Source organism: Pseudomonas sp. JUb52 (assembly GCF_004341115.1).
Classification (GTDB): Bacteria; Pseudomonadota; Gammaproteobacteria; order Pseudomonadales; family Pseudomonadaceae; genus Chryseomonas; species Chryseomonas oryzihabitans.
The window spans coordinates 1-56,882 of sequence record NZ_SLYS01000002.1 but is presented as its reverse complement, the minus strand read 5'-3'; the positions used below and the strand labels follow the sequence as shown (position 1 = coordinate 56,882).

The following is a 56,882-nucleotide window of genomic DNA, read 5'->3' as shown; positions in this document are numbered from 1 at the left end:
GATGAAACATCTGGCGCCGCCGACCTACTAACCTCTGAGACCGACCGGCACAGGAGCCACGGCATGATCCTTTCTCTTTCTCCCGCGCCCGATACCACGTCCCCGCTCGCCCTCTGGCTGGGCGGCGATCAGGCACCGCTGAACGATTCCGACATGGCTGACGAGGAGATCGATACCGAGATCCCCGACGAAGTCGTCGAGAACCTGACCGAGCCGGCCAAGCCGCCGGCGCCGATTCCGGATCCCGGTCCGCTGTAGGCGCGGATCCGCTCTCACCTGCCGGTCAGGCCTGCGCCAGGTCAGGGCGTTCGCGCAGCGCTCGGTGATAGAGCAGGGCGCTGAGCCCGAGGCCGGCCAGGGCCATGAGGCCGGCGAAGAGGAAGATGGCGCTGAAACCGAAGCCGTTGGCGATGGCTCCGGCCAGCGGGCCGGTGATGCCCAGGGCCAGATCCAGGCACAGCGAATAGGCGCCCAGGGCAGCACTGCGATTGGTGGGCGGTACCTTGACGATGGCTTCCACCCCCAGGGCCGGATAGACCAGCGACAGCCCGAACCCGGCCATGGCCGCGCCGATCAGTGCCATCTGCGGCGTGACCGCCAGCCAGAGCAGCAGCAGACCCAGGGTCTCGACGGTGAAACAGGCCAGGGCGACCCGAAAGCCACCCAGCTTGTTGATGGTGCCGGCGAACAGCAGTCGCGCGCAGATGAAGGCGGCGCCAAAGGCGGTCAGGCAGAAGGCGGCATTTGGCCAGCCGTTGCTCGCGTAGTAGAGCGTGACGAAGGTGGCGATGGCGCCAAAGCCGATGGAGCTCAGCAGCAGGCAGAGGCCGAAGGGGCTGATGCGCCAGAACACCTTGTGAAAGGGCAGTCGCTCACCGGGAATCACCGGCGCCGGCTCCTTGTTCCAGGCCAGGGCCAGGCCCAGCGCGCCTAGCAGCGCAATGGCCACGCCCAGGCTCCACAGGCCCAGGCCTGCGACCATGGCTACGCCCAGCGGAGCACCCAGGGCTAGGGCGCCATAGGCCGCGATGCCATTCCAGGAGATCACCTTGCTGACGTGCTGCATGCCGACGCTGCCCATGCCCCAGCTCAGGCAGCCGGTGCCTATCATGGCCTGGGACATGCCGAGGATGATCCTGCCGACGATCAGCAGGCCCAGGCTCAGGCCAGGCACGCTTTGCAGCGAGGTGGCCAGAAGCGTGAGCACGCCACAGGCGACGCAGCCGAACAGCCCGTAGATCACCCCACGCTTGGCGCCGATGCTGTCGGCCAGCTTGCCGGCCAGGGGCCGGGTGAAGAGGGTGGCGAGGTACTGGATGCTGATCGCCAGTCCCGCGATGACCGAACCGTAGCCGAGATCGTCGTGCACATAGCCCGGCAGGATCGCCAGCGGCAGGCCGATCGCCAGGAACAGCAGAAAGCTGAAGACGACGATGGAGACGATACGCAGCGTGACGGCAAGGGAGCTGGCGGGTGGGGCGGTCGTGGTCATGGCTGTTCTCGAGAGGACTCGTCGAAACGGCAAAGGAGGCGAACGCTGAGCGCCAGGCCTGCCAGCGCGGCCAGCGCGGCGCAGAGAAAGCTCGCGGCATAGCCGAAATGGGTGGCCACGGCCCCGATCAGCGGACCGGTCACCGCCAGGGAGAGGTCGATGAACACCGAATAGCCGGCCAGGGCGGCGCCCCGGTTGGAGGACGGCACCCGCTGCACCGCTTCCACGGCCAGCGCCGGGAACACCAGCGAGAAGCCGATCCCGGTGAGGGCGGCGCCCACCAGGGCGGTGGTCACGCTGGGGGCCAGCCAGAGGACGGCCAGACCGACGGCTTCCACCGCCAGGCTGACGATGGCGACGCGAAAGCCACCGTGACGATTGATGGCGTTGGCGCAGACCAGGCGCACCCCGATGAAGAAGGAACCGAACACGGTCAGGCACAGGGCCGCGCCGCTCCAGCCCTGACTGGCGTAATAGAGGGTGATGAAGGTCGCCAGGGTGCCGAAGCCGATGCCGCCCAGCGCCAGGCCGAGCCCGAAGGGCAGGACCCGGCCCAGCACCGTGGTGAAGGGCAGGCGCTCGCCGCGGACCGGAACGATGGGCGGACGGGGCTTGGCGATGCGATAGCCCAGGGCGGCCAGGCCGATGATGCTGACGCCCATGATCCACAACCCCAGGGTATCCACCAGGACCACGCCCAGCGGCGCGCCTATGGCCAGGGCGCCATAGCTGGCGACGCCGTTCCAGGAGATCACCTTGGCGGTGTTGGCCGGGCCGACCCGGCCGATCGCCCAGGAGATGGCGCCGGTACCCGAGAGGCTTTCGGCGCAGCCCAGCACCAGTCGGCCGAGCAACAGGGCGACGAGGCTGACCCAGGGCCAGGCCTGCAGGAGCACCGATGCCAGCATCAGTACCCCGCTGAGCCCGCAGCCGAGCATGCCGTAGAGCACCGACTGCTTGGCGCCGACGGTGTCGATGATGCGCCCGGCATGCGAGCGCGAGAACAGCGTCGCCAGGTACTGACTGCTGATCACCAGGCCGGCGATGATGGAGTTGAAACCCAGCTGGTCGTGGACATAGCCCGGCAGCACGGCCAGGGGAATGCCGATGGTAAGGTAGGCGATAAAGGTGAAGAGCACCGTACCCAGGGTGATGCGGGTGGCCAGAGCGGGTGAGGGTGCGGGCGGTAGGCTGGCGGTCGACATCGGACTCGAGAGGTTGTCTGACAATGTGGGATAGATTGCTTTCGCCAGGTAAAGGTCACATGCGATGACATTTTTTGTCCATGCTCGAAAGCGAGCGAAACGGCGGCTGGGCCCGTGCCGGCTTGGCGCGCTGTTGCTGGCCACGCTGGTGGCCGTGCCGGCCTGGGCGGCACAGGGGGTCGAATTGCGGATCGGTGGGCAGCGCCTGACCGTCGAGGTGGCGGCGACGCCGGCGCAACGGGCCCAGGGACTGATGGGGCGACCGCCGCTGGCTGCCCGCGAGGGCATGCTGTTCGTCTTTGCCGGGGATGACGAGCGCTGCCTGTGGATGCGCGATACCCCCAGCGCCCTGGCGGCCGCCTTCATCGATGCCAGCGGCAGGATCCTCAACACGGTGGAGATGCAGCCGCAGACCGATACCCGGCACTGCTCGAGGGCGCCGGCGCGCTATGCGCTGGAAGCCCAGGCCGGCTGGTTTGCGGCGCGCGGGATCAAGCCTGGCGAATCCGTACAGGGATTGGAAGGGGTGGCGCCTGTATCCCGTTAAGCGCGTGCAATTGAAGTCTTTTATTATTTAAAAGTCATTCAAAAACATGGGGTTGAGAGATTTTGTTAGTGTTGAATCTAGGCGCTATGTGAGAAATCACTTTAAGTATGGTGTAGCGCTTGAAACGCAATCGGCACCTGTATCCAGGTGACTTGGCAACTGCCCTCTGCCCACGAAGGCGACCACGCCGTCCGTTGCTTCTTACCGTTTCCCGCAAGAGAACCAGCCAGGCGATCGCTAATGGATCCAGGCCTCGACGCGCCGGTTCTTCACTCGGCCATTGGCCGATAGCCCGGCAACCGGCAACTGGTCGCCCAGGGAAAGCAGTTCGCTGGCGAAGGCCTGCTGATGCCGCAGCGCTGTGGCCACCGCGGTGGCCCGCAGACGCGCCAGCAGAGATGCCCGTGCCGGATCCTCGGTGGCGTCGTTGAAGCCCACCAGGATCAGCTGCCGGTTGGCGTTCTCGGGCTGGCGCATAAAGGCGGCCAGTCGCTCGACATCGCGTAGCGCCTTGTTGTCCAAGCGTGCGCTGCCGGCGGTGAAGCGGAAGTTGACCGTGAGGCGCTGCGCCCGAAGCGCCAGCTCGCTGTAGGCGGGCGGCATGCCGCGAGTGTCGCCTATGGTCAGAGGCTCGATGCGCTGGGCGACGAAGCCGCTTTGCTGCACCACCGCCTGGCCCGCCGGGGTCTGGCTGAATTCCAAGAGGCTCCGCGTCCAATCCGAACGCTGAGCCGGCGGCGCATAAAGGAAGAGGCGGCGGGCGAGCGGATAGTCTTCGGTGGCGATGCTGGCTTCGCTGGGCGCGATGGCGCGGCCTTCGCCGTCGCGCAGGGCGAGTTTTGGCGCCCCGGCAGCCGCCGCCAGGCTGGTGAAGCCTATGCCGGCAGGGTCGTCGGCCACCCGCTGCGCCAATTCTTCGTTGGACTCGAAGCGCCGGGCGGCGGCGCTCAGGCGTTTGCCGGCCGGATTAAGGACCAGCTCGCGAAAGGTGTCGTAGGTGCCCGAGCGATCATCCCGCGCGTAGAGCCGGATCGGGCCGGGCGTGCCGCCCAGTTGTTGCCAGTCGACAATGTCGCCGGAAAAGACCTGCGCCAACTGCTGCAGATCGAGTTCCCGCAGCGGATTGCCGGGATGCACGATGATCGCCAGGCCATCCAGGCCGATGACGTATTCCGCCTCCTTGCTGCGCAGGTCACCCAGCTTGGCCAGGGCACTCACTTCGCTGTCGGTGATGGGGCGTGAGGCCGCCGCGAGATCGGTCGCCCCCGTGGCCAGGGCGGTAAAGCCGGTACTGGAACCATGGGCCGCGATCTGCACGGCCACGGTATTGCCCTGCGGGGCTCGGGCCACCAGTTGCCATTCGTCCATGACGGTGGTGGGCACCACCTGCGGATCCCGGTAGCCACGTTCGGCGAGCAGGGCCGCGACCAGCCGTGGCCCCAGCCGGGCATTGATGGTGTTGGAGCCCTGCAGGCGCAGGAGGATGGTCATGGACTCGCTGGCCAAAAGGGGTGAGGGCAGCAGCGGAAGCAGGGTCGCGAGCACCGCTCGCCGCAGAAAGGCGCGGCGGAATACCGGGGCGGAGCAATTCATGGGTCGGCCTCGAGCCTAAAGGCGAGGCCGACACCTTAGGGATGGCGCATGACGTCGATGTGACAGCCGCTCACGCCAGTTCCAGCCAGATCGGCGCATGGTCGGAGGGTTTCTCCATGCCGCGGATCTCGTAGTCCACTCCGGCGGAGACGATGCGCTCGCGCAGGACTCGCGAAGCGAGGATGGTGTCGATGCGCAGACCGCGCTTGGGCTCGTCCTCGAAACCGCGGCTGCGATAGGGGAACCAGCTGAAGCGGTCGTCGACTTCCGGATGCAACTGGCGATAGCTGTCGATCAGGCCCCAGCCCAGCAGCCGCTGCATCCATTCGCGTTCTTCTGGCTGGAAGCTGCAGGCGCCGGTACGCAGCCAGCGCTTGGCATTGGCGGCGCCGATGCCGATATCGCGATCCTGGGCCGAGATATTGAAGTCGCCCATCAGCAGCAAGGGCGTGTCCGGCGAGAAACGCTCTTCAAGTAGATTCTGAAGATCCGCGTAGAACTTTCTCTTGCCAGGGAATTTTGTCGGATGGGCAATGTTCTCGCCCTGGGGAAAATAGCCGTTCATGACCACCAGCGGCTGACCCTGGCGGTCGGCGAAGACGCCATAGATGAATCTCTTCTGGGACTCTTCGCCATCGCCGGGAAAGCCCTTGTGCAACTCCAGGGGCGCCAGGCGCGACAGCAGGGCCACGCCGTAATGACCCTTCTGGCCATGATAGTGCACGTGATAACCCAGGGCCTCGACCTCGGCCAGGGGAAACTGGTCATCCGAGACCTTGGTTTCCTGCAGGCCGATCACATCCGGCTCATAGCGTTCGATGATTGCAGAAAGTTGATGAGGTCTTGCACGCAAGCCATTGATATTGAAGCAAACTACCTTCATGACGCCCTCCCAAAACGTGGATGGCCCTAGCCTAGCAGAAAGCCTGTCGCCGAAGCGGCGAGCGGGCGAACCCTGGGCACTCCCGTCTGTCTCACAGCGCAACGCCCGTTAGCATCTCCGTATGAATAAGCCGAACGCTCTACGCCGCGCCCTGATTGGAATTTGTTGTCTGCACGGGGTGGCCTGGGCGGCACCTGCGGAAGTCAGCGTTCGCGTCCAGCCTGCCAATAACGCCTTGCGGGACAACATCCAGGCCTATATCGGCTCCGTCGAAGGACGCGATGTCGCCGGGCTGCAACGCCTGCGGCCGGCGACGGAGCGGCAAGCCGAGCAGGCGGCCCAGGCGCTTGGCTACTACCACGCGCAGATCGAGACCCGCGTCGAGCCGGGCGAGACGCCACGGCTGGTGGTCGAGGTACGGCCCGGCGAGCCGGTGAGGCTGCGTAACGTGGATATCCGTATCGAAGGCCCGGCGCGCGAGTTGCGCGCCTTTCGCCAGCCGATACCGGCCGGACTCAAGGCGGGCCAGCCGCTGAACCAGGGCCTCTACGAAGACGCCAAGAGCCTGATCCAGAATCAGGCGCAGCGGTATGGTTTCTTTCGCGGCACCTTTACCCAGCACCAGCTGCGGATCGATCCCGCCACCGGCTTTGCCGACATCGCCCTGGTGTTCGACAGCGGGCCGCGTTTCGTTCTCGGCAAGGTGTCCTTCGAAGGGGATGCGCCCTTCGATCCCGATCTGCTCCAGCGCATGGTGCCCTTCGCCCAGGGCACGCCCTACGATTCCGAGCTGATCGCCGATTTTCAGAGCAATCTACTGGCCAGCGGCTTCTTCGATGGGGCGCGGCTCGATACCTATCCCAAGCAGGAAGGCGCGGCCGAGGTGCCGGTGACGGTCACCCTGCGCACGCGCAAGCCGCGCACCTTCGGTTTCGGCCCCGGCTACTCCACCGATGTCGGCCCGCGGCTGAGATTCACCTGGGAAAATCACTGGCTCAATCCCCAGGGCCACAGCCTCGGTGCCGAGGCCGAGTTGTCGGCGCCGCGCCAGAGCATCGCCACCTGGTACGACATCCCCGGGCAGGACCCGATCAACGACAAGTTCCGCTTCGCCGGCGGCTACCAGTACGAGCAGATCGCCAACGACGACTCCCTAAGCCAGTTGCTGACCGTGGGTCCCGAGTGGCATCGCAAGTTTCCCAACGGCTGGGAGCGGGTGCTCTCGCTCAAGTGGCGCAACGAAAGCTATCGACTGGGCAATGACGAGGGCACCTCCAACCTGGTGATGCCGGGGGTGGATTTCTCCCTGCTGCGCAGCGACAACCGCATCGACCCCAATCGCGGCTACCGCCTCCAATTCGGCGTCTCGGCGGCGAAGGAGGGGTTGCTCTCGGATGCCAACATGATCCACACCACGGCGCTGGCCCGTGGCCTGATCACGGTGGGCGATGGGCACCGCTTCCTCGGACGCCTGCAGCTGGGCGGCAACTTCACCAATGGCTACAACAAGGTCCCGCCATCGCTGCGCTTCTTCGCCGGCGGTGACCAGAGCGTTCGCGGCTACGACTACCAGACCCTGTCGCCGGAAAACGACGAAGGCGACTACGTGGGCGGTCGCTACCTAGTCGCCGGCGGGGTCGAATACCAGTATCCCCTGCGCGACAAATGGCGGCTGGCCACCTTCATCGACCAAGGCAGCGCCTTCAACGACCTCAACAACTACGAACTCAAGACCAGCGTCGGCGTGGGCGTGCGCTGGGTCTCGCCGGTCGGCCCGATCCGCGTCGACCTGGCGCACGGCCTCGATGAACCCGGCGGTATCCGCCTGCACTTTTCCATAGGACCTGAGCTGTGAAGTCGGTAGGCGGTGTCATCCTTGGCGTACTGGCGGCCCTGCTGGGCGCCCTGATCCTGCTGCTGGCCCTGGTGCTGGGCAACGCCGGCGTCAGCCGTCTGGTGCTGGAACGGATCCCGGGTCTGACCCTGACCGAGTTCCAGGGGCGCCTGGGTGGCCAGTGGCAGGCCCGGCAGCTGGTCTGGGAGGGGGGCGCCACCCGGGTAACGGTCGAGGCCCCCGAATTCGCCTGGCGACCCGGCTGCCTGCTCAGGCTGCAGCTGTGCATCGATACCCTGGCTGCCACGCGCATCGCCATCGAGCAGGCGCCCAGTCCGGAGCCGGTGCCGGAAAAGAGCGGACCCATCCAGTTACCCAGCCTCGGCTTGCCGTTGGGGGTGCAACTGGGTGAGGTACGGATCGGCGAGGTCCTTTACAACGGCGCCGAGCAGGCCCGCGACCTGGAACTCCAGGCCCGCTGGCAGGCTGACGGGATAGCCATCGAGCGCCTGGCCGGCATGGCTCACGGCATCACCCTGGATACCCACGGCCGGTTGCAGCCGAGCGGCGCCTGGCCGCTGCAATTGCAGGGCACCCTCGGCCTGCCGGCGCCGGAGGCCGCGCCCTGGTCGCTGGCGCTCAAGCTGGACGGCGAATTGCAGAAGACCTTGCAGCTGGAGGCGGACAGCAGCGGCTATCTGCCCGGCCGCCTGACCGGCACGGTGCAGCCGCTGGCGGACAACGTCCCGGCCGATCTGCAACTGGTGGCCGATGGCTTCAAGGCGGCCGCCAGCCTGCCCGATACCCTGCGGCTGAACGACCTCAAGCTGACCGCGCGCGGCGATCTGGCTGCGGGCTACGCCCTGGTCGGCCAGGCGAAACTGCCGGGCGAGGGCGGTCCGGTGGACCTGAATCTGGAAGGCCGCGTCGATGCCAAGGGCGCGCGTATCGCGGCCTTGCGCCTCCAGGCCGCGCCCGAGCAGCGCGTGGCGCTGGCCGGCCAGATAGACTGGCAGCAGGGGCTCGCCGCCGACGCCACCCTGGATTGGCGCGATTTCCCCTGGCGCCGGCTGTATCCCATGGCGGAGCCCCCGGTGAGCCTGCAGCGTCTGCAGGGTGAAGTGGCTTATAGGGATGGCGCCTACCTAGGCAATCTCAAGGCTGCGGCCACCGGTCCGGCCGGTGCCTTCACCCTGGCCACCCCCTTCAGTGGGGATACCACCCAGCTCAATCTACCCTCGCTGGATCTCCAGGCCGGCCAGGGGCGGGCGCAGGGCAAGGTCAACCTGGGCTTCGCCGAGGGCGTGAGCTGGCAGGTGGCCCTCGACCTGAGTCGCCTGGATCCGGCCTTCTGGGTCGCCCAGCTGCCCGGCAGCCTGGCCGGTCCGCTGCGCAGTTCCGGTGCCTTCAAGGATGGCCGCCTGCAGCTGGATGCCGATCTGGACCTCAAGGGACGGCTGCGCAACCAGCCGGCCGTACTGACCGCCAAGGCCAAGGGTGCCGGCGAGCAATGGCAGGTCTCGCAGCTGGACATCCGCCTGGGTGACAACCGCATCCAGGGGCAGGGCGCCCTCGATCAACGGCTGCAGGGCCAGCTGCAACTGGATCTGCGGCGCCTCGGGCAGCTCTGGCCCGATCTGTCCGGCAGCGCCCAGGGCCGCCTGGATCTGGCCGGCACCCTCAAGGCGCCGGCTGGCCAGCTGCGCCTCGACGGGCGCCAGCTCGCCTATGCCGACAACCGCATGGGCAGCCTGGGGCTGGCGGCCACTCTGGACGATCGCCAGCGCGGCAAGTTGGAGCTGACCGCCCAGAGCCTGCAGGCGGCCGGGCGCGATTTCGGCGTCCTGCGCCTGCAGGGGCAGGGCGATCGCCGCCAGCAGCAGGCCGAGCTGTCGCTCAACGGGCCACAGCTCAACCTGGGGCTCGCAGCCGGCGGCACCCTGGCCGACAACGGTGACTGGAAGGGCCAGCTGGCCCGCGGCTCGGTTGCCGCCAGCGGCCAGAACTGGACCCTGCAAAGCCCCGCGCGCATCGAGCGCCTGGCCAACGGGCGCCTGGAGCTGGGCCGGCACTGCTGGCGGTCCGGCGCGGCCAGTCTCTGTGGCGACGATCAACAGCTGCTGCCCGACACCCGTCTCGCCTGGCACCTGCGCGCCTTCCCGCTCGCCAGTCTGCAACCGCTGCTGCCCCCGGAACTGGCCTGGCAGGGCACCCTCGATGGCGACGTCGACCTGCGCCTGCCCAAGGCCGGACCCGATGGCGAGATCCGTCTCCAGGCCGGCCGTGGCAGCCTCAAGCTGCGTGACGCGGCGGGCCAGTGGCAGACCTTCGGCTACGACAGCCTGGACGTCACCAGCGTCCTGAAGCCGCAGCAGGTGGACACCCAGGTGCGCCTGACCAGTGCCGACCTCGGCCGGCTGGATATCCAGGCGCGGCTGGATCCCCGCGATCCGAACCAGGCGCTGGCCGGTCGCTTCCAGTTGCAGGGCCTGAATCTGGCCCTCGGCAAGGCCTTCGTCGAAGGCATCGAACACCTCGAAGGCAAGATCAACGGTGCCGGCGAGCTGGGTGGGACCCTGCTGCAACCGCGGGTCAACGGCCAGATCCAGCTCAGTGGCGGCGACATCGGCGGCGGCAGCGTGCCGACGCGCCTGCAGGACCTTGGCCTGAACGCCCGCATCCAGGGCGACACCGCGCTGCTCGACGGCGGCTGGCGCAGCGGCACCCAGGGGCGCGGCCAGATCCGGGGCAGCGTCGGCTGGGCCAACGGCCTGGACGTCAATGTGGCGGTCACCGGCGACAAGCTGCCGGTCAACGTCGAGCCCTATGCGCAGCTGGAAGTGGCGCCCGATCTCAAGATCCTGATGAAGGACGGCCGCCTGGCCCTGGCCGGCGAGGTGCGGGTCCCCCGCGGGCGCATCCAGGTGCAGCAGCTGCCGCCGTCCACGGTCAAGGTGTCGGACGATGCCGTCATCGTCGGCCAGGAGGCGCCGGCCAGGCAGCAGGCGATGCAGATCGCCATGGACGTCGATGTGCTGGTCGGGTCCGACAAGCTCACCTTCGACGCCTTCGGCCTGTCCGCCGAAATCGTCGGCAAGGTGCACATCGGCGACAACCTCGATACCCGCGGCGAGCTGAACCTGCGCAACGGCCGCTACAACGCCTATGGGCAGCGCCTCACCATGAGACGCGCCCGGCTGTTCTTCCAGGGCCCCATCGCCCAGCCCTATATCGATGTGGAAGCCGTGCGGGTGGTGCAGGAGCAGAATGTCACCGCCGGCCTGCGGCTTTCGGGCTTCGCCCAGCAACCGCGCATCGAGGTGTTCTCCGAGCCGAGCATGAGCCAGGAGCAGGCGCTGGCCTACCTGGTGCTGGGGCGCCCGCTTTCCAGCGGCAGCGAAGGGGACAACAACGTGCTCGGGCAGGCGGCGCTGGCCCTCGGCCTGGCCGGCAGCTCCGGCACTGCCGGCGCCCTGGCGCAGCGGCTGGGCATCCAGAATTTCCAGCTGGATACCGCCGGTTCAGGCGACAAGACCAGCGTGGTGGCCTCGGGTAACCTGACCGACAGACTGTCGGTGCGCTATGGGGTAGGGGTGTTCGATTCGGCCAACACCGTCGCCCTGCGTTACCAGCTCACCCGCCGGCTCTATCTCGAGATCGCCAGCGGTCTGGCCAACTCCCTGGATTTTTTCTATCGCCGCGATTTTTGAAACAGGGGTGCGTAACGCTTTGATCGGCCGCGGAAAACGTGTTTACTCCCTGTCCCGTCTCATGAGAAAAGGAGCAGTTCATGGCAACCGTCAATTTGCGTGGCAACCCGGTCGAGGTGCAGGGCAACCTGCCGCAGCCTGGCCAGCAGGCCCCGGCCTTCAGCCTGGTCAATGGCGATCTGCAGGACATCACCCTGGCCAGCCTCGCCGGCAAGCGCAAGGTGCTCAACATCTTCCCCAGCGTCGATACCCCGACCTGCGCCGCCTCGGTGCGCAAGTTCAACAGCGAAGTCGACAAGCTGGATAACACCGTGGTGCTGTGCATCTCCGCCGACCTGCCGTTCGCCCAGAAGCGTTTCTGCGGTGCGGAAGGTCTGGAAAAGGTGGTGAACCTCTCCACCCTGCGCGGTGCCGAATTCCTGCAGAACTATGGCGTCGCCCTGGCCAGCGGTCCGCTGCAGGGCCTGGCCGCCCGCGCCGTGGTGGTGCTGGACGAGCAGGACAAGGTGCTGCACAGCGAGCTGGTACCCGAGATCGGCCAGGAGCCGGACTACGCGGCCGCACTCGCCGTTCTCGGCTGATCGGCGCCAACCCACCGCCCCGCGCGGTGGGCGTTTCGAGACGGGCAGGCGCCTTTTGTGTCTGCCCGTTTTGCTTTAGGTAAAAACGCGGTAAAGGGGCTGGTTAGCCGTCTCGCTACTGCTTATCTTCCGCCTTTCCCAGCGTGTACGTATCTTCCGATGTCCGACTCTTCGCCTCGCTCTTCCTCCCGTCGCCGACTGGTCTGGCTGCTCGTCCTCGTGGCGCTGGTGGCCGCGGGTGGCTGGTATTGGTATCACCAGCACGGCCAGAAGAACGAGGCCGCTGCCGGCAAGGGCGCGCGTTCGCCCTTCGGCATGACCGGCCCCACGCCGGTACGGGTGGTGGCGGTGGAGCAGCGCAGCTTTCCCATCGTGCGCAAGTCCATCGGCACGGTGACCGCGCTCAATACCGTCAATGTCCGCACCCGGGTCGCCGGCGAACTGGTGCGGGTGGCCTTCGAGGAAGGCCAGAAGGTCAAGGCCGGCGAGTTGCTGGCCAGCATAGATCCACGCCCCTATGAGGTGGCCCTGCAGCAGGCCGAGGGCACCCTGCAGCAGAACCAGGCGCAGCTGCGCAACGCCGAGCTGGATCTCAAGCGCTACCAGGGGCTGTTCCGCGAAGACAGCATCGCCAAGCAGACCCTGGATACCCAGGAAGCCCTGGTCAACCAGTACCGCGGCACCCTCAAGAACAGCCAGGCGGCGGTGGCCGATGCCAAGCTGAATCTGGCCTTCACCCAGATCAAGGCGCCCATCGCCGGGCGCGTCGGCCTGCGCCAGCTGGACGGCGGCAACCTGCTGTCCGCCAACGACAGCACCGTGGTGGCCGTGATCACCCAGACCCAGCCGATCTCGGTGGTCTTCACCCTGCCGGAAAGCCAGCTGGGCGAATTGCTCAAGCGTGCCCGCGCCGGCCAGACCCTGCCGGTCGAAGCCTGGGATCGCGGCGGTTCGCGCAAGGTCGCCGACGGCACCCTGCAGAGCTTCGACAACCAGATCGACACCGCCACCGGCACCCTCAAGTTTCGCGCCCGTTTCGCCAACGGTGACGAGGCGCTGTTCCCCAACCAGTTCGTGACCGTGCGGGTGCGCGAACAGGTGCTGGAGCAGGCCCTGGTGGTGCCTTCGGCCTCCATCCAGTTCGGCTCCAATGGCACCTTCGCCTACGTGGTCGGGGCCGACAACAAGATCCAGGTGCGCAGCCTCAAGCTGGGGCCGGATGACGGCAGCCTGACCGTGGTCACCGAGGGCCTGGCCGCCGGTGACCGGGTGGTGACCGAAGGCACCGATCGCCTGCGCGAGGGCAACGAGGTGGAGGTGGTCACCGGGGCCTCGGCGGCGCCCAGCGAACCGGCCAAGCCGGCGGTACGCAAGCCCGGCAAGACCCAGGGCTGACCGGCCGCGATGGATATCTCGCGCCCCTTCATCCTGCGCCCGGTCGCCACCACCCTGTTGATGGTGGCGTTGCTCATCGCCGGTCTGCTGGCCTATCGCCTGCTGCCGGTCGCGGCCCTGCCGCAGGTGGACTATCCCACCATCCGTGTGCTCACCCTCTATCCGGGCGCCAGTCCCGATGTCATGACCAGCGCCGTCACCGCGCCGCTGGAGCGCCAGTTCGGGCAGATGCCGGGCCTGTCGCAGATGGCCTCCACCAGCTCCGGCGGGGCCTCGGTCATCACCCTCAGATTCAATCTCGAGCTGGACCTGTCGGTCGCCGAGCAGGAGGTCCAGGCGGCGATCAACGCGGCCAACAACCTCTTGCCCAACGACTTGCCGGCGCCGCCGGTGTACAACAAGGTCAATCCGGCCGATACGCCCATCGTCACCCTGGCGATCAGCTCCAGGACGTTGCCGCTGCCCACGCTCTACGACCTGGTCGATACCCGCATGGCGCAGAAGCTGGCCCAGGTGAGCGGGGTGGGGATGGTCAGCCTGGCCGGCGGCCAGCGCCCGGCCGTGCGCATCCAGGTCGATCCGGACAAGCTCGCCGCCCACAACCTGACCCTGGCCGACGTGCGCAGCCTGGTCACCAGCGAGAACACCAACCAGCCCAAGGGCAGCTTCGACGGTCCCACCCGGGTGGCCACCCTGGACGCCAACGACCAGTTGCGCGACCCCAAGGCCTACGGTGACCTGATCCTCAACTACGCCGACAACGGCGCCCTGCGCCTGGGGGATGTCGCCACCATCGCCCAGGGCGCGGAAAACGACCGCCTGGCCGCCTGGGCCAATCGCAGCGGCGCCATCCTGGTCAATGTCCAGCGCCAGCCCGGCGCCAACGTCATCCAGACCGTCGACCGCATCCAGGCGCTCTTGCCCAGCCTCAGGGAAAGCCTGCCGGCCGGTCTCGACATCGCCGTGCTCAGTGACCGCACCGAGACCATCCGTGCCGCGGTCACCGACGTCCAGCACGAGATGCTGCTGGCGGTGGGGCTGGTGGTCATGGTCACCTTCGTCTTCCTCCGCCGCTTCAGCGCCACCCTGATCCCCTCGGTCACGGTGCCCCTGTCGCTGATCGGTACCTTCGGCGCCATGTACCTGGCCGGTTTCTCGCTGAACAACCTGTCGCTGATGGCCCTGACCATCGCCACCGGGTTCGTCGTCGACGACGCCATCGTCATGCTGGAAAACATCTCCCGGCATCTGGAAGAGGGCGCCACGCCCATGGAAGCGGCGCTCAAGGGCGCCCGCCAGATCGGCTTCACCCTGGTGTCCCTGACCGTCTCGCTGATCGCCGTGCTCATCCCGCTGCTGTTCATGCAGGACGTGGTCGGCCGGCTGTTCCGCGAATTCGCCATCACCCTGGCGGTGGCCATCCTCATCTCCCTGGTGATCTCGCTGACGCTCACGCCGATGATGTGCGCCCGGCTGCTCAAGCGTGAGGAGGCCGCGGAACATCGACTGGTCTGGCTGGAGCGGCTGATCGCCGGCTACGGTCGCGCGCTGCGCTGGTCCCTGGCCAACCGGGCGCTGATGCTGCTGCTGGCGGTGGCCACCTTCGTGCTCACCGCGGTGCTCTATCTGCTGGTGCCCAAGGGCTTCTTTCCGGCCCAGGATACCGGCTCCATCCAGGGCATCACCGAGGCGCCCCAGTCGATTTCCTTCCGCGGCATGAGCGAGCGCCAGCAGGCGCTGGCCGAGGTGGTGCTGCAGGACCCGGCGGTGGCGAGTCTGTCCTCCTACATCGGCGTCGACGGCGACAACGTCACCCTCAACAGCGGTCGCATGCAGATCAACCTCAAGCCCCAGAGCGAGCGCGACGTGACGGCCCAGGAGGTGATCGACCGCCTGCGTCCCGAGGTCGCCAAGGTGGTGGGCATCACCCTCTACATGCAGCCGGTGCAGGACCTCAGCGTCGAGGACCGGGTCAGCCGGACCCAGTACCAGCTCAGCCTGGACTCGCCCGATGCCACGCTGCTCGACACCTGGGTGCCGCGCCTGACCCAGGCCCTGCAGCAGCGCCCGGAAGTCACGGATGTCACCAGCGATCTGCAGAACAAGGGCCTGCAGCTGTACCTGACCATCGACCGGGACGCCGCGGCGCGCCTCGGTGTCCAAGTCTCGGCCATCACCGACGCCCTCTACGACGCCCTCGGTCAGCGGCAGATCTCGACCATCTACACCCAGGCCAACCAGTATCGGGTGGTGCTGGCCAGCGCCGCCGCCGACAGCCTGGGACCGGACGCCCTCAGCCAGGTCTGGGTGAAGGCGGGCAGTGGTACCTCGTCCAGCGGCAGCAGCGGCACCGGGACGGCCACTACCACTGAAACCACCACGGACACCAGTCGCGCCCCGGTGCGGCTGTCCAGCCTGGTGAAGATGGAGCAGCGGCCGACTCGGCTGGTGATCAATCACCTGAGCCAGTTCCCGGCGGTGACCCTGTCGTTCAACCTGGCCAACGGCGTTTCCCTCGGCGCCGCGGTGGCGGCCATCGACGCGGCCAAGCAGGAGATCGGCCTGCCGGTGGGCATCAACACCCATTACCAGGGCGCGGCGGCGGCCTTCCAGGCCTCGCTGTCCAGCACCCTGCTGCTGATCCTGGCGGCGGTGGTGGTGATGTACATCGTCCTGGGGGTGCTCTACGAGAGCTTCATCCATCCCCTGACCATCCTCTCGACGCTGCCCTCGGCGGCCATCGGCGCGCTGCTGGCCTTGCTGCTCACCGGCAACGACCTGGGTCTGATCGCGGTGATCGGCATCATCCTGCTGATCGGCATCGTCAAGAAGAACGCCATCATGATGATCGACTTCGCCCTCGACGCCGAACGGCACCAGGGGCTGAAGCCGGAGGAGGCCATCTACCAGGCGGCGCTGCTGAGATTCCGGCCGATCCTCATGACCACCCTGGCCGCGCTGTTCGGCGCGGTGCCGCTGATGCTGGCCACCGGCGCCGGCGCCGAGTTGCGCCAGCCGCTGGGCCTGGTGATGGTTGGCGGGCTGCTGGTCAGCCAGGTGCTGACGCTCTTCACCACCCCGGTGATCTACCTGGCCTTCGACCGCCTGGGCGAGCGCCTGGGTCGGCGCAGGACGGCCTGAGGTGAATCTCTCGGCACCCTTCATCGCCCGGCCGGTCGCGACCCTGCTGCTGAGCCTAGCGCTGCTGCTGCTCGGCGCCATCGCCTTTCGGCTGTTGCCGGTGGCGCCCCTGCCGCAAATGGACTTTCCCACCATCACGGTCTCGGCGACCCTGTCCGGCGCCAGTCCCCAGGTGATGGCCTCCAGCGTCGCCACGCCGCTGGAGCGTTCCCTGGGCACCATCGCCGGCATCAGCTCCATGACCAGCCGCAGCAGCCAGGGCTCGACCCAGATCATCATCCAGTTCGACCTGGACAAGGACGTCAACACCGCCGCCCGCGAGGTGCAGGCGGCCATCAACGCCTCGCGCAACCTCTTGCCCAGCGGCATGCGCCAGATGCCGCGCTATCGCAAGGTCAATCCGTCCCAGGCACCCATCATGGTGTTCTCCCTGACCTCCAAGACGCTGAGCAAGGGCGAGCTGTACGACCTGGCGTCCACGGTGCTGGCGCAGAGTCTGTCCCAGGTCAATGGCGTGGGCGAGGTGCAGATCGGTGGCAGCTCCCTGCCGGCGGTACGCGTCGAGCTGGAGCCGCGCCAGCTGGAGCACTATGGCCTGGCGCTGGACGACGTCCGCACCGCCATCAACAGCGCCAACCAGCGCCGGCCCAAGGGCGCGGTGGCCAATGACGAGCACAATTGGCAGATCCAGGCCAACGACCAGCTGTTCAAGGCGGCCGACTACGCGCCCCTGATCATCCGCTACCAGGATGGCGCGGCCTTGCGCCTGCGCGATGTCGCCAAGGTCAGCGACGCCGTGGAAGACCGCTACAACGCCGGCTTCTACAACGACCAGAGCGCCGTGCTGCTGGTGGTCAATCGCCAGGCCAACGCCAACATCATCGAGACCATCGCCGCGCTCAAGGCGCGCCTGCCGGCGCTGGAAGCCATCGTGCCCGCCAGCGCCCGCCTGGAAGTGGCCATGGACAGATCCGGGGTGATCAAGGCGACCCTGCACGAGGCCGAGCTGACCCTGATCATCGCCGTCTTCCTGGTGATCGGCGTGGTCTGGCTGTTCCTCGGTCGGCTGCGCAGCGCGGTGATTCCAGCCCTGGCGGTACCCATCTCCCTGGTGGGGACCTTCGCCGTCATGTATATCCTCGGCTTCTCGCTCAACACCCTGTCGCTGATGGCCTTGATCCTGGCGGCGGGGCTGGTGGTGGACGATGCCATCGTGGTGCTGGAAAACATCGCCCGCCACATCGACAACGGCATGGCGCCGCTCAAGGCGGCCTACCAGGGGACCCGCGAGGTCGGCTTCACCCTGCTGTCGATGAACGTTTCCCTGGTGGCGGTCTTCGTCGCCATCCTCTTCATCGGCGGTATCGTCGAGAAGCTGTTCCGCGAATTCTCCCTGACCCTGGCGGCGGCCATCCTGGTGTCGCTGGTGGTGTCCCTGACGCTGACGCCCATGCTCTGCGCACGCTGGCTCAGGCCCCATGATCCGGCCACCGAAAGCCGTCTGCAGCGCTTCAGCGAGCGCGCCCATCGTCGCCTGGTGGCGGGTTACGACCGCAGCCTCGGCTGGGCGCTGCGCCATCGACGCCTGACCCTGCTCAGTCTGTTCGCCACCATAGCGCTCAACGTGGCGCTCTATGTAGTGGTGCCCAAGACCTTCATGCCGCAGCAGGACACCGGCCAGTTGATCGGTTTCATTCGCGGCGACAACGCCCTGTCGTTCCAGGTGATGCAGCCGAAGATCGAGATCCTGCGCAAGTCGCTGCTGGCCGATCCGGCGGTGGCCAGCGCCTCCGGCTTCGTCGGCAGCTCCGGCTCCGGCAGCGGGGTGAACAACGCGGTGATGCTGATTCGCCTCAAGCCCATCGCCGAGCGCCAGCTGGATGCCCAGAAGGTCATCGAGCGCATCCGCGCCAATGCGCCCAAGGTGCCGGGTGCCCAGCTGTTCCTCATGGCCGATCAGGACCTGAGATTCGGCGGGCGCCAGCAGAGCACCTCGTCCTATGAGTACAACCTGCTTTCCGGCGACGTCGGGCTGCTGGAAACCTGGCAGCCCAAGGTGCTGGCCGCGCTCAAGGCGCTGCCGGAGCTGACCGCGGTGGACGGCCGCGAGGGCAGCACCCAGCAGATCACCCTGCAGATCGACCGCGAGAAGGCCAAGCGCCTCGGCGTGGACATGGAGACGGTGGCCGCGGTACTCAACAATTCCTTCGCCCAGCGGCAGATCTCGACCATCTACGAGCCGCTCAACCAGTACAAGGTGGTCATGGAGATCAATCCGCGCTATGCCCAGGATCCGACCGTCCTCGAGCAGGTGCGGGTCATCACCGGCAGCGGCGCCCAGGTGCCGCTGTCGGCCTTCGCCTACTACACCAACAGCCTCGCTGAGGACCGCGTCACCCACGACGGCCAGTTCGCCTCGGAAAGCATCAACTTCGACCTGGCGCCGGACGTCAGCCTGGAACAGGCGACCCGGGCGGTGCAGCGCGCCGTGGCCGCCATCGGCCTGCCCAGCGATGTGCAGGGGCGCCTGGGCGGCTCCGCGAACATCTTCGCCAGCACCGTGTCCGGGCAGCCGCTGATGATCCTCGGCGCCCTGGTGCTGGTCTACATCGTGCTCGGCGTGCTCTACGAGAGCTACGTGCATCCCCTGACCATCCTCTCGACGCTGCCGTCGGCCGGGGTAGGGGCCTTGCTGGCCATCCAGCTCACCGGTGGCCAGTTCAGCCTGATCTCCATGCTCGGGCTGTTCCTGCTGATCGGGGTGGTGAAAAAGAACGCCATCATGATGGTGGACCTGGCGCTGCAGCTGGAACGCCAGCAGGGCCTGACGCCCGAGGAAGGCATCCGCCAGGCCTGCCTGTTGCGCCTGAGGCCCATCCTCATGACCACCATGGCCGCCATCCTCGGCGCCGTGCCGCTGCTGATCGGCGATACCGAGGGCGCCGAGATGCGCCAGCCGCTGGGCCTGGTGATCGTCGGCGGCCTGGTGCTGAGCCAGATCCTCACCCTATACACCACCCCGGTGGTCTATCTCTATTTCGAACGCCTGCGCCGCCGCGTCAATCGCTGGCGCGGCATCCGTACCGACGCTGCCCTGGATACGCCGCTATGACCCCAATCCTGCGCCTGCCGACGCTGACCCTGGCTCTGCTGCTGGCCGGCTGTACCCTGGGCCCGGACTACCAGCGGCCGACCACCACGGTGCCGGTCGCCTATCGCCACGCCGAAGGCTGGCAGGCGGCCGCGCCCAAGGATCTGGAGATCCGTGGCGACTGGTGGCGGCGCTATGACGATCCGACCCTCGACCGCCTGATGGTCCAGCTCAACCAGCGCAACCAGAGCCTGGCCCAGGCCGAGGCGACCTATAGACAATCCTTGGCCCTGGTCAGCCAGGCGCGGGCGTCGCTGTTCCCGACCCTGTCCAGCAGCCTGGGCGCCACCCGCTCCGGGCGCGGGGGCGGTTCCGGCAGCAACACCGTCATCCGCAACTCCAATGGCACCAGCAGCACCTTCAGCAGCGGTGGCTCCAGCACCATCAGCAACGCCTACGACGCCAGCCTGGGAGTGAGCTGGGAGCTGGATCTTTGGGGTCGCGTGCGGCGCCAGGTGGAGGCGGATCGGGCCTCTGCCCAGGCCAGCGCCGCGGAGCTCGCGGCCACCCGCCTGAGCCTGCAGACGCAACTGGCGACCAACTACCTGCAACTGCGCGTACTGGACGCCCAGCAGCGCCTGCTCGACGCCACCGTAGCCGCCTACGAGCGATCCCTGCGCCTGACCCAGAACCAGTACCGCGCCGGCATCGTCACCCCGGCGGATGTGGCCCAGGCCACCACCCAGCTGAAGAGCACCCAGGCCGACGCCATCGACCTCAGGTATCAGCGTGCCCAGTTGGAAAACGCCATCGCGGTGCTGGTCGGCGAAGTTCCGGCCAATTTCCAGCTGGCTGCGGTCAAGACGATTCCCGAGTTGCCGCCGCTGCCGAGCGCCGTGCCCTCGACGCTGCTGGAGCGGCGTCCGGACATCGCCCAGGCCGAACGCCAGGTCATGGCCGCCAATGCCGCCATCGGCGTCGCCGAAGCCGCCTACTATCCCGACCTGACCCTGAGCGCCAGCGGCGGCTACAGCGCCAGCCAGTGGGGCAGCCTGATCAGCACGCCGAATCGCTTCTGGTCGATCGGGCCGTCCTTTGCCCTGTCGCTGTTCGATGGCGGCCTGAGACGCGCCCAGGTGGAGTCCGCCGAGGCCAGCTACGACGCCAGCGTCGCCGGCTATCGCCAGACCGTGCTGGATGGCTTCCGCGAGGTGGAAGACTATCTGGTGCAGCTGCGCACCTACGGCGACGAAGCCGGCGTGCGCCAGGAGGCGCTGGATGCCGCGCGCCGCGCCCTGCAACTGGCCGAGAACCAGTACCAGGCCGGCCTGATCGGCTATCTCGACGTGGTCACCCTGCAGACCACCGCCCTGAGCAACGAGCGCACCAACCTGACCCTGCTCGGCAGTCGCCTCAGCACCAGCGTCCAGCTGATCGCCGCGCTCGGCGGTGGCTGGGATGGCAATCTCACGCCGCCCGCACCGCCGCGGCGGCCCTGATCCCGGGCACAAAAAAGCCACGCAGATTCTAGATTGGCGAGGCTGCGGGCGCGCTAACGGTCGAGGCACTACGGCCGATCGCGGATGTGCCGGAGCAGATGGAGCTGAACGCCTGCGTGGATAGCCCCCTCGCCCCGCGGGAGAGGGGTGGGGTGAGGGGGCCTTTGCCGCGAAGTCTCCAGTGGAAAAGGCTGCGCCGTTTTCCACGCTACTGCACGGGATGGCAACATCACGCGTCCGGCGGCCCTGACGGCGGGCACAAAAAAGCCGGGCGATGGCCCGGCTTTTTCACGACTGGCGCTTAGTTGGGGAAGAGTTCGCCCAGCTTCATGCTCAGCATCATGTTGCCTTCGACGCGCAGCTTGCCGGACATGAAGGCCTGCATGCCGTCGGTTTCGCCGCTGACGATACCGGCCAGGGTAGCCTGGTCCATGATCAGGGTGCAATCCGGGTCGGCGGCGTCGCCCTGCTGGACGTCGCAGGTGCCGTCCTTGACGACCACGTAGTAATTGTCACCACCCTCGACGTCGAATTGATAGGTGAGGTCCAGGCCGGCCGCGGCGGAGGGGTCGAACTTGCTCTTCAGGGTGGCGATGGCTTCGGCTGCGCTCATGGCGAGGGTCCTTGTGGTCTTTTTCGATGAGGCCCACTCCAGGCGGAGGGGCAGGGCACTGGACCGAGGGTAGGGGGCGGCAGGAGGCCTGTCAACGGATATTCATACGCTTGTTTGAAAGCCCTGGGCAGGCGCACGACCTGCTCGCTGCGAATGACCAGCCCGTGCAAAAGACCGCCCGGGAGTCGCCGAGTTTCTATCGGTCGGGCGACTCGGTATGCTGGGCAGGGCACTGCTGCCGCCATCCTAGGAGAGTCCGTGGAGTTTCTTGCCGACTATGCCAGTTTCCTGGCCAAAACCGTCACCGTGGTGGTCGCCATCATCGCCGTGCTGCTGTTCACCGCCGCTGTCCGCGGCCGCAACCGGCGCAGCTCGGCCGGCCAGTTGCAGGTGCAGAAGCTCAACGACTTCTATCGCGATCTGCGGCTGAGGTTGCAGCAGAGCGTGCTGGGCAAGGAGGCCTTCAAGGCCCTGCGCAAGCGCGAGACCAAGGCCGAGAAAACCAAGCGCAAGAGCGAGACCGGCAAGTCGCGGGTCTATGTGCTCGACTTCCATGGCGACATCAAGGCCACGGCCAACGAACACCTGCGCAACGAGATCACCGCGGTCCTGACCCTGGCGACGCCCAAGGACGAGGTGGTGGTGCGGCTGGAAAGCGGCGGTGGCCTGGTGCACAGCTATGGCCTGGCCGCCTCGCAGCTGGCGCGTATCCGCCAGGCCGGGATCCCCCTGACCATCTGTGTCGACAAGGTGGCGGCCAGCGGCGGCTACATGATGGCCTGCATCGGCGATCGCATCCTTTGCGCGCCCTTCGCCATCCTCGGTTCCATCGGCGTAGTCGCCCAGTTGCCCAATGTCCATCGCCTGCTGAAGAAGCACGACGTGGACTTCGAGGTCTTCACCGCGGGCGAGTACAAGCGCACCGTCACCGTATTCGGCGAGAACGACGAGAAGGGCAAGGAGAAATTCCAGCACGACCTGGACACCACCCATGTCCTGTTCAAGAACTTCGTCGCCCACTACCGGCCGCAGCTCAACATCGACGAGGTCGCCACCGGTGAGGTCTGGCTGGGCCAGGCCGCGCTGGGCAAGCAGCTGGTGGACGAACTGCGTACCAGCGACGAATACCTGGCCGAACGGGCCCAGGTGGTCGAGGTCTTTTCGCTGCGCTTCGTCGAAAAGAAATCCCTGCCCGAACGCCTGGGCATGGCGGCGAGCCTCGGTGTCGATCGTCTAGTGACCACCTGGTGGGAGCGTCTGGGCGAGTCGACCCGCTGGCGCTGAGGTCCATAGGACTGGCGGCCCCATAACAAGACTCCAACGGAGGTTCTGCGATGAGCAATTTTCAGGCGCTCTGGGTGACCGAAGGGGCCCATGGTGCTTTCCGGCAAGAGGTGGTGACACGCACCCTGGACGACCTGCCCGCGGGCGAGGTGCTGATCCGGGTGCGCTACTCCTCGCTCAACTACAAGGACGCGCTCTCGGCCATCGGCAACCGCGGCGTGACCCGGCGCTATCCCCATACCCCGGGGATCGACGCGGCGGGCGTGGTGGAGCAATCCAGCGCGGGCGAATTCGCCGTGGGCGACGAAGTCCTCGTCACCGGCTATGACCTCGGCATGAACACCCCCGGTGGCTTCGGCCAGTACATCCGGGTGCCGGCCGCCTGGGTGATCCGTCGCCCGGACAATCTCGGTCTGCGCGAGGCCATGGTGCTGGGCACCGCGGGTCTCACCGCGGCGCTGTGCGTCGAGAAGCTCGAACAGATGGGTCTGACCCCGGAGGCCGGCACCGTGCTGGTCACCGGTGCCAGTGGCGGCGTGGGCAGCCTGGCGGTCAAGCTGCTGGCGCGGCTCGGCTATCACGTCGCGGCGTCCACCGCCAAGCTGGAGCGCGCGGAGTGGCTGCATCGCTTGGGCGCCCGGCAGATCCTCGACCGTGCGACCCTGGCCGATGGCGTCGGCAAGCCGCTGCTGGACCAGCAGTGGGCCGGCGCGGTGGATACCGTCGGCGGCGACATCCTCTTCAACGTCATCAAGTCGCTGGAATACGGCGGCAGCGTGGCCTGCTGCGGCATGACGGCAGGCACCAAGTTCGAAGCCGGGGTCTTTCCCTTCATCCTGCGCGGGGTCAATCTGCTGGGCGTGGATTCCGTCGAGTTGCCGCTGATGGCCAAGGCCGCGCTCTGGGACAAGCTTTCGGTGCAGTGGAAGCTCGACGACTTGGACAGCCTCACCCGCGAGGTCGGCCTGGAGGAACTGCCCGATACCATCAGCCAGATCCTCGCCGGCAAGATGGTGGGCCGCGTGGTGGTCGATCTCGGTTGAGCGAAGGCCAGGCAAAAAGAAACCCGCCATGGCGGGTTTCTTTTTGCGTCCAAGCCCGCGATCAGGCCTGGCGACGGCGGAACAGCGGCTCCGGTTGGTCGACGGCGCTCTGGTAGGTCACGCTGAAGTCGCGCAGACCGGCCAGGGCCGCTTCCGGATCGCGGTCGGCACGGACCACGTAGGCGTCGAAGCCGCAGCGCTTGAGAAAGAACAGCTGGTCCTGCAGCACATCGCCGATGGCGCGCAACTCGCCTTTCCAGCCGAAGCGCTCGCGCAGCAGCCGGGCATAGGAGTAGCCACGACCGTCGACGAACGCCGGGAAGTTGATGGCGATCAGGGCGAAGTGCGCGAGGTCGCCAGCGATGCTTTCCGGCTCTTCGTCGCTGTCCAGCCAGATGCCCAGTTTGCCGTCGCGGCAGGTGAGGGCATGGCCGTGCTCCAGCCACAGTGCGGCCGGGATGATCACGTCGTCGCTGTTGGGGACGTCTGCCAGGGCGACGTCCTTGGGCAGCAGGTGCCAGTTGTCGGTAACCAGCTGGTCGCCCTTAATGATTCTTTGCATAGACGCGCTCCTTGAAGGGGTCGATACCGATACGGCGGTAGGTGTCGATGAAGCGCTCGTCTTCGGTGCGTTGCTCGACGTAGACGTTGATCAGCTTGCCGATCACCTCGGGCATCTGGTCCTGGGCGAAGGAGGGGCCGAGGATCTTGGCCAGGGTGGCGTCACGGCCGGCGTCGCCGCCCAGGGACACCTGGTAGAACTCCTCGCCTTTTTTGTCCACGCCGAGGATGCCGATGTGGCCGACGTGGTGGTGGCCGCAGGCGTTCATGCAACCGGAGATGTTGAGGTCCAGTTCGCCGATGTCGAACAGGTAGTCCAGGTCGTCGAAGCGGCGCTGGATGGCTTCGGCGATGGGGATCGACTTGGCGTTGGCCAGGGAGCAGAAATCACCGCCCGGGCAGCAGATCATGTCGGTCAGCAGGCCGATGTTGGGGGTGGCGAAGCCGTGCTCGCGCAGTTGGTGCCAGAGCTCCAGCAACTGGTCCTGGCGGACGTCGGCGAAGATGACGTTCTGCTGGTGGGAGGTGCGCAGCTCACCGAAACTGTAGCGATCGGCCAGGTCGGCCATGGCGTCCAGCTGGCGATCGGTGACGTCGCCGGGGGCCACGCCGGTGGGCTTGAGCGACAGGGTCACGGCGACATAGCCCGGACGCTTGTGGCGGAAGGTGTTGCGCTGGCGCCAGCGGGCAAAGCCGGGGTGCTCGGCGTCCAGGCGGGCAAGGGCCTCGTCCTGATCCTGCAGCTCGGCATAGGCCGGATCGACGAAGAAGGCGGAGACCCGCGCGACCTCGGCTTCGGTCAGGGTGATGGGACCGTCCTTGAGGTGGGCCCATTCGGCCTCGACCTTTTCGGCGAAGGCCTCGGCGCCCAGGGCCTTGACCAGGATCTTGATCCGGGCCTTGAACTTGTTGTCGCGGCGACCGTAGCGGTTGTAGACCCGCAGGGTGGCTTCCAGGTAGCTGAGCAGGTGCTGCCAGGGCAGGAACTCGCGGATGAATTCGCCGGTATGGGGGGTACGGCCCTGGCCGCCGCCGACCAGCACGCGGAAGCCCAGCTCGCCGGCCTCGTTGCGCACCGCTTCCAGGCCGATGTCGTGCACCTCGATGGCGGCGCGGTCCAGGGCGGCGCCGTTGACGGCGATCTTGAACTTGCGCGGCAGGAAGGCGAATTCGGGGTGGAAGGTCGACCACTGGCGGATGATCTCGCACCAGGGGCGCGGATCGATCAGCTCGTCATGGGCGACGCCGGCGAACTGGTCGGTGGTGGTGTTGCGGATGCAGTTGCCGCTGGTCTGGATGGCGTGCATCTGCACGGTGGCCAGCTCGGCGAGGATCTCGGGGACGTCTTCCAGCTCCGGCCAGTTGAACTGGAAGTTCTGCCGGGTGCTGATGTGGGCGTAGCCCTTGTCGTAGTCACGGGCGATCTGCGCCAGCTTGCGCACCTGGGTGGTGTTCAGCAGGCCATAGGGCACGGCGACCCGCAGCATGGGCGCATAGCGCTGGATGTAGAGACCGTTCTGCAGGCGCAGCGGGCGGTATTCTTCGCCACCCAGCTCTCCGGCCAGGAAGCGGCGGGTCTGGTCGCGAAACTGGGCGACACGTTCTTCGACGATCCGCTGATCGTACCTATCGTAAACGTACATGGTCATCCTGCTGTCAGGCGGCGCGCACGGCTGCGCGTGATCGAAGTCTTGGGCACCCCGGGGGCGCTCTGGCGACTTTTCTAGGCCGTGCACGATAGCAGCAGGTCTATATGCTTAAAAGCGATGTTTCTTTATATATAAATCTATTCCGGCGATAAGCGGAAGACGGGTGGGCGGCGCCGGATACCGCCCACCGCGGGCCTCAGTTGAGGCCCAGCTTGCCGCGCAGGGTGGAGAGGTCTTCAGCCAGGGTGTTGACCGGACCGACCAGCGCCTTGCGATCACGCTCGCTGACCTTGTCGTAGGTCTCGAAGCCGCCGTCCTTGGTCTTGTACTTGGCTAGGATCTTGTCGACCGTGGCGAAGTTCTTGTCGACCTTGGCGACGAACGCCTGGTCCTGCTTCTCGATCTGTGGGCGGAACAGGTCGACGATCTTCTTGGCGCCATCGACGTTGGCCTGGAAGTCGTAGAGATCGGTGTGGCTGTAGCGCTCTTCCTCGCCCGACACCTTGGTCGCCGCCACTTCCTCCATCAGCGCCGCGGCGCCGCCCACCACCTTTTCCGGCGGGAAGGTCAGGCCGTCGACGCGGGCCTGCAGGTCCTTGACGTCGGCCAGCAGCTTGTCGGCGAGGGGACCCTGGCCTTCGGTGGTGTTCTGGGTGAAGAGTGCGTATTCCAGACGGTGGAAGCCGGTGAAGTCCTCGGATTTCACGCCCTGCTCATGGTCGTCTTCGCGGGAGTCGATGGCGGCGTCCAGGTCGCTGAACAGCTCGGCGATGGGCTCCACCTGCTCGTAGGAGACCCGCGTCGGCGCATAGAGCTTGCGCGCGGTGGCCAGGTCGCCGCGCTTGACCGCGGCGGTAAAGGCCTGGGTCTGCTCGGTGAGCTTGGCCAGGTTGTCGGTGACGTAGATCTTGTAGTCGGAGATGGGGCCGACCAGATCCAGCGGCGAGTTGGCCGCGAAGGCCGGCGTGGCGAGGGCCAGACCGAGGGCAACGGCGAGGAACGAGCGTTTCATTCGACTTCTCCTGTCGAGGTGTTAAAGCGATGCGGCGACCAGCAGACTGCGGCCGAGGTAGTCCTTGGCATCGGTGATCCCCGGCAGGACGAAGAAGTAACCGCCGCCGATGGGCTTGATGTATTCCTCCAGGGGCTCGCCATCCAGCCGCTTCTGCACGGCGATGAAGCCCTGTTCCAGGTCGGCCTGATAGGCGATGAACAGCAGGCCCATGTCGAGCTGGCCGTTCTTGCGCACGCCGTTGGAGTAGTTGAAGGGGCGGCGCAGGATCAGGTTGCGCTGGCTCTCCGCGGTGCGGGGATTGGCCAGGCGGATATGGGCGTCCAGCGGCGTGACCTTGCCCTTGGGATCGCTGGCATAGTCCGGCACATCGGTCTCGTGACCGCCGGCCATGGGCGCGCCACTGGCCTTGCGCCGCCCGAAGATGGCTTCCTGCTCCTGCAGCGGGGTGCGATCCCAGCGCTCGACGAAATTGCGGATGATGCGCACCGCCTGGTAGCTGCCCTGGGCCGCCCAGGCCGGTTCGCCGCTGCCGGGCTGGACCCAGACGATTCTGTCCATCGCCTGCTGGTCGGTGGAGTCGGGGTTGGCCGAGCCGTCGCGAAAGCCCAGGAAGTTGCGCGCGCTCTCGGCGGGCTGACCGGGTGGCGGATCCTGCACCGGCACGCTGCCTTCCTGTTTCCAGCGGATCGCCAGCAGGTCGGGCAGATTCTTCACGATGTCGCGCAGGGCGTGGATGTTGGTGTCCGGGGTGTTGGCGCAGAACTGCAGGCAGAGATCGCCGTGGCAGCAGTCCGCTTCCAGGGCGTCGTTGGGAAAGCCGGTCATGCGCTGCAACTGCTTTGGCTTGACCGCGGCTAGGCCGAAGCGGTCATCGAACAGGGACTCGCCGACGGAGACGGTGATGGTCAGGTTGTCCGGGGTCACGACCGGACCGAGGATGCCGGAATCCAGCGGTGGCAATTTGGGGTCGACCTCCGGCACCGGACCGCCCTGCATGAGAAAGCGGATGCGCTCGTCGAGGGTCCGCAGCAGGCGTTCCAGGTCCTCGCGATCGCTGGCCAGCACATCGAAGGCCACGATCATTCCGGCCGCTGGCCGTGGGGTGACGATGCCGCTCTGGTGCAGGCCGAAGAACGCCTGGCGCTGGTGGGTATTGGCGCTGCCGGGGGCACGGGTCACCTCGGCGGTGCTGGCCGCCCGGGCGTGCATCGGGCAGAGCCCGGCGCCGGCCAGGGCCACGCTGGCGGCGCCGAGGCCACCCAGCAGGCGGCGACGTTCGATGTTGGGCTGATCGGGAGCGGACTTCTTCATGGCGTGGTCTTGGTCGCGGCAAGGCCCAGGGCCGGGGCGACCTGGTCGAGGGAATCGGCCAGCGCCTGGGCCGCGGCGGCGATGCGCTGGCGGTCGTCAGGGGAAAGGGCGGAGTAGGGACGCTGGACATCGCCCAGGGCCGCGGCGAAGGCGTCGGCCTGGGTATCCAGGCGGTGCTGCAGCTCGGGATGACCCTTGCCGAGCAGCGGACGCAGCAACTCGATCACCTTGCGCGTGCCATCCAGATTGGCGGCGAAGCCGGGCAGCACGAGCTGGCTGTAGCGCTCTTCCTCACCCGAGATCCGGGTAGTGGCCAGGTTGTGCAGCAGGCGCGCGGCATTGCCACTGAGTTGTTCCGGCGGCAGCGACTGGCCGAGCAGGGCGTCGCGCAGGGCTGCAGCGTCCTGCTCGAGGCGGGTGGCAACCGGTGCCAGACCCTGGGTGCTGTTGCCGGCGAAGAGGCCTTGCTCGAGGCGATGGAAGCCACCGAAGGCCGGATCCTGCTCGCGCTTTTCATAGTAGTCGGCGCGGGCATTGAGGCGATTGTCCAGTTCGGCGAAGCGCTGCGCGGTCGCCGCCAGGCGCTGGTAGGGCAGGCGGGAGGCCGCGTAGGCGGCGCGCGCCTGCGCCAGATCGCCCGCAGCCAGCGCCTGCTGCAGGGTACCGAGGCCCTGCAGCAGCAGGCGGCTCTGCTGATTCAGGTAGACGCGGTATTCCGACAGCGGGCCGACGAACTGGGTCAGGGTCGGGCCGGCCTTGCTGGCGGCTTCCGAGGCGGCGGTCGGCAGTACCTTCAGGGTGCCGCGCGGATTGCTCAGCAGACCGCAGGTGATGGCGTAGTCGCCGGGGGCCAGAGTGGCATTGATGACCTGGCTGAGGCCGGGGGCGATGTTCTCGCGCTCTTCCACCACCAGGACGCCGTCGAGAATCTCCCATTCCACCGCCCGGTCCGAGCGGTTGACGATGCGAAAGCGCGCCGGCCCGGCAGGCACCTGCAGGGCGTTGGGTTCGCAGCGATTGGGCAGGATGTCGACCTTGATTTCGCCGTCGGCCACGGTGGCGTGACGCTCGCCTGCGGTGCGCGACGCATAGTAGAAGGCCGCGGCGGCTGCGATCAGCAGGGTGGCGGAGCCGATCACGGCCAGGCGCAGCGCCAGCGAGCCCTGCTTCGGCGAGTGGGGGTTGGCGTGGTTCAAGACGGGCGCTCCAGCGAGGCAGGGGTGGTCACGGCAGGACGCTGGGGCGGCGCCGGGGTGCGGAAGAACAGCGGCAGGGTGACTGCCAGGAACAGCAGATAGGCACCCAGGGTGCTGACGGTGGGGGTGTCCTGGTACCCGAACATCCCGGCCAGCACCGTGCCGACCGGGCCGTCGGCGGGCAGCGCGTGGCTCCAGTCGACGACCACCTGCTGCAGCGAATTCCACAGGCCGGCTTCATGCAGCGCCTTGACCGAGTTGGTGAACAGGCCGGCGGCGACGAAGAGGATGAACAGGCCGGTGAAGCGGAAGAACTTGCCCAGGTTCAGCCGTACGCCGCCGGTATAGAGGCCATAGCCCACGGCGACGGCGATGATCAGTCCGAGCAGGGCACCCAGGGGCGCGCCGGGGCCGGCGCTCTGCTGGAAGATCGCCAGCAGGAAGAACACGGTTTCCAGGCCTTCGCGGGCGACGGCCAGGAAAACCATGCCGATCAGGGCATAGACCTGGTTGCGCGAAGCCGACAGGGCGTTTTCCAGGGAATCGTGCAGTTCGGTCTTGATCGAGCGCGCCGCCTTGCGCATCCAGAACACCATGGAGGTGAGGATGGCGGTGGCCGCCAAACCGACGACCGCTTCGAACAGCTCCTGCTGACGCTGCGGGAATTCGGCGCTGGCCAGTTGCAGGCCGGCGCCGACGAACAGGGACAGGGCGGCGGCCAGCATGACGCCGATCCAGACCGCGGGCATCCAGTGGCCGCGACCGGTGCGTTGCAGGTAGCTGGCGATGATGCCAACGATGAGCGCCGCTTCGATGCCTTCGCGGAGCATGATCAGAAAGGGAACGAGCATGAAAGCTATCACCGACAGAAGCGAAGGGGCGCAGAGGCGCCCGGAGGTCGGTGATTTGTATCACAATGATTCGGATTGTTAAATGCGGATGATTCTCGTGCCTTGCGGATCCGCCGACTGGTTGGCAGCGGATCGGGAGGCAGGCGACCGTCAGTCCTGGAAGACCACGGCGGTGTCCGGCGCCTTGCCGGTGGCGAAGCGGCGGATCTCGCGCCAGCTGCGCAGATCGACCACAGCCAGCTGGTTGTCCTCCAGGGCGGCGAACAGGCGCTCGCCACGGGGATCGAGGTTGAGTCCGGGCACCGCGCTGCCCATGGGCAGGTAGGCGACTTCGGCGAAGGTATCGGGCCGCAACAGCGAGAGACTCTTGTCCGCCAGGTTGGAGACCAGCAGGCGACCATTGGGCAGGACGGCTACCCGTACCGCTTCGCCGCGCAGCTTGACCTGGCGGATCGGCGTCAGGTCACGGGCATCCAGCGCATGGAGGATGCCGGCGAAGCGATCCAGCACATAGAAGGTGCGCTCGTCCGGACTCAGGCAGCAGCCCTCCGGCGCCTGGCCGAGGTACCTCTTCACCGGCTGCACGGCGGGATTGTGCGCATCGACCAGGATCACCAGGCCGCTCAGGGTGTCGGCGACGTAGGCGCGGCGTCCGTCGCGGGTCAGGACGAAGTAGTGGCTGCGGGTGCCGCCGACCGGGACGATCTGGCTGGGATATTCGGCGGTGGCGGGGCGATCGAAGCGGATGAGCAGCGAGTCGGTCTCGCTCAGCACATAGAGGCGACCCTGGTCGTCCAGGCGCATGCCGTGCAGGCGGTGATAGGGCGACAGGTCGATGGCTCTCACCAGCCGGCGCTCGGCGAGATCGATCACGCTGACCTGGTGGCCGCCTTCGCCAGGCGCCTGCCAGCTCTTGACCCCGTACTGGCCGACGTAGGCGTAGCGGCCGTGGCGGTCGGCGACGATCTCATGGGGTTGCGCGGGCAATTCCAGACTGCCGATGCGCTTGCCATCGGCCAGGCGGTAGAAGCCGAGGCCGGGGGCTTCCTTCTCGACCAGGGCGAGGTATTCGTCGCCCGCCGCGAGGGCATTGAGCGGATAGCCGCCCAGCAGAGGCAGGGCGGCACTGGCAGCCAGCAGGCCGAGGGTCCGGCGGCGATTCAGGTGGGGCATAGGAGGTCTCCCGAGGGGCAAGCCTCCCTGCCAGGGTCAAGCATCCGTGCTAGTCGAATAGACCCTTGAACCAGGTCCAAACTCCGAAGGAGTAGTCGGGAAAGATGTCGATGCCCAGCGCCGACTTGAGCAGATAGAGCAGCAGCAGACCCACCAGACCGCAGGCCAAGAGGATCACCGCCAGTACCGTGGCCTTGCCGAGCAGGGACAATTCCTGCTCCAGGCGGGAGAGTTGACGGTAGTTGCGACCGGCGAGGAAGACGAAGTAGTAACGGCGGTGCCAGAATTTGACGGTGCCGCGCAGATCGACGCTGTGCTTGCCCCAGCTGCGGGTGCCGAAGGCCAGCTTGAGGGCTTCCAGCTGCTCCTCGGTAAAGGATTCGCGCAGCTCTTCGGGCAGGCGTTCCTTCAGGCCGGCGATGAAGGGGTCATGGCGTTTGATGCGATCCTGCATGGAAAAAGCTTCCCTCTGAATGGTGCGAATGCACTCTGAGGGGCTGCCCGGCCTGGCGTTCCGCCACACCTGATGGGCGGGGCCAGTCGCAGGACGATCGGTCAGACGCTGACGCGCACCGGGCGCAGCACGTCGGCTCGGGCCCGCAACTGGCCGCAACCGCCATCGACATCCTGGCCCGCGGAATTGCGCACCTTGGTCAGCAGGCCGCGGCTGTGCAGGTAGCGCACGATCTGCACGATGCGCTCGCCAGTGGGCCGCTGGTAGTCGTCCACTTCCAGGCTGTTGTAAGGAATCAGGTTGAGCACGCCGTACTTGCCCTTCATCAGCCGCAGCAGTTCGTCCATCTCGTCCTGGCTGTCGTTGATGCCGGCGAGCAGGGTCCACTGGTACTGGATCGGATAGCCGATCAGTCGGGCATAGGCTTCCCCCTGCTCGATCAGCTCTCCGGGTTCATAGCGGGGCGCCTTGGGCAGCAGGCGGGCCCGACGCTCGGCATGGGTGCTGTGCAGCGACAGCGCCAGCGCCGGCCTGACCGCCTGCTGCGGCAGTCGCTCGAATACCCGCGGATCGCCGACGGTGGAAAACACCAGGTTGCGATGGCCGATACCACCGGCCGTGCCCAGCAGGTCGATGGCTTCCAGCACGTTGTCCAGGTTGTGCGCCGGCTCGCCCATGCCCATGAAGACCACCTTCTTGACCGGCCTGATGCGTCGCGCCAGGGCCACCTGGGCGACGATCTCGGCGCTGCCCACCTGACGCAGGAGGCCGCTCTTGCCGGTCATGCAGAACACGCAGCCCACCGCGCAGCCGACCTGGGACGACACGCAGAGCCCGTCGCGGGGCAGCAGCACGCTTTCCACCGCCTGGCCATCGCCAAGGGTCACCAGCATCCGTGCCGAGCCGTCGGCGCCCGGGTGCTCCGAGGTCACCCGGGCCAGGCCTTCCAGCCGCGCGGTCAGCGCCGGAATGGCCTGGCGCACCTCCAGCGGCAGGAAGTTTTCCGCCTGCTGGCGCCGGGTGCCAGTGTCCAGGGGTAGCCCCTGGCACCAGGCGCGCAGGATGCGGGCGCTGTGCTTGGGCTTGGCGCCGGCATTGGCGAGCAACTGGACGACATCGGAAATACGCATGGGAAAAGGGCAGGTCGAGGGCGGGCGGCGATAATAGGACAGGGTAGGGATGCTATCCTAGTCCTTTGCAAGACGAGGATCCGTCATGAAGTTCATCCACCAGCGCGAGCATCTCAACGAGGGCGACCTGGTCGTCATCCAGAGTTCGGGGGTGTGCAACATCCGCCTGATGAACGATGCCAATTTCCGCAGCTTCAAGAATGGCGGCCGCCACACCTATCACGGCGGCGCCTTCGACACCTTTCCGGCGCGCATCACGGTACCCAGCACCGGCTTCTGGAACATCACCCTGGACACCGTCACCAAGCGGCCGATCAGCGTGACCCGCAAGCCCGACATCAAGCACTCGATCAAGATCGTTCGCCGCTCGCCTTCCGAGCTGCGCTAAGCCCGCGGTCACCCCTCCCTGGGGGACGCCTGCCGCTACTTCGGCTGCAATTCAAGCAGTCGCGCCTTGGCACCGTCCTCCAGCACCCAGAGGCTGCCGTTGGGGCCTTCCTCGACGTCGCGGATGCGCGTGCCCATGGCATAGCGCTCCACCTCGCGCGCCTCTTCGCCCTTGAGTTCGATCCGCACCAACGCCTTGGACGACAGCCCGCCGATGAAGGCATTGCCCTTCCAGGCAGGGAAGCGGTCGCCTGCGTAGATCATCAGACCGGCCGGCGAGATCACCGGCGTCCAGGTGATCTTGGGCGGGATGAATTCCGGGCGCGTCGCGTGATCCGGAATCGGCTTGCCGCCATAGTGGTCGCCATTGGAGACCTCGGGATAGCCGTAGTTGCCGCCACGCTGGATCAGATTCAGCTCGTCGCCACCCTGGGGACCCATTTCCTGTTCCCACAGGCGGCCTTGGGCATCGAAGGCGATACCCAGCGGATTGCGATGACCCAGCGACCAGACCTGGGCCGCGACGCCGCCTTGCTGGGCGAAGGGGTTGTCCGCCGGCGTGCTGCCATCGTCGTTGAGGCGGATGAGTTTGCCCAGGTTGCCGCTCATGTCCTGGGCCGGGGTGAATTTCTGGCGCTCACCGGAGGTGATCCACAGTTTGCCGTCCGGGCCGAATCTCATGCGATGGCCATAGTGACCGTTGCCGGTGACCTTGGGCGTCTGCCGCCAGATCACCTTGAGATCACCCAGCGAACCACTGCCGTCCTGCTTCAGGGTCAGCTTGGCCCGGGCGACCGCCGCGCCCTGGGTGCCGTCTTCGCCGGCCTCGGCATAGCTGAGGTAGATCAGCCCGTTGCTGGCGTATTGCGGATGCAGGATGACATCGCCCAGCCCGCCCTGGCCGGCGGCCACCACCTTGGGTACCCCGCTGATGTCCTGGGCCTTGCCGGTCTGCACGTTCAGGTGCTTGAGCACGCCACCTTTCTCGGTGACCAGGGCGGTGCCGTCCGGCAGGAAGGCGATGGCCCAGGGTGCGTCCAAAGTGGCCCGTGGCGTGGCGGTGAAGGGCCACTGAGCTTCACTCAGCGACTGGGGCGCGGCACTGGCGTTCAGGGTGGCGAGACCGAGCAGGAGACTGCCGGCGGCTAGGGTAAGGCCTTTCATGGGCACGCGATCCTCGTCGATGGAAGTCCCTACACCCTAGTAGGGACGCCCTCGAAAAGGGCCGCATTTTTGTTACCTGAGGCGTCTGCCAGGCTAGTTGTCGTACCCCAGATTCGGCGCCAGCCACCGCTCCGTCACCGCCAGCTCCTGGCCCTTGCGCTCGGTGTAGCTGTCCACCTGATCCCGGTCGATCTTGCCCACGGCGAAGTACTGGGCTTCGGGATGGGCGAAATACCAGCCACTGACGGCGGCCGCCGGAAACATGGCGTAGTGCTCGGTGAGGAAGACGCCGCTGCGACCGGCCTCGTTGAAGCGGGCCTCGGGGTCCAGCAGCTTGAACAGGGCGGCCTTCTCGGTATGGTCGGGGCAGGCCGGGTAGCCGGGGGCGGGGCGGATACCCTTGTACTGCTCGCGGATCAGCGCCTCGTTGTCCAGGGTCTCGTCCGCAGCATAGCCCCAGTGTTCCTTGCGCACCCGCTCGTGCAGCCACTCGGCGCAGGCTTCGGCGAGACGATCGGCCAGGGCCTTGACCATGATCGAGTTGTAGTCGTCGCCCTTGCGCTCGTAGTCCTTGGCCAGCTCCTCGGCGCCGATGCCGGCGGTGACGATGAAGCCGCCCATGTAGTCGGTCACGCCCGTTTCCTTGGGCGCGACGAAGTCGGCCAGGGACAGATTGGGCTTGCCCTCGGGCTTGATGGTCTGCTGGCGCAGGTGGTGCAGGGTGGCCAGCGGCTGGCCGTCCTCGCCATAGACTTCCAGGTCGTCGTCACGCACCTGGTTGGCCGGCCAGAAGCCGAACACGGCGCGGGCCCTGATCAGCTTCTCGTCGATCAGCTTCCTGAGCATGGCCTGGGCGTCGTGGAACAGTGCGGTGGCCGCTTCCCCCACCACCTCGTCGGTGAGGATGCGCGGATACTTGCCGGCCAGGTCCCAGGAAATGAAGAAGGGCGTCCAGTCGATGTACTCGGCCAGGACTGCCAGGTCGATGTCTTCCAGTACCCGGGTGCCGGTGAAGCTGGGCGTGGGCGCCTGGTAGCCCAGCCAGTTGAAGGCCGGCTTGTTGGCCACCGCCTTGGCATAGGTCAGGCGTTCGGTGCGGGCGCTGCGATTGGCGGTGCGCTCGCGGACCTCGACGTAGTCGGCGCGGGTGCGCTCGACGAAGCCGGCCTTGAGTTCCTTGGACAGCAACTGGGTGGCCACGCCCACGGCGCGCGAGGCATCGGTCACATAGACCACGGCATCGTTCTGGTACTGCGGCTCGATCTTGACCGCGGTATGGGCCTTGGAGGTAGTGGCGCCACCGATCATCAAGGGCAGGGTGAAGCCCTGGCGCTGCATCTCCTTGGCGACATGGACCATCTCGTCCAGCGAGGGGGTGATCAGGCCGGACAGGCCGATGATGTCGCACTTCTCGGCGATGGCGGTCTGCAGGATCTTTTCCGCCGGGACCATGACACCCAGGTCGACGATGTCATAGCCGTTGCAGCCCAGCACCACGCCGACGATGTTCTTGCCGATGTCGTGGACGTCGCCCTTGACCGTGGCCATGAGGATCTTGCCCTTGGCCTCGGGCTTGTCGCCTTTTTCCGCTTCGATGAAGGGAATCAGGTGGGCCACCGCCTGCTTCATCACCCTGGCGGACTTGACCACCTGGGGCAGGAACATCTTGCCGGAGCCAAACAGGTCGCCGACCACGTTCATACCGCTCATCAGCGGGCCTTCGATGACCTCGATGGGCCGCGCGCACTGCTGGCGGCACTCCTCGGTGTCCTCGACGATATAGGTGGTGATGCCCTTGACCAGGGCGTGCTCCAGCCGCTTGTCCACCGGCAGGCCACGCCATTCCTCGGTCTCGGCTTCCTTGACCGCACCGCCGCCCTTGTAGTCGTCGGCGATGGCCAGCAGGGCATCGGTGCCGGCCGGGGTCCGGTTGAGCACCACGTCCTCGACCCGCTCGCGCAGGGCGGCCGGGATCTCGTCATAGATCTCCAGCTGGCCGGCGTTGACGATGCCCATGGTCAGGCCGTTCTGGATGGCGTGGTAGAGGAAGACCGAGTGGATGGCCTCGCGCACCGGATTGTTGCCGCGGAAGGAAAAGGAGACGTTGGACACGCCGCCCGAGGTCAGGGCGTAGGGCAGGTTGTCGTGGATAAAGGCGCAGGCGTTGATGAAGTCGACCGCGTAGTTGTTGTGCTCTTCGATCCCGGTCGCCACGGCGAAGATGTTGGGGTCGAAGATGATGTCTTCCGGCGGGAAGCCGACCTGGTTGACCAGGATGTCGTAGGAGCGCGCGCAGATCTCGTTCTTGCGCGCCTCGGTGTCGGCCTGGCCGTCTTCGTCGAAGGCCATGACCACCACCGCCGCGCCGTATCTCTTGCACAGCTTGGCGTGATGGATGAAGGCCTCGACCCCTTCCTTCATGGAGATGGAGTTGACGATGCCCTTGCCCTGGATGCACTTGAGACCGGCCTCGATCACCTCCCACTTGGAGGAGTCGATCATGATCGGCACCCGGGAGATGTCCGGCTCGGAGGCGATCAGGTTGAGGAAGGTGACCATGGCCGCCTTCGAATCCAGCATGCCCTCGTCCATGTTGATGTCGATGACCTGGGCGCCGGCTTCCACCTGTTGCTGGGCCACTTCCAGGGCCTCGGCGTAGTTCTCTTCGCGGATCAGCCGGGCGAACTTGGCGGAGCCGGTGATGTTGGTGCGCTCGCCGACGTTGACGAACAGCGACTCGCGGCTGATGGTGAAGGGCTCCAGGCCGGAGAGGCGGCAGGCCTTGGGAATCTCGGGCAGCTGGCGCGGCGGATGCTTGGCGACCGCCTCGGCGATGGCCTGGATGTGCGCCGGGGTGGTACCGCAGCAGCCACCGACGATGTTGAGCAGGCCGCTGGCGGCGAATTCCTCGACCACCGCCGCCATCTGCGCGGGGCTTTCGTCGTATTCGCCGAAGGCATTGGGCAGGCCGGCGTTGGGGTGGGCGGAGACGAAGGTGTCGGCCTTGGTCGCCAGTTCCTCGACATAGGGCCGCAATTCCTTGGCCCCCAGGGCGCAGTTGAGACCAACGGAAATCGGGTTGGCGTGGCGTACCGAGTTCCAGAAGGCCTCGGTGGTCTGGCCGGACAGGGTGCGGCCGGAGGCGTCGGTGATGGTGCCGGAGATCATGATCGGCAACTCGACGCCAACCTCCTCGAACACGCCCTGGACCGCGAAGATGGCCGCCTTGGCGTTGAGGGTGTCGAAGATGGTCTCGATCAGGATGAGGTCGGCGCCGCCTTCGATCAGGCCGCGAGTGGCCTCGGTGTAGTTCTCCACCAGCTCGTCGAAGGTGACATTGCGAAAGCCGGGATTGTTGACGTCCGGAGAGATGGAGCAGGTCCGACTGGTCGGGCCGAGCACCCCGGCGACGAAACGGGGGCGATCCGGGGTCTCCAGGGTCTTGGCGTCGGCCACCTCGCGGGCGACCCGGGCGCCGGCCAGATTCAGCTCATAGGTGATGGCTTCCATGCCGTAGTCGGCCTGGGAGACGCGCGTGGCATTGAAGGTGTTGGTTTCCAGGATATCGGCGCCGGCATCCAGGTAGGCCTTCTCGATCTCGGCGATGATCTTCGGCTGGGTCAGCAGCAGGAGGTCGTTGTTGCCCTTGACGTCGCTTGGCCAGTCGGCGAAACGCTCGCCACGGTAGTCCGCTTCGTCCAGCCGATAGCTCTGGATCATGGTGCCCATGCCGCCGTCGAGGATGAGGATGCGCTGCGCGAGGGCGTGGCGGAGGGCGGCGAGGCGAGAGCTGCGATCGGTCATGGGCATTCCACAGAGATGAAGAGACGCTGGACAAAGGGTGGCAGCATAGCAAAAGCCGGCGCCTGCTCCGGTATTGGCGACGGTCCATGATGAACAGCGCTCATGCAGGGCCGGCGAGTCTTTCATGGCGAAAACGTCTGACGATCTCGCGCGTCCGGTGGGCAAGCCCTTCAAGTGCTGCTTTACTGGCAATTGACCGACGTTTACTGTGCGTCAAAACAGTGTCATGGAAGGTGGCCGTGATTCCTCTGGTGATATGCGACGACTCGAACATGGCGCGCAAGCAGCTGGTTCGCTCCCTGCCCGAAGGCTGGGCGGTATCCATCACCCAGGCCACCAACGGCGAGGAAGCCCTCACGGCGCTGCGCCAGGGGCTCGGTCAGGTGATGCTGCTGGACCTGACCATGCCGATCCTGGACGGCTACGGCACCCTGGCGGCCATTCGCAACGAAGGCCTGGCGGTCAAGGTGATCGTCGTCTCCGGTGACGTCCAGGACCAGGCGGTGGCCCGGGTGCGCGAACTGGGCGCCCTGGACTTCCTGCGCAAGCCGGCCGATCCCGCCGAACTGGCCGCGGTGCTCGAGCGCCATGGCCTCTATAGCCCTAGCCCTGCGGCGCTGCCGGAACCGGTCGCGCGTCCCGAGCTGGAGGTGAGCTTCCGCGACGCCTTCCGCGAGGTGGTCAACGTCTCCATGGGGCGCGCTGGCGCGCTGCTGGCCAAGGCGCTGGATGTCTTCGTCCAGCTGCCGATTCCCAACGTCAACATCCTGGAAGTCAGCGAGCTGCACATGACGCTGGTGGATGCCCAGCGCGAGGATCGCCTCAGTGCGGTCTGCCAGGGCTATATCGGCGAGGGCATCGCCGGCGAGGCGCTGCTGATCTTCCACGACTCCGAATTCGACGACATGGCGCAGCTGGTGCGCTGGCGGGAGGCAGGGGAGTCCGGTGACATCGAGATGCTGCTGGACCTGTCGAGCATCATCATCGGCGCCTGTCTGGCCGGCATCGCCGAGCAGTTCGACATCCGCTTTTCCCAGGGCCACCCGACCATCCTCGGCCACCACGCGTCCATCGACGAACTCATCGTCGTCAACAAGACCCGCTGGAAGAAGACCCTGGCGGTCGAACTCAGCTACAGCCTGGAAGGCCATAACGTCCACTTCGATCTGCTGCTGCTGTTCACCGAGGATTCGGTGAAGCGCATCACCCGCAAGATCGGCTACCTGATGAGTTGAGCATGGCGGCACAGATCGATATCAACGAACTCCACTGGCTGCTGGACATCGTGCAGAACATCGATGTCGGCGTGGTGGTGCTGGACCTCGACTACCGCATCGAGGTCTGGAACAGCTTCATGGAAAACCATTCCGGGCGGATCCTCAGCGAGGTCAGCCAGCAGTCGCTGTTCGCCGTCTTCGCCGAAATCGACGAGGCCTGGTTTCGCGCCAAGGCCGAGAGCGTGGTGCTGCTGGGTACCCGGGCCTTTTCCATCTGGGAACAGCGGCCCTACCTGGTTCACTTCAAGAGCTACCAGCCGATCACCGGCGTGGAAGCCTTCATGTACCAGAACGTCACCCTGCTGCCGCTGCGGGATTCCACCGGAGCCATCGCCCACATCTGCGTGGTGATCTACGACGTCACCGATGTCGCCATCAACAAGCGGCAACTGGAACTCTCCAACGACAAGCTGCAGGAACTGTCGCGTACCGACCGCCTGACCGGACTGGCCAACCGCGGTTACTGGGAAGAGCGCCTCACCGAGGAATTCGCCAGGCACCAGCGCTATGGCGGTCGCCTGGCGCTGATGATGCTCGACATCGATCATTTCAAGCGCATCAACGACACCTATGGTCACGCCGTGGGCGATCAGGCGATCAAGGCCCTCGCCGGGGTGATCAAGACCCATGTGCGCAATGCCGACATCGCCGGACGCTACGGCGGCGAGGAATTCGGCGTGGTGCTGCTGGACACGGCGGTGGAAGGCGCCCGGTTGCTCGCCGAGCGCCTGCGCGAGGCGGTCGAGGCCATGCGGCTCGACGTGCTGGGGACGCCCATCGCCTTCACCATCAGCGTCGGCATCACCGATCTGTCGGTACCCCTGGGCAATCACGAACAGATGATCCAGCAGGCGGACAAGGCCCTGTACGAGTCCAAGCACAATGGGCGCAACCGGGTGACCAGTTTCGTGCAGCGCCTCGACTGAGACGATTATCCGACTGTTTCACTAGGGCTTTCGTCGAGGGGTGGGGTGGCGTAAACTTGTCACACCTGTTGAGGAGTGACCATGAGCGCCATCACCATTACCGACGCGGCTCAGGATTACCTGGCCGACCTGTTGGAAAAGCAGAACACCCCCGGGATCGGTATCCGGATCTTCATTACCCAGCCCGGCACCCAGTACGCCGAGACCTGCATCGCCTATTGCAAGCCCGGCGAAGAGAAGCCCGATGACCAGCCCATCGGGCTGAAGAGCTTTACCGCCTATATCGATGCCATCAGCCAGCCCTTCCTGGAAGACGCCCTGGTGGACTACGCCACCGACCGCATGGGCGGCCAGCTGACCATCAAGGCGCCCAACGCCAAGGTGCCCATGGTCAACGAGGACAGCCCGCTCAACGAGCGCGTCGACTACTACCTGCAGACCGAGATCAATCCGGGGCTCGCCAGCCACGGTGGCATGGTCAGCCTGGTGGACATCGTCGACGACAACGTCGCCGTGCTGCGTTTCGGCGGCGGCTGCCAGGGCTGTGGCCAGGTCGATCTGACCCTCAAGGATGGCGTCGAGCGCACCCTGCTGGAGCGGATCCCCGAGCTCACCGCCGTGCGCGACGTGACCGACCACACCAACCGCGAAAACGCCTACTACTAGAGATAGCGCGTTCGTGCGGGTACGAAGGGCTATCGACCGGTTCGATAGCCCTTCGGCGTTTCAGTGGCGCGCGGCGTCGTCCGGCAGGGCCATCAGGCGCTGTTCCTGCGCCCAGTCGAAGGCCTCGCCACGGGACTCCGCTTCGTGGCGACGCTCGTCCAGTCGCTGGTAGAGCGCCAGCTCTTCGTCCGGCATGAAGTGCAGGCAATCGCCGCCAAAGAACCACAGCAGGTCGCGCGGTACCCGGTGGGCAATCTGTGGATAGCGGCTGAAGATCTGGCTGAGCAGGTCCTGACCGAGATAGGCGTACTCTTCGGGCGCCTGCGGCAGGCCGGCGACCAGTTCGTCGAAGCGGTCGAGGAACAGCGCGTGGTTCTCCGACGGCACCTGCTCGGCCGCGCCGACGTCGGCCAGGACCGCACGCAGCTGGGCGAGGAGGGCAACGTGGTGGGCGAGATAGGAAGTGGCCATGGGTGTCTCCTGAAAAAGCGGCTGCGCAGTATAGGGGCACTGTCCGACGTTGTCTGGTTCGACTAGGATCGAACCTTTGCCCTCTGCCGGGGTTATAGGAAGTAGCACTTTTCTTTGCGAATCAGTTCTTGCCGGGAGGCACATGAGTCTAGCTCTCTCCATTCGTGGTCTGACCAAGACCTACAACAACGGCTTCACCGCCCTCAAGGGCATCGACCTCGACGTGGTCGAAGGTGATTTCTTCGCGCTGCTCGGTCCGAACGGAGCGGGCAAGTCGACCACCATCGGCATCCTATCGACCCTGGTCAACAAGTCCGGCGGCGAGGTCTCGGTGTTCGGCAACGACCTGGACAAGGATCCGGCGGGCCTCAAGCGCTGCCTCGGCGTGGTGCCCCAGGAATTCAACTTCAACCAGTTCGAGAAGGCCTTCGACATCCTGGTGACCCAGGCGGGCTACTACGGCATCCCGGCGCGCATCGCCGGCGAGCGGGCCGAGGAATACCTGACCCAGCTCGGCCTGTGGGACAAGCGCGACACCCCCTCGCGCATGCTCTCCGGCGGCATGAAGCGCCGTCTGATGATCGCCCGCGCGCTGATCCACAAGCCGCGCCTGCTGATCCTCGACGAACCCACCGCCGGGGTGGACATCGAGCTGCGCCGCTCCATGTGGAATTTCCTCACCGAGCTGAACGGGCAGGGGACCAGCATCATCCTCACCACCCACTATCTCGAAGAGGCCGAGCAGCTCTGCCGCAACATCGCCATCATCGACCACGGCGAGCTGGTCGAGCACACCAGCATGCGCAAGCTCCTGCAGAAGCTCAATGTCGAGACCTTCATCGTCGACGTGGTCCAGCCGCTGACGGCGGCCCCGCAACTGGACGGCTATCCGACCCGGGTGCTGGGCGATCACTCCTTCGAGGTGGCCATCGACAAGGCCAGCGGGGTCAATGCCCTGTTCCGCCAGCTGGACGCCGCCGACATCCAGGTGCAGAGCCTGAGAAACAAAGCCAATCGCCTGGAGGAGCTGTTTGTCTCCCTGGTGGAAAAGAATCTAGCCAAGGTCGCCCGATGAGTACCGAATTCCAAGCCAACCTGGTGGCGCTGCGGACCATCGTCCATCGCGAAGTGCGCCGCTTCACCCGCATCTGGGCGCAGACGCTGCTGCCCCCGGCGATCACCATGGTCCTGTACTTCGTGATCTTCGGTAATCTGATCGGCAATCGCATCGGTGGCATGGGTGGCTTCACCTACATGCAGTACATCGTGCCGGGCCTGATCATGATGTCGGTGATCACCAACGCCTACAGCAACGTGGTCTCCAGTTTCTTCAGCAGCAAGTTCCAGCGCTCGGTAGAAGAACTGCTGGTGTCGCCGGTGTCGCCCCACGTCATCCTCATCGGCTATGCCATGGGCGGCATCCTGCGTGGCCTGGCCGTGGCCGCCATCGTCAGCGTGCTGTCGCTGTTCTTTACCCACATGCAGGTGCACCACCTGGGCATCATGCTGCTGGTGATCATCCTTACCGCGGCGATCTTCGCCCTGGGCGGCTTCATCAACGCCGTCTACGCGCGCAACTTCGACGATATTTCCATCGTGCCGACCTTCGTGCTGACGCCCCTGACCTACCTGGGCGGGGTCTTCTATTCCATCGACCTGCTGCCGGCCTTCTGGCAGAAGGTGTCCCTGGTCAATCCGATCCTGCACATGGTCAACGCCTTCCGCTACGGCATCCTCGGGGTGTCCGACATCCGCATCGGGGTGGCGATCGCCTTCATGCTGTTCGCCGTGGTCGTGCTTTATCTGGTCAGCATCCGTCTGCTCGTGAGCGGGCGCGGCATGCGTCATTGAGTGTGTGAGCGTCATGCATAGCGTAGAACAATCGCCCCTGGGCAAAAGCACCGAGTACGTCAGCCAGTACGCCCCGGAGCTGCTGTATCCGATTCCGCGCGCGCCCAAGTGGGCGGAGCTGGGCCTGGACGGGCAGGACCTGCCGTTTCGCGGCGTGGACGTCTGGACCTGCTACGAGCTGTCCTGGCTGCTGCCTTCCGGCAAGCCGGTGGTGGCCATCGGCGAATTCGCCATCCCGGCCGATTCGCCGAACATCATCGAGTCCAAGTCCTTCAAGCTGTACCTCAATTCCCTGAATCAGTCGGCGTTCGTCAGCCTGGCCGAACTCGAAACCGTACTGGTCAAGGACCTGAGCGCCGCGGCCGGGGGGACCGTCGGCGTCGGCCTGGTGTCGCTGGACGATTGGGCGGCCCGTGGTGTGCAACGCCCCGATGGCCAGTGCGTCGATGAGCTGGATATCAGCCTGGATCGCTACGCCCACCCGCAGCCTGAACTGCTGAGCGTGGGTGAAGCCCGGAATAGTCAGAGGTTATACAGCCACCTGCTCAAGTCGAACTGCCCGGTCACCGGCCAGCCGGACTGGGGCACCGTGGTGATCGAGTACGAAGAGGGGTTGGCGCTGGAGCCGGCGAGCCTGCTGCGCTACCTGGTCGCCTTCCGCCAGCATGCGGATTTCCACGAGCAATGCGTCGAGCGCATCTATCTGGATCTGTGGCGGCTGCTCAAGCCGGCGAAGTTGACCGTGTTCGCCCGCTATGTGCGGCGTGGCGGACTGGACATCAATCCCTACCGAAGTAGTGACGCCATCCAGCCCGCCGCGGAGCGTTACGTCCGGCAGTGATCAGATGCCCATGCTGCTCAGGCTGTTCATGATCGAGCGGAGCGTGCCGGCCATGGTCGGGTGACTGACCTCGAAGCGCTCCACGGCCAGATTGACGCCTTCCACCAGGCTGCCATCCCGGGTATGGGTGGCGTCTTCGTTGGCCAGCTGGAATTCGATGTCCCGGATCAGCAGCTCCAGTTCCTCCCGGTCCTCGGGCGAGGCGGGCGGATCCTGGTCCAGCTGGTGGCGGAGGTGGTCGAGTTGTTCCTGCAGATGAGAGGTGGTCATGGCGTTTCTCCTGTGTCCGAACTCTTTGACCGCAACGTTGGGTCAAAGATCGAGTGACTGAGCCTGGCCCTAAGCCAAACTGGCAAAGCTATGACTATAATCGGCGCCTTTCAGGCGTCTGAGTGCAACGAGGAGAGAAGCGATGACGGTCGAGCGACGTGGTTCCAGGGTTTGGGGAGCGCTCCTTGCAACGGCCCTGACGTTTGCCGGTCAGGCGATGGCGGCCGAAGCCGAGAATCCCGATCCCTGGGAAGGCTTCAACCGCAAGATCTTCGTGTTCAACGATACCCTGGACACCTATGCCCTCAAGCCGGTCGCCCAGGGCTATCAGCGCTTCACGCCCGGCTTCGTGCAGACCGGCGTGAGCAACTTCTTCAACAACCTGGGTGACGTGCGCAACCTGGCCAACGATCTGCTGCAAGGCAAGGTCGAGCACGCCGGGGTCGATACCGCGCGTCTGCTGATGAACACCACCCTGGGTGGTCTCGGCCTAGTCGACGTGGCCACCAAGGCCGGTCTGCAGCGCAACGACGAAGACCTCGGCCAGACCCTGGGCAAGTGGGGCGCAAGCAGCGGTCCCTACCTGGTGCTGCCGTTCTTCGGCCCCAGCAGCGTGCGTGACGGCCTCGGCCGCATCCCCGACAGCTACACCAGCGCCTATCCCTACGTGGACGACGTCGCCGTGCGCAACAGCGCCTTCGCCCTCAGCACCGTCGACACCCGTGCCGGTCTGCTGCAGGCCGAGCGCCTGATCACCGGCGACAAGTACGTGTTCATTCGCAACGCCTACCTGCAGACCCGTGAGTTCAAGGTCAAGGATGGCCAGGTGGTCGACGACTTCTAGTCCCGGCCCCAATGAAAAAGGCAGCCCGAGGGCTGCCTTTTTTGTGGCCAGAGCGCCTAGCGCATTTCCAGCACCGACAGGCCCAGCAGCTGCTTGCCCGACTCGGTGGCCTGGACCCGCAGGACCTCGGCGTCCGCTTCCAGGCCGGGAAGCTCGGCGTGGCTGGAGGGGATCAGCACGGTCACCTTGCCGCCGACCTGCAGGCTGGTGGCGGCCTCGATCTGGAAACCGGTGCTGGACAGATCGACGCAGCGCGCCTCGAAGGAGGCGTCGCCGACCTTCAATACGGCCTTGGAGTCGACGTGCATGCGAATGAAATCGCGCTTTTCACTGTAAGAACGGTCGATGGTACTCATGGCAATCCTACTGCTTGGGAGGATGGATGGCGGTTTGTTGGAGGTATAAACTCCATAAAGGCACCCTGTAAAGAAATTCCATCCGGTTGGCAAGCTTGAACGCCCCGGTGGATGGGAGTAGTGTCTCCGCCGTGTCGTAATCACCGTGGCCCGTGTCGGATCCTGTCCGCCGGTTTGCCGTTCGGGTGCATGCCTGGATCCTCTATGTCTAATTCGCCTGCCACGCTCTTGATCATTGACGATGACGAGGTGGTTCGCCTCAGTCTCGCCGACTATCTCGAAGACAGTGGCTTCAATGTCCTGCAGGCCAGCAATGGCCAGCAGGGCCTGGAAATGTTCGAGCGCGAACAGCCCGACCTGATCATCTGCGACCTGCGCATGCCGCAGGTCGACGGGCTGACGCTGCTGCGCCGCATCAGCGAGCTGTCCATCGATACGCCGGTGCTGGTGCTGTCCGGCGCCGGTGTCATGAGCGACGTCGTGGAAGCCCTGCGCCTGGGCGCCGCCGATTACCTGATCAAGCCGCTGGAAGACCTCATGGTGCTCGAGCACTCGGTCAACCGCGCCCTGGATCGCGCCCGCCTGCGCCTGGAAAACGATCGCTACCGGGTCAAGCTGGAAAACACCAATCGCGAGCTGCAGGCCAGCCTGAGCCTGTTGCAGGAAGACCAGAACGCCGGACGCCACGTGCAGATGAACATGCTGCCGGTGACGCCCTGGGAAACCGAGGGGCTGAACTTCGCCCACGAGATCATCCCATCGCTGTATCTGTCCGGCGATTTCGTCGACTACTTTCGCATCGACGAGCACCGCGTCGCCTTCTACCTGGCCGACGTCTCCGGCCATGGCGCCTCGTCGGCCTTCGTGACCGTGCTGCTCAAGTTCATGACCACGCGCCTGCTCTACGAGTCCAAGCGCAATGGCACTCTGCCCGAATTCAAGCCCTCGGATGTGCTCGGTCACATCAACAGGGGTCTACTGGATTGCAAATTGGGCAAGCACGTGACCATGCTGGGTGGCGTGATCGACGAAACCACGGGTACCCTGGCGTACAGCATCGGTGGCCATCTGCCCTTGCCGGTCCTGCATACCCCGGAAGAAACGCGGTTCCTGGTCGGCAAGGGGCTGCCGGTCGGCCTGTTCCAGGAGGCGACCTACAATGACCACCAGATGGATCTGCCCGAGCGTTTCAGCCTGACCCTCTTTTCGGATGGCATCTTCGATCTGCTGCCGGGAGACAATTTGAAAGAGAAAGAACACAGCTTGCCCGACTACGTCCGCCGCGCCGGCGGTACACTGGCAGGCCTGAGCGAAGCCCTGGATCTGGCATCCGTCACCGAGATGCCCGACGATATCGCTTTGCTGGTGTTGAGCAGGAACCTGGCATGAGCACCGGAAAAATCCAATTTGCCGAGCAGGATGGCACCTTCGTCCTGAAGTTTACCGGCGAGGTGCGTCTGACCCTCTGCTCGGCGCTGGACGCGACCATCGAGCACATCTTCTCGTCGTTGAATTTCTCGTCCATCGTCATCGATCTGACCGAGACGCAGAGCATCGACAGCACCACCCTGGGCCTCTTGGCCAAGCTGTCGATCCTGTCGCGGCAGCGCATCGGGCTGCTGCCCATGCTGACCACCAACAACCCGGACATCCTGCGCCTGCTGGATTCCATGGGTTTCGATCAGGTGTTCAACATCGTCGAGACCGTACTGCCTTGCCCGGATTGCCTGACCGACCTGCCACCGCAGGACCAGTCCGAAGCCGAGGTGCGCAGTCGCGTGCTTGAAGCCCATCGGGTTTTGATGGGCCTCAATGAATCCAACCGCAATGCCTTTCGCGATCTGGTCAGTGCCCTCGAAAGGCACTGACCGCGTTAGCTCTTAGCGCTTGCCGGGCAGCAGCACTTCCAGCTTTTCCTGATCGCGCGCGAACTGGCGAATGCCTTCGGCCAGCTTTTCGGTGGCCATGGCGTCTTCGTTGTGCGCCCAGCGGAAGGCCGCCTCGTTCAGCTGCTGCTTGGGCTCACCGCCCTTGCTGTCGGCGGTCAGCACGCGCGGCAGGTCGCCCTGGGCTTCCGACAGCTGCTGCAGCAACTCGGGGCTGATGGTCAGGCGGTCGCAGCCGGCCAGCTGCTCGATCTGGTTCAGGTTGCGGAAGCTGGCACCCATCACCACGGTGTCGTAGCCATTGGCCTTGTAGTACTGGTAGATGCGGGTCACGGACTTCACGCCCGGATCTTCCGCGCCTTCGTAGTCACGGCCTTCGGCCTTCTTGTACCAATCGTAGATGCGACCGACGAAGGGCGAGATCAGGAACACGCCGGCGTCGGCGCACGCCGCGGCCTGGGCAAAGGAGAACAGCAGGGTCAGGTTGGTCTGGATGCCTTCCTTCTCCAGTTGCTCGGCGGCGCGGATGCCCTCCCAGGTGGAGGCGATCTTGATCAGCACGCGATCCTTGCCGATGCCGGCCTTCTCGTACAGCTCGATCAGGCGGTGGGCGCGATCCAGGGTGGCGCTGGTGTCGAAGGACAGGCGCGCGTCCACCTCGGTGGAGATGCGACCAGGGATCAGCTTGAGGATCTCGCCACCGACGGCCACGGCGAAGCGATCGCAGGCCAGGCCGATGTCACCATTGGCGCCGCTGAAGGCGGCCTGCAGGTGTTCTTCGTAGCGGGGCAGGGCAGCGGCCTTGAGCAGCAGCGAGGGGTTGGTGGTGGCATCGTAGGGCTTGAGGCGGGCGATGGCCTCCAGATCGCCGGTATCGGCGACGACCGTGGTGTATTGCTTGAGTTGTTCCAGCTTGCTCATGGCAGGTCTTTCCTTCGGTTAGCGAATGGACATCGTGGAGACGTGACTCAGTGGTCCCTGAGAAGTTCAGTGGCCTCGTCATACAGGCGCAGCGGTTCAGGGCTGCGATGCAGATCGGTGGACAGCAGTTGACGGAAGCGCCGCGCGCCGGGGAACCCCTGCGCCAGGCCCAGGATATGGCGGGTGACGTGGTGAATGAGACCACCCTGTTGCAGGTGCGCCTCGACATAGGGCCGCAGCTGCAGCATGACGTCATGGCGGGTCTGTTGCGGACGGTCGCAGCCGTAGAGCGCCGCGTCCACCTCGGCCAGCAGGTAGGGATTCTGATAGGCCTCGCGACCCAGCATCACCCCATCGAAGACCTCCAGCTGCTCGCGGCAGGTGTCCAGGGTCTTAATGCCGCCATTCAAGATGAACTCGAGATCCGGAAAATCCTGCACCAGCTGCGCGGCCACGTCGTAGCGCAGCGGCGGGATCTCGCGATTCTGCTTGGGCGACAGCCCTTCGAGGATGGCGATGCGCGCATGCACGGTGAAGCTGCGGCAACCGGCCTCGGCGACCTGGCCGACGAAATCCCGCAGGGCGTCGTAGCTGTCCCGCCCGGAGATGCCGATGCGGTGCTTGACCGTCACCGGGATGGCCACGGCATCGCGCATCGCCTTGACGCTGTCGGCCACCCGCTCGGGATAGGCCATCAGGCAGGCGCCGATCATGTTGTTCTGCACCCGGTCGCTGGGGCAGCCGACGTTCAGGTTGATCTCGTCATACCCCGCCTGCTCACCCAACCGCGCGGCGGCGGCAAGTTCGGCCGGCACGCTGCCGCCCAGCTGCAGGGCCAGGGGATGCTCGGTCTCGTCATGACGCAGGAATCTCTGGGCGTCGCCATGCAGCAGGGCGCCGGTGGTGACCATCTCGGTATAGAGCAGGGCGTGCTGGGATAGCAGGCGATGGAAATAGCGGCAGTGGCGGTCCGTCCAATCCATCATGGGCGCCACGGAAAAGCGGCGGGACGGCTCAGGGCGCGTGGTTGCTGGGTTTGAGGCGGTTTCGGCAAGCATCTGGGTACGTCTGTTCTAGGCCCGTTTTGCTACATTTCAGCCTGTTTTCAGAGGTGCGTTGCTACAATGTAGCAACGGCAATCAGGGATGTAGCAAATCGAAATGGGGACGATAACTTCACGCCGCCGGAGGGATGGCAGCACGGGCTATACGGCCCAGGTCCGCATCATGCGGGATGGAGTCCGAGTCTATCAGGAAACCCAAACATTCGACCGGAAGCAGACCGCCCAGGCGTGGGTGAAAAAGCGGGAAACGGAACTAGCGCAACCTGGCGCGCTGGAACGGGCCGCGCGGGGCGGGGCGACCGTGAGGCAGATGATCGTCAGGTACCTGGAGCAGTATGGCGGCGCCCTCGGCCGGACCAAGGAGGCGACGCTGAAGGCCATCGGCGAGACCTGGCTGGGCGACCTGCAGGACCGCGACCTCACCAGCCAGCGCCTGGTGGAGTATGGGCAGTGGCGGATGGGCGCCGAGGGCGGCGCGGTGCAGGCGCAGACGGTGGGCAATGACCTCTCGCACCTGGCAGCCGTGCTGTCGATCGCGCGGCCGGCCTGGGGCTACGAGATCGACCCGCACGCCATGGCCGATGCTCGCCGGGTGTTGAAGAAGATGGGCATGGTCAGCAAGAGCAAGGAGCGCGATCGGCGGCCGGAGCTCCAGGAGCTGGACCTGCTGATGGAGCATTTCTTCGAGATGCAGCGGCGCCGGCCGGCGTCGATCAACATGCCCAAGGTGATCGCCTTCGCCATCTTCTCCACCCGCCGCCAGGAGGAGATCACGCGGATCCGCTGGGACGACCTGGACGAACGCCGGCAGGCGGTGCTGGTGCGCGACATGAAGAATCCGGGGCAGAAGATCGGCAACCACGTCTGGTGCCATCTGCCGGATGAGGCCTGGGCCATTGTCCAGTCGATGCCGCGCGAGTGCGAGCGGATCTTCCCCTACAACGGTGATTCCATCTCCGCGTCATTCACCCGGGCCTGCCAGTTCCTGGAGCTGCAGGATCTACGCTTCCACGATCTGCGCCACGATGGGGTGAGCCGGCTGTTCGAGATGGACTGGGACATTCCGCGGGTGGCCAGCGTGTCGGGCCATCGCGACTGGAATTCGATGCGGCGCTATACGCACCTGAGAGGCCAGGGCGATCCCTATGCGGGATGGCCCTGGCTGGAGAGGATCATCGCGGCGCCGGTGGTGCTCGGCGCGCGCGTCCCGGGCTAGCGTGCCCGGTTGTGCAGCTTGTCGTTCTCGAGGACGGCCCGCTCGCGCTGCACGTCCAGGTAGCGGGCGAGGTCAGTGAGGTGTACGCCCTGGGCGGCCTTCTGGCTGTTCTCGATCCGCACCAGCGGCAGGTCGATGACGCCGGCGACGATCTTGCTGCGAAGCTTTGTCGGCGTCAGGTGGCTGAAGTAGTCGGTGCAGAGGCGCTCCAGCGGTACCACCGCGGCGCCCTGATACTGGGCCATGAGCAGGAAGAGAGTGTTCAAGGGTCACACTCCCAACGGCAGTTGCTGATGGTCCTTACCCAGCAGGGCCAGGTCCGGCATCGGCCTGCCTACCAGGTTGCAAAGATCTCGCAGCTCGCCGATGAAGAGCTGGCGAGCGAAGGCGTCCTTGGTGCCAACCAGCTGCTGGGTGAGCTTGGCGATCTGCCGAGAGTAGGCGGCGCGCTGCGGACCAGGGACGGTGCCGAAGAAACCTTGCTTGCGGATGGCGGGCAGTACTTCACCGCAGACCCATCCGGCAAACGCCTGTGCCTCCGGTTTGCGAGAGGCGAAAATGGTCTGATAGACAGCGGGTTCCGAGATGAAAAGGACCTCCTGACCCCCGCCAGGGGTCTGGCAGTAGCATACCCCCTGCCACTTTTTTGGGACGTTTTTCATACTGCCCGACGCACCTTTCCAGACGATGCCAAGTACCTCGTATACGTCCTTGGCGCAGAACCAGACCTCGCCATCGGCGCCGATGGCGGTACGAACGTCGCGCTCGGCGAACTGGAAGGCGTTGCTGATCAGGTTGAGGTTGTTCATGGTCATTCTCCCTTTCCCATGTGCTGCTGGGCCGGCTTGGCCAAGGTGGTGTTGATGATGTCGGCGTCCTGCTGAGTCAGGGCACCGAGGGCGTTGGCCATGCTGGCCAGGGCGAGGAGGTGTATGCGATCGCCCAGGGCGTTGCTGACCTGGTAGCGGATCAGCGCCTCGCCAAGCAGGGCGGTGGCCCGGCACCGGCGGACCAGAGTGGGGTGGGCCGTGATAGGCTGGTGAGCGCTGCTGCTCTGGATCATTTGCATAATGGTTCTCCAGGGGTTGGTGGTAGGGCCCGGGGGAGTTGCCGCTCTCTCGGGCTTTTTCATGTCCGCGCCGTGGGCAACGCGGGACGAAACTCTGGTCGCGGTCATGCAGGACCTGCGGGATTGGCGAAGACCCAGCAGCGGACCTTGTCCGGGCGGGTGTCCAGGGGATTGGCGCGCCGCTGATTCTTGCGGATGCGGCTGGTGACGACCTTGTTATCCAGGTAGCGGAACTGGCGGCTGTCCTTGAGCAGCTCGCGCAAGGTGCTCAGGTCGGCCAGCCGCTGGCGGTGCTCAGCCGCGCGCTCGATGAATTCGTTGAGGTTGATGGCGATCGCGCGGTCGTCATCGCTGTGGTTGACGACGGGGTCGCTGCTCATGGATTCGAGGTAGTCGTAGACCTGCCAGAACTCGGTCACCACCGGGTTATCCGCGCTGATGGCCGCCTGGCGTTCCAAGGCTATACGGACGATGGTGCGCTGGGTCTGGCGGACCATGTCCTCGGGGATGGCCACCACCAGGGCGAGGCAGTCGAGCAGGGCGAGGAACATGGCGTGGTTTTTCACGATCCGCTCGATGCGCAGGTGGCCGACCAGGTCGCTCTGGCAGCTGCTGCAGCGATGGCTGTCGCCGGTCAGGCGGGTGCCGCAGCAGAAGCAGGTGTCGCCCAGGCGGCGCAGCTTGGCCTCGTACTGCGGGAAGAGCTCGTGGAAGCGCGCCAGGACCTCGGCCTCCTTGCGGGTGGCCAGCAGCAGGAAATGGCTCAGGGCCTCGCCGTCCATACGGCTCAGGGTGTCGGCCGCGGCGCGGCTCTCGTCGGTCAGTACCGGGCGGGTGAAGTGCAGCTTCACGATCCGGGTGAGGATGGCTTCGGAGGCGCTGACCGGGGCGTTCTGGCTGATGGCGATGGTGCCGCGAAAGGGCGGCTCGTAGGTCTCGTTGCCCGCCGTCTTCATGCCCCGGGTGCGCAGGGTGCCGCCGCCGAAGAAGTCCTTCAGTTCGTCCCAGTCGAAGCTCTTGGCGTGGGCCTTCTCTGGGTCGTTGCGATCACCTTCGATCAGCACGATGGGCATGCCGGCGACCTGGCCCATGGCGCGGCTGCGGCCGGCGGTAGAGGACTTGGACGGGTCGAAGCCTTCGTAGCCGGCCCGGCCGAACAGCTTCCAGAGAAAGGTCAGCAGGGTGGTCTTGCCAGCGCCGGCCTCGCCGGTGGCTTCCAGGAAGGGGAAGGACTGGTAGCGGGCGCGGATCTGCTCGGCGAACAGCGAGCCGAACCAGAAGGTGAGGGCGGTCAGGCCGTTGGCACCGAAGCAGGTCCAGAGCAGCGGCAGCCAGTCGCTGCGGTAGTCGCCGGCGGCGGGGTTGGGCTTGAGGCCGATGGTCTTCTGCAGGGTCTTGAGGCGCAGTTTGCCGAAGTCGAAGTAGTCCTCGTCGTTGACCTGATGCAGCTGGCCGTCGCGCACCGCCAGGTCGCCGAACACATAGCAGCCGTGCTCGCGGCTATAGCCGACGTAGTCCATGGTTTCCACGGTTTTCAGGCCGAAGAGCTGGTCTTTCATGATCTTGTCCAGCTGGGTACCGCTGCCGGTGAAGACCGCGCCGGCGGCCATGCTGAGCAGGCGCTTCTTAAATTCGCTGGCGGCGGCGACCTGGGCGCCGGTGAAGGTGTTCTTCACCGGGGCGCCGTCGTGGGGAAACTCGACGCGGAAGTAGTACCAGGATTCGTCGGTGACCTCGTTGCGCTGGAAGTACAGCGCCTGGGGCGCGCAGTTGGCGATCTCCACCACGTTGCCGGCCAGGCGCATGGCCTTGTCGCGCTGCTGCTTGGTGGTCAGCTCGCGGTCTTCGTCGCGCTCGGACTCCTCGATGTGGGTGAGGGCCTTGTTGTACTTGTCCAGGTCGAGCTTGAACCAGTAGAGGCGGCTCTCGAAGGTGAAGTGGAATTCGTGGCGCTCGCGCCATTCGTACATCAGCACCGCCTTCTCCGCGGCGGTGTCGGCCAGCAGCAGGGCGCCGTGGTACCGCGCCTCCTTGAGGTCCTGATCGCGGCGCTCCTCGCGCTTCGCCTCGTCAGGCTCGAAGGCCCAGCGCTGGTGCAGGTCGTTCCAGTCGACCTTGCGGCTGCCCGGTTGCGGGATCTGGGCGGCCTCGCACTTGAAGCCCAGCTCGCGGGCCTGGCGGGCCCAGCGGCGGGTGTAGCGCTGGGCGCCGGGCTCGTTGTCCAGGGCCCAGACCAGTTTCGGCAACTTGCCCTGACGCGCGTTGGCCAGGTCCTTGAGGGACTGCTCGGGGTAGGCGTTGCTGCTCATGGCCGAGACCGCGGCGATGCCGTGGTGAGTCAGGGCGATGGCGTCGAAGATGCCCTCGACGATCCAGAGCTCTTGGACCGTCTGCAGATCCAGGCTCGGCGGGCACCACCAGACGCCGCGGTAGCTGGCTCCCGGCTGGAAGCGGGCCTTCTGCTTGCCGAAGCGCGAGGGGCGATCGATCAGCCGTTCCCAATAGCCGCCCTTGGCCAGCGCGAAGCGCACGGTGGCCGAGCCGATGCTCTGGGCGCGGTCCCAGTAGTTTTCCTGGCTGTACCAACCCTTGATCAGGCTCAGGTCGAAGCCGCGGGCGAACTGGAGGTAGCCATCGGCGCTGGCGGCCGGAGCGTCGCTGGTGGGCTTGAAGCGCTCGGACCAGTCCTCGAACAGATCGCTGTAGAGCTCCTTGACGTGCCACGTCTGGCCGCACTTCGACTCGCGGCCGCACTTGAGCACCCAGGGCGCGCGGTGATCGGTGAACAGCTCGCGCTTGTGGCAGGCCGGGCACTCGCCCTTGCGCATGTAGTTCGTCCCGGCGATGTGCCGCATCCCGAGGTCGCCCTCGAGACGCTGCAGCACATCGGCGCGGAGCTGGTGATCCATGGCGTACATGCTCAGCACTCCACCTGGGCGAGCTGAGCGCGGATCTGGGTGGCGGTCTGGTGGGCGGCGAGCATGGACGGGAAGCGGCGCAGGATGGCGGCGCGGCGTTTGGCGGTGTCCTCGATGCGCACGTACCGCGGTTCGTTCCAGTGTTGGTTGACGGTGTAGTCGGCGCGGCCCTGGAGCCAGCGGGCGAAGGTTTCAGCGACCGCCGGGGGCAGCTCGATCTGGACGGGAAGGGTGTTCGGCATGGTGGTTCTCGCGGCAAAAAGGCGCAGTTCACCCATACCCACGCAAGGCGGGCATGGATCAGGCAGTCAGGGGGTTAGCGGGTGGCGCGCTGGGTGCCGGGGTCTTCATCGATCAGGGCGTCGAAGATCTCCTGGACCGGGATGCGGTAGCGCAGGCCGGTGGCCGGGTTGACCAGGACGACGACGTCGCCGGTGCTGGAATCGATGTCCAGAAAGCGATGGCCCTTGAGGGCTTCGAGCTGGTCATGGGCGCGGGCCACCAGGCGCTCGGCGGTGTATTGCGGCACGCCCATCAGCTGCAGGTGTTCGGCGGCGCAGGTGAGCAGGGCCTGGCTGTGGCCCAGGTGCTCGCACTCATGGCGGCGCAGGTAGGTCAGGGCAGCGGCCTGCATGGTGTCGAGGTAGTCAGCGGGGTGGTTGGCGGTAGTCACGATGCGATGTCCTCTCTGGCGGGCTGCTGGGCTTCTTCCTGGTCGTCGAGCAGACCGAGCTGCTGCTCGCGGATGGCGAGACTGCTGGCGTACACCTTCTGCGCCATGGCGTTGAGGTGGCTGGTGCTGGGCGGTAGCTCGCAGGCCGGCGCGTTGGGCAGGCCGCTGGGGCTGGCCAGGTGGGTCAGCTCGGTGTGCGCATAGAACGACGCGCTGCAGGGCGCGAAGTGACACTGGAATACCTGCTGGCGCAGGAATACGTGGGCGAACCAGCTGGTCCGGCAGACCAGGGGTGCACCGCAGAAGCAGCACCAGAACTGCCCCTTCTTCTGTTTCTTGAACAACGCCATCTCTCTTCCCTGCCGCCTGGGGCGGCTCCGGCCTCGCCGGGTTCTGGCGCTCCGCGCCGACTTCGTGCCCGCCGTCCTGGCAGGCTTTCAGGGTGTGTCTTGTGGCTAGTGCTTGCGGCCACTGCCTCGCGCCGCGTGCAGCGTGATCACCGCCCAGACCTCTTCCTCGCGCGCCGCCAGGTGCCGGCGGTGGGCGCCAAGGATCTGGACGACTTCCTTCTCATCGATGACGCCGTCTTCCAGCGCCTGGCCGATGATCTGGTCCACCAAGCCGCGCTTGACCGCGGTCTTCACTGAACGGGCGTAGAGGTCCAGGTTGTCCAGATCGCCGACCTCGGCCTGGCGCACGAAGAAGCCGCCGTACTGGGCGGCCAGGTAATCCACCAGGTGGGTGGTGCCGGTCTCCTGTTCCAGCAGCAGGATCTGCTGGTCGTTCAACGGGCGGCAGCCGGCGGTCTCGTAGGCGTGGTTGTCGAACTTCTTGAGCGGCAAGCCGAGGCGGGCAGCGGCGCATTCACGACCGCCCGGGTAGGCGCAAATCACGGCGCTGATGACCTGGCGGCGGGTCTCTAGGGCAGGGCGTTGATCTTGCCCAGCAGCCGTGGACACGGGTTTAAGCACACATCCTGGCCTCGAAGGCCTCTGGGCTGATGTGCCCCAGCGTGCTGTGTCGCCGCT

The 56,882-nt window shown here is 66.0% G+C and carries 51 protein-coding genes; 22 read left to right on the top strand and 29 right to left on the bottom strand.

The features are described 5' to 3' along the window. Positions 1–63 precede the first annotated feature (63 nt). Entirely contained in the window at positions 64–258 is a 195-nt protein-coding gene (locus tag EC839_RS03435; RefSeq protein ID WP_007158427.1) for a hypothetical protein, read from the top strand. Between the two features lie 25 nt (positions 259–283). Here EC839_RS03435 and EC839_RS03430 read toward each other — a convergent pair whose 3' ends face one another. Next, positions 284–1,492: an MFS transporter gene (locus EC839_RS03430; RefSeq protein ID WP_007158426.1), complete on the bottom strand. Its 1,209-nt coding sequence runs from the start codon at positions 1,490–1,492 to the stop codon at positions 284–286. After that, complete coding sequence (locus EC839_RS03425; protein WP_077172780.1) at positions 1,489–2,697, bottom strand: MFS transporter; 1,209 nt, start codon at positions 2,695–2,697, stop codon at positions 1,489–1,491. Before EC839_RS03425 ends, EC839_RS03430 begins: the two co-directional genes overlap by 4 nt. Positions 2,698–2,830: 133 nt before the next feature. Between EC839_RS03425 and EC839_RS03420 the strand changes: the two genes are divergently transcribed. After that, on the top strand, positions 2,831–3,244 hold the full coding sequence (locus EC839_RS03420; protein WP_007158424.1) for a DUF192 domain-containing protein: 414 nt from the start codon (positions 2,831–2,833) through the stop codon (positions 3,242–3,244). Positions 3,245–3,481: 237 nt separating this feature from the next. Here the strand turns inward: EC839_RS03420 and EC839_RS03415 are convergent, their stop codons facing one another. Together EC839_RS03415 and xthA are read right to left on the bottom strand one after the other, a co-directional pair. Continuing rightward, positions 3,482–4,837 carry a substrate-binding domain-containing protein gene (locus tag EC839_RS03415; RefSeq protein WP_007158423.1) on the bottom strand — a complete coding sequence of 452 codons (1,356 nt, stop codon included), beginning with the start codon at positions 4,835–4,837 and terminating at the stop codon, positions 3,482–3,484. A gap of 70 nt (positions 4,838–4,907) precedes the next feature. Next, a complete protein-coding gene (gene xthA / locus EC839_RS03410) occupies positions 4,908–5,720 on the bottom strand; it encodes an exodeoxyribonuclease III (RefSeq protein WP_007158422.1) in 813 nt (270 codons plus the stop codon). A gap of 121 nt (positions 5,721–5,841) precedes the next feature. Here xthA and EC839_RS03405 point away from each other — a divergent pair, with 121 nt between their 5' ends. The 7 genes from EC839_RS03405 to EC839_RS03375 all read left to right on the top strand — a co-directional run bounded on the left by EC839_RS03405 (position 5,842) and on the right by EC839_RS03375 (position 20,971). Beyond that, the gene (locus EC839_RS03405; RefSeq protein WP_219860009.1) at positions 5,842–7,575 is read left to right on the top strand and encodes an autotransporter assembly complex family protein; all 1,734 of its coding nucleotides are present in this window, start codon (positions 5,842–5,844) and stop codon (positions 7,573–7,575) included. Beyond that, positions 7,572–11,264, top strand: a complete 3,693-nt coding sequence (locus EC839_RS03400) for a translocation/assembly module TamB domain-containing protein (RefSeq protein ID WP_007158420.1) — start codon at positions 7,572–7,574, stop codon at positions 11,262–11,264. Before EC839_RS03405 ends, EC839_RS03400 begins: the two co-directional genes overlap by 4 nt. Before the next feature lie 80 nt (positions 11,265–11,344). Next, a complete protein-coding gene (gene tpx / locus EC839_RS03395) occupies positions 11,345–11,845 on the top strand; it encodes a thiol peroxidase (protein ID WP_007158419.1) in 501 nt (166 codons plus the stop codon). Positions 11,846–12,004: 159 nt separating this feature from the next. Next, positions 12,005–13,240 (top strand): MdtA/MuxA family multidrug efflux RND transporter periplasmic adaptor subunit, encoded by a 1,236-nt coding sequence (locus EC839_RS03390; protein WP_007158418.1) that lies wholly within the window; start codon positions 12,005–12,007, stop codon positions 13,238–13,240. Positions 13,241–13,249: 9 nt separating this feature from the next. Next, the gene (locus tag EC839_RS03385; protein ID WP_007158417.1) at positions 13,250–16,381 is read left to right on the top strand and encodes a multidrug efflux RND transporter permease subunit; all 3,132 of its coding nucleotides are present in this window, start codon (positions 13,250–13,252) and stop codon (positions 16,379–16,381) included. A gap of 1 nt (position 16,382) precedes the next feature. Continuing rightward, the gene (locus EC839_RS03380) at positions 16,383–19,493 is read left to right on the top strand and encodes an efflux RND transporter permease subunit (protein WP_007158416.1); all 3,111 of its coding nucleotides are present in this window, start codon (positions 16,383–16,385) and stop codon (positions 19,491–19,493) included. After that, positions 19,490–20,971 carry an efflux transporter outer membrane subunit gene (locus EC839_RS03375; protein ID WP_007158415.1) on the top strand — a complete coding sequence of 494 codons (1,482 nt, stop codon included), beginning with the start codon at positions 19,490–19,492 and terminating at the stop codon, positions 20,969–20,971. Before EC839_RS03380 ends, EC839_RS03375 begins: the two co-directional genes overlap by 4 nt. Before the next feature lie 301 nt (positions 20,972–21,272). Here the strand turns inward: EC839_RS03375 and EC839_RS03370 are convergent, their stop codons facing one another. Beyond that, positions 21,273–21,584, bottom strand: a complete 312-nt coding sequence (locus tag EC839_RS03370; RefSeq protein WP_007158414.1) for an SCP2 sterol-binding domain-containing protein — start codon at positions 21,582–21,584, stop codon at positions 21,273–21,275. 258 nt (positions 21,585–21,842) lie between these two features. On the opposite strand from EC839_RS03370, the gene sohB reads away from it, so the two are divergent. Together sohB and EC839_RS03360 are read left to right on the top strand one after the other, a co-directional pair. Beyond that, positions 21,843–22,868 (top strand): protease SohB, encoded by a 1,026-nt coding sequence (sohB, locus tag EC839_RS03365; RefSeq protein WP_007158413.1) that lies wholly within the window; start codon positions 21,843–21,845, stop codon positions 22,866–22,868. A 50-nt stretch (positions 22,869–22,918) separates the two neighbouring features. Continuing rightward, entirely contained in the window at positions 22,919–23,911 is a 993-nt protein-coding gene (locus EC839_RS03360; RefSeq protein ID WP_007158412.1) for a YhdH/YhfP family quinone oxidoreductase, read from the top strand. Between the two features lie 61 nt (positions 23,912–23,972). On the opposite strand, the gene EC839_RS03355 is transcribed toward EC839_RS03360, so the two are convergent. The 9 genes from EC839_RS03355 to EC839_RS03315 form a co-directional block, all read right to left on the bottom strand. Beyond that, positions 23,973–24,473, bottom strand: a complete 501-nt coding sequence (locus EC839_RS03355; RefSeq protein ID WP_007158411.1) for a DUF934 domain-containing protein — start codon at positions 24,471–24,473, stop codon at positions 23,973–23,975. After that, the gene (locus EC839_RS03350; protein WP_007158410.1) at positions 24,457–26,115 is read right to left on the bottom strand and encodes a nitrite/sulfite reductase; all 1,659 of its coding nucleotides are present in this window, start codon (positions 26,113–26,115) and stop codon (positions 24,457–24,459) included. Before EC839_RS03350 ends, EC839_RS03355 begins: the two co-directional genes overlap by 17 nt. A 202-nt stretch (positions 26,116–26,317) precedes the next feature. Then, the gene (gene efeO / locus EC839_RS03345; RefSeq protein ID WP_007158409.1) at positions 26,318–27,133 is read right to left on the bottom strand and encodes an iron uptake system protein EfeO; all 816 of its coding nucleotides are present in this window, start codon (positions 27,131–27,133) and stop codon (positions 26,318–26,320) included. Between the two features lie 21 nt (positions 27,134–27,154). Continuing rightward, a complete protein-coding gene (gene efeB / locus EC839_RS03340; RefSeq protein WP_007158408.1) occupies positions 27,155–28,447 on the bottom strand; it encodes an iron uptake transporter deferrochelatase/peroxidase subunit in 1,293 nt (430 codons plus the stop codon). Further along, positions 28,444–29,643 (bottom strand): iron uptake system protein EfeO, encoded by a 1,200-nt coding sequence (gene efeO / locus EC839_RS03335; protein WP_007158407.1) that lies wholly within the window; start codon positions 29,641–29,643, stop codon positions 28,444–28,446. Before efeO (EC839_RS03335) ends, efeB begins: the two co-directional genes overlap by 4 nt. Further along, positions 29,640–30,494 (bottom strand): iron uptake transporter permease EfeU, encoded by an 855-nt coding sequence (gene efeU, locus EC839_RS03330; protein ID WP_007158406.1) that lies wholly within the window; start codon positions 30,492–30,494, stop codon positions 29,640–29,642. The genes efeO (EC839_RS03335) and efeU overlap by 4 nt, the downstream gene beginning before the upstream one ends. Before the next feature lie 150 nt (positions 30,495–30,644). Then, on the bottom strand, positions 30,645–31,667 hold the full coding sequence (locus EC839_RS03325; RefSeq protein WP_007158405.1) for a hypothetical protein: 1,023 nt from the start codon (positions 31,665–31,667) through the stop codon (positions 30,645–30,647). A 49-nt stretch (positions 31,668–31,716) separates the two neighbouring features. After that, entirely contained in the window at positions 31,717–32,121 is a 405-nt protein-coding gene (locus tag EC839_RS03320; protein ID WP_007158404.1) for a hypothetical protein, read from the bottom strand. 101 nt (positions 32,122–32,222) lie between these two features. Further along, positions 32,223–33,251 (bottom strand): RNA methyltransferase, encoded by a 1,029-nt coding sequence (locus EC839_RS03315; RefSeq protein ID WP_007158403.1) that lies wholly within the window; start codon positions 33,249–33,251, stop codon positions 32,223–32,225. Between the two features lie 85 nt (positions 33,252–33,336). Between EC839_RS03315 and EC839_RS03310 the strand changes: the two genes are divergently transcribed. After that, complete coding sequence (locus EC839_RS03310; protein ID WP_007158402.1) at positions 33,337–33,639, top strand: DUF1883 domain-containing protein; 303 nt, start codon at positions 33,337–33,339, stop codon at positions 33,637–33,639. Between the two features lie 35 nt (positions 33,640–33,674). On the opposite strand, the gene EC839_RS03305 is transcribed toward EC839_RS03310, so the two are convergent. Next, complete coding sequence (locus tag EC839_RS03305) at positions 33,675–34,802, bottom strand: PQQ-dependent sugar dehydrogenase (RefSeq protein WP_007158401.1); 1,128 nt, start codon at positions 34,800–34,802, stop codon at positions 33,675–33,677. Positions 34,803–34,895: 93 nt separating this feature from the next. Continuing rightward, complete coding sequence (gene metH, locus EC839_RS03300; RefSeq protein ID WP_177416673.1) at positions 34,896–38,612, bottom strand: methionine synthase; 3,717 nt, start codon at positions 38,610–38,612, stop codon at positions 34,896–34,898. A 227-nt stretch (positions 38,613–38,839) separates the two neighbouring features. Here metH and EC839_RS03295 point away from each other — a divergent pair, with 227 nt between their 5' ends. The 3 genes from EC839_RS03295 to nfuA all read left to right on the top strand — a co-directional run bounded on the left by EC839_RS03295 (position 38,840) and on the right by nfuA (position 41,475). Continuing rightward, positions 38,840–39,841: a response regulator gene (locus EC839_RS03295; RefSeq protein ID WP_007158399.1), complete on the top strand. Its 1,002-nt coding sequence runs from the start codon at positions 38,840–38,842 to the stop codon at positions 39,839–39,841. Between the two features lie 2 nt (positions 39,842–39,843). Further along, complete coding sequence (locus EC839_RS03290) at positions 39,844–40,809, top strand: diguanylate cyclase (RefSeq protein WP_007158398.1); 966 nt, start codon at positions 39,844–39,846, stop codon at positions 40,807–40,809. A gap of 81 nt (positions 40,810–40,890) precedes the next feature. After that, positions 40,891–41,475 (top strand): Fe-S biogenesis protein NfuA, encoded by a 585-nt coding sequence (nfuA, locus tag EC839_RS03285; RefSeq protein ID WP_007158397.1) that lies wholly within the window; start codon positions 40,891–40,893, stop codon positions 41,473–41,475. Between the two features lie 60 nt (positions 41,476–41,535). Here the strand turns inward: nfuA and EC839_RS03280 are convergent, their stop codons facing one another. Beyond that, positions 41,536–41,946 (bottom strand): PA2817 family protein, encoded by a 411-nt coding sequence (locus EC839_RS03280; protein ID WP_007158396.1) that lies wholly within the window; start codon positions 41,944–41,946, stop codon positions 41,536–41,538. A 142-nt stretch (positions 41,947–42,088) separates the two neighbouring features. Between EC839_RS03280 and EC839_RS03275 the strand changes: the two genes are divergently transcribed. From EC839_RS03275 to queF, 3 genes are read left to right on the top strand one after another with little or no spacing between them, the layout of a single operon-like run. Then, positions 42,089–43,021 (top strand): ABC transporter ATP-binding protein, encoded by a 933-nt coding sequence (locus EC839_RS03275; protein WP_007158395.1) that lies wholly within the window; start codon positions 42,089–42,091, stop codon positions 43,019–43,021. Beyond that, a complete protein-coding gene (locus tag EC839_RS03270) occupies positions 43,018–43,797 on the top strand; it encodes an ABC transporter permease (RefSeq protein ID WP_007158394.1) in 780 nt (259 codons plus the stop codon). The genes EC839_RS03275 and EC839_RS03270 overlap by 4 nt, the downstream gene beginning before the upstream one ends. A gap of 13 nt (positions 43,798–43,810) precedes the next feature. Then, positions 43,811–44,638, top strand: coding sequence for an NADPH-dependent 7-cyano-7-deazaguanine reductase QueF (gene queF, locus EC839_RS03265; RefSeq protein ID WP_007158393.1), 828 nt, complete (start codon positions 43,811–43,813; stop codon positions 44,636–44,638). Here the strand turns inward: queF and EC839_RS03260 are convergent, their stop codons facing one another. After that, the gene (locus EC839_RS03260) at positions 44,639–44,908 is read right to left on the bottom strand and encodes a DUF4404 family protein (RefSeq protein ID WP_007158392.1); all 270 of its coding nucleotides are present in this window, start codon (positions 44,906–44,908) and stop codon (positions 44,639–44,641) included. A gap of 217 nt (positions 44,909–45,125) precedes the next feature. Between EC839_RS03260 and EC839_RS03255 the strand changes: the two genes are divergently transcribed. After that, positions 45,126–45,752: a VacJ family lipoprotein gene (locus tag EC839_RS03255; RefSeq protein WP_007158391.1), complete on the top strand. Its 627-nt coding sequence runs from the start codon at positions 45,126–45,128 to the stop codon at positions 45,750–45,752. A 56-nt stretch (positions 45,753–45,808) separates the two neighbouring features. Here EC839_RS03255 and EC839_RS03250 read toward each other — a convergent pair whose 3' ends face one another. Next, the gene (locus EC839_RS03250) at positions 45,809–46,108 is read right to left on the bottom strand and encodes a PilZ domain-containing protein (protein WP_007158390.1); all 300 of its coding nucleotides are present in this window, start codon (positions 46,106–46,108) and stop codon (positions 45,809–45,811) included. A 204-nt stretch (positions 46,109–46,312) separates the two neighbouring features. Between EC839_RS03250 and rssB the strand changes: the two genes are divergently transcribed. Together rssB and rssC are read left to right on the top strand one after the other, a co-directional pair. Further along, positions 46,313–47,497, top strand: a complete 1,185-nt coding sequence (gene rssB, locus EC839_RS03245; RefSeq protein ID WP_007158389.1) for a two-component system response regulator RssB — start codon at positions 46,313–46,315, stop codon at positions 47,495–47,497. Further along, a complete protein-coding gene (rssC, locus tag EC839_RS03240; protein WP_007158388.1) occupies positions 47,494–47,976 on the top strand; it encodes an anti-sigma factor antagonist RssC in 483 nt (160 codons plus the stop codon). The genes rssB and rssC overlap by 4 nt, the downstream gene beginning before the upstream one ends. Before the next feature lie 12 nt (positions 47,977–47,988). On the opposite strand, the gene tal is transcribed toward rssC, so the two are convergent. Both tal and dusA read right to left on the bottom strand, forming a co-directional pair. Then, the gene (gene tal / locus EC839_RS03235) at positions 47,989–48,915 is read right to left on the bottom strand and encodes a transaldolase (protein WP_007158387.1); all 927 of its coding nucleotides are present in this window, start codon (positions 48,913–48,915) and stop codon (positions 47,989–47,991) included. Between the two features lie 47 nt (positions 48,916–48,962). After that, positions 48,963–49,973 (bottom strand): tRNA dihydrouridine(20/20a) synthase DusA, encoded by a 1,011-nt coding sequence (dusA, locus tag EC839_RS03230; RefSeq protein WP_132832197.1) that lies wholly within the window; start codon positions 49,971–49,973, stop codon positions 48,963–48,965. 102 nt (positions 49,974–50,075) lie between these two features. Here dusA and EC839_RS03225 point away from each other — a divergent pair, with 102 nt between their 5' ends. Further along, positions 50,076–51,194: a tyrosine-type recombinase/integrase gene (locus tag EC839_RS03225; RefSeq protein WP_039976465.1), complete on the top strand. Its 1,119-nt coding sequence runs from the start codon at positions 50,076–50,078 to the stop codon at positions 51,192–51,194. Here EC839_RS03225 and EC839_RS03220 read toward each other — a convergent pair. The 8 genes from EC839_RS03220 to EC839_RS03185 all read right to left on the bottom strand — a co-directional run bounded on the left by EC839_RS03220 (position 51,191) and on the right by EC839_RS03185 (position 56,813). Next, on the bottom strand, positions 51,191–51,460 hold the full coding sequence (locus EC839_RS03220; protein WP_007162946.1) for a pyocin activator PrtN family protein: 270 nt from the start codon (positions 51,458–51,460) through the stop codon (positions 51,191–51,193). The two genes, EC839_RS03225 and EC839_RS03220, sit on opposite strands and share 4 nt — an antisense overlap. A 3-nt stretch (positions 51,461–51,463) precedes the next feature. After that, entirely contained in the window at positions 51,464–52,003 is a 540-nt protein-coding gene (locus tag EC839_RS03215; RefSeq protein WP_051119497.1) for a BRO family protein, read from the bottom strand. Positions 52,004–52,005: 2 nt separating this feature from the next. After that, on the bottom strand, positions 52,006–52,263 hold the full coding sequence (locus tag EC839_RS03210; RefSeq protein ID WP_007162944.1) for a hypothetical protein: 258 nt from the start codon (positions 52,261–52,263) through the stop codon (positions 52,006–52,008). 104 nt (positions 52,264–52,367) lie between these two features. Beyond that, the gene (locus tag EC839_RS03205) at positions 52,368–55,181 is read right to left on the bottom strand and encodes a toprim domain-containing protein (protein WP_132832196.1); all 2,814 of its coding nucleotides are present in this window, start codon (positions 55,179–55,181) and stop codon (positions 52,368–52,370) included. Between the two features lie 2 nt (positions 55,182–55,183). Next, complete coding sequence (locus tag EC839_RS03200; RefSeq protein WP_007162942.1) at positions 55,184–55,423, bottom strand: hypothetical protein; 240 nt, start codon at positions 55,421–55,423, stop codon at positions 55,184–55,186. A gap of 74 nt (positions 55,424–55,497) precedes the next feature. Continuing rightward, entirely contained in the window at positions 55,498–55,854 is a 357-nt protein-coding gene (locus EC839_RS03195; protein ID WP_007162941.1) for a hypothetical protein, read from the bottom strand. After that, entirely contained in the window at positions 55,851–56,204 is a 354-nt protein-coding gene (locus tag EC839_RS03190) for a hypothetical protein (RefSeq protein ID WP_051119496.1), read from the bottom strand. The genes EC839_RS03195 and EC839_RS03190 overlap by 4 nt, the downstream gene beginning before the upstream one ends. Positions 56,205–56,309: 105 nt before the next feature. Then, positions 56,310–56,813, bottom strand: a complete 504-nt coding sequence (locus EC839_RS03185) for a YmfL family putative regulatory protein (RefSeq protein ID WP_132832195.1) — start codon at positions 56,811–56,813, stop codon at positions 56,310–56,312. Positions 56,814–56,882 lie beyond the last annotated feature (69 nt).

Excerpts from the sequence above, each read along its gene's own strand:
- EC839_RS03435 (WP_007158427.1), top strand. The coding sequence starts at position 64 with ATGATCCTTTCTCTTTCTCCCGCGCCCGATACCACGTCCCCGCTCGCC.
- EC839_RS03430 (WP_007158426.1), bottom strand. The coding sequence starts at position 1,492 with ATGACCACGACCGCCCCACCCGCCAGCTCCCTTGCCGTCACGCTGCGT.
- EC839_RS03425 (WP_077172780.1), bottom strand. The coding sequence starts at position 2,697 with ATGTCGACCGCCAGCCTACCGCCCGCACCCTCACCCGCTCTGGCCACC.
- EC839_RS03415 (WP_007158423.1), bottom strand. The coding sequence starts at position 4,837 with ATGAATTGCTCCGCCCCGGTATTCCGCCGCGCCTTTCTGCGGCGAGCG.
- xthA (WP_007158422.1), bottom strand. The coding sequence starts at position 5,720 with ATGAAGGTAGTTTGCTTCAATATCAATGGCTTGCGTGCAAGACCTCAT.
- EC839_RS03405 (WP_219860009.1), top strand. The coding sequence starts at position 5,842 with ATGAATAAGCCGAACGCTCTACGCCGCGCCCTGATTGGAATTTGTTGT.
- tpx (WP_007158419.1), top strand. The coding sequence starts at position 11,345 with ATGGCAACCGTCAATTTGCGTGGCAACCCGGTCGAGGTGCAGGGCAAC.
- EC839_RS03390 (WP_007158418.1), top strand. The coding sequence starts at position 12,005 with ATGTCCGACTCTTCGCCTCGCTCTTCCTCCCGTCGCCGACTGGTCTGG.
- EC839_RS03385 (WP_007158417.1), top strand. The coding sequence starts at position 13,250 with ATGGATATCTCGCGCCCCTTCATCCTGCGCCCGGTCGCCACCACCCTG.
- EC839_RS03375 (WP_007158415.1), top strand. The coding sequence starts at position 19,490 with ATGACCCCAATCCTGCGCCTGCCGACGCTGACCCTGGCTCTGCTGCTG.
- EC839_RS03370 (WP_007158414.1), bottom strand. The coding sequence starts at position 21,584 with ATGAGCGCAGCCGAAGCCATCGCCACCCTGAAGAGCAAGTTCGACCCC.
- EC839_RS03360 (WP_007158412.1), top strand. The coding sequence starts at position 22,919 with ATGAGCAATTTTCAGGCGCTCTGGGTGACCGAAGGGGCCCATGGTGCT.
- EC839_RS03355 (WP_007158411.1), bottom strand. The coding sequence starts at position 24,473 with ATGCAAAGAATCATTAAGGGCGACCAGCTGGTTACCGACAACTGGCAC.
- EC839_RS03350 (WP_007158410.1), bottom strand. The coding sequence starts at position 26,115 with ATGTACGTTTACGATAGGTACGATCAGCGGATCGTCGAAGAACGTGTC.
- efeO (WP_007158409.1), bottom strand. The coding sequence starts at position 27,133 with ATGAAACGCTCGTTCCTCGCCGTTGCCCTCGGTCTGGCCCTCGCCACG.
- efeB (WP_007158408.1), bottom strand. The coding sequence starts at position 28,447 with ATGAAGAAGTCCGCTCCCGATCAGCCCAACATCGAACGTCGCCGCCTG.
- efeU (WP_007158406.1), bottom strand. The coding sequence starts at position 30,494 with ATGCTCGTTCCCTTTCTGATCATGCTCCGCGAAGGCATCGAAGCGGCG.
- EC839_RS03325 (WP_007158405.1), bottom strand. The coding sequence starts at position 31,667 with ATGCCCCACCTGAATCGCCGCCGGACCCTCGGCCTGCTGGCTGCCAGT.
- EC839_RS03320 (WP_007158404.1), bottom strand. The coding sequence starts at position 32,121 with ATGCAGGATCGCATCAAACGCCATGACCCCTTCATCGCCGGCCTGAAG.
- EC839_RS03315 (WP_007158403.1), bottom strand. The coding sequence starts at position 33,251 with ATGCGTATTTCCGATGTCGTCCAGTTGCTCGCCAATGCCGGCGCCAAG.
- EC839_RS03310 (WP_007158402.1), top strand. The coding sequence starts at position 33,337 with ATGAAGTTCATCCACCAGCGCGAGCATCTCAACGAGGGCGACCTGGTC.
- EC839_RS03305 (WP_007158401.1), bottom strand. The coding sequence starts at position 34,802 with ATGAAAGGCCTTACCCTAGCCGCCGGCAGTCTCCTGCTCGGTCTCGCC.
- metH (WP_177416673.1), bottom strand. The coding sequence starts at position 38,612 with ATGCCCATGACCGATCGCAGCTCTCGCCTCGCCGCCCTCCGCCACGCC.
- EC839_RS03290 (WP_007158398.1), top strand. The coding sequence starts at position 39,844 with ATGGCGGCACAGATCGATATCAACGAACTCCACTGGCTGCTGGACATC.
- nfuA (WP_007158397.1), top strand. The coding sequence starts at position 40,891 with ATGAGCGCCATCACCATTACCGACGCGGCTCAGGATTACCTGGCCGAC.
- EC839_RS03280 (WP_007158396.1), bottom strand. The coding sequence starts at position 41,946 with ATGGCCACTTCCTATCTCGCCCACCACGTTGCCCTCCTCGCCCAGCTG.
- EC839_RS03275 (WP_007158395.1), top strand. The coding sequence starts at position 42,089 with ATGAGTCTAGCTCTCTCCATTCGTGGTCTGACCAAGACCTACAACAAC.
- EC839_RS03270 (WP_007158394.1), top strand. The coding sequence starts at position 43,018 with ATGAGTACCGAATTCCAAGCCAACCTGGTGGCGCTGCGGACCATCGTC.
- queF (WP_007158393.1), top strand. The coding sequence starts at position 43,811 with ATGCATAGCGTAGAACAATCGCCCCTGGGCAAAAGCACCGAGTACGTC.
- EC839_RS03260 (WP_007158392.1), bottom strand. The coding sequence starts at position 44,908 with ATGACCACCTCTCATCTGCAGGAACAACTCGACCACCTCCGCCACCAG.
- EC839_RS03255 (WP_007158391.1), top strand. The coding sequence starts at position 45,126 with ATGGCGGCCGAAGCCGAGAATCCCGATCCCTGGGAAGGCTTCAACCGC.
- EC839_RS03250 (WP_007158390.1), bottom strand. The coding sequence starts at position 46,108 with ATGAGTACCATCGACCGTTCTTACAGTGAAAAGCGCGATTTCATTCGC.
- rssB (WP_007158389.1), top strand. The coding sequence starts at position 46,313 with ATGTCTAATTCGCCTGCCACGCTCTTGATCATTGACGATGACGAGGTG.
- rssC (WP_007158388.1), top strand. The coding sequence starts at position 47,494 with ATGAGCACCGGAAAAATCCAATTTGCCGAGCAGGATGGCACCTTCGTC.
- tal (WP_007158387.1), bottom strand. The coding sequence starts at position 48,915 with ATGAGCAAGCTGGAACAACTCAAGCAATACACCACGGTCGTCGCCGAT.
- dusA (WP_132832197.1), bottom strand. The coding sequence starts at position 49,973 with ATGCTTGCCGAAACCGCCTCAAACCCAGCAACCACGCGCCCTGAGCCG.
- EC839_RS03225 (WP_039976465.1), top strand. The coding sequence starts at position 50,076 with ATGGGGACGATAACTTCACGCCGCCGGAGGGATGGCAGCACGGGCTAT.
- EC839_RS03215 (WP_051119497.1), bottom strand. The coding sequence starts at position 52,003 with ATGAACAACCTCAACCTGATCAGCAACGCCTTCCAGTTCGCCGAGCGC.
- EC839_RS03210 (WP_007162944.1), bottom strand. The coding sequence starts at position 52,263 with ATGCAAATGATCCAGAGCAGCAGCGCTCACCAGCCTATCACGGCCCAC.
- EC839_RS03205 (WP_132832196.1), bottom strand. The coding sequence starts at position 55,181 with ATGTACGCCATGGATCACCAGCTCCGCGCCGATGTGCTGCAGCGTCTC.
- EC839_RS03200 (WP_007162942.1), bottom strand. The coding sequence starts at position 55,423 with ATGCCGAACACCCTTCCCGTCCAGATCGAGCTGCCCCCGGCGGTCGCT.
- EC839_RS03190 (WP_051119496.1), bottom strand. The coding sequence starts at position 56,204 with ATGGCGTTGTTCAAGAAACAGAAGAAGGGGCAGTTCTGGTGCTGCTTC.